The organism is Martelella radicis (assembly GCF_014196625.1).
In the GTDB taxonomy this organism is placed as follows: Bacteria; Pseudomonadota; Alphaproteobacteria; order Rhizobiales; family Rhizobiaceae; genus Martelella; species Martelella radicis.
The window spans coordinates 1-50,792 of sequence record NZ_JACIDZ010000023.1 but is presented as its reverse complement, the minus strand read 5'-3'; the positions used below and the strand labels follow the sequence as shown (position 1 = coordinate 50,792).

Genomic DNA, 50,792 nt, shown 5'->3' with positions numbered 1-50,792 from the left:
ACCGGCAAAACAAAAACACCCGGGCAAGGCACGACCTCACCGTCAAACGCCATAACCCGAAAACGCTCAAAACATAACGCGGGGTGGAGCAGCCCGGTAGCTCGTCAGGCTCATAACCTGAAGGCCGCAGGTTCAAATCCTGCCCCCGCAACCAACACTGTTTTATCAAGAATATCAAAGGCTTCACTCTCACCGGGTGAGGCCTTTTTGCTATTTGCCGACGAAACACCCGTTGCGAGATGCAGTAGCCCTGCAATCGCACCATAGAGGTCGATATCGAGACCCGCTCCGTCTTGCGATGGTGTCAGAACAATCTTCTCGATCAGATCACGCAGAGCTTCCTTCGACCCCAGCATCTGATCAGCTTCGCTCAAACCAGCGATGAGCATTGTAATCTGCTCCCGATAACGTGCCGCCATCGATGGGTGGAACAGGACCGGCTCGGGTGCCTCGATTGATGCAAGTTCGTGTTCAAGGGCTTTGCGGCGGCGATCGAGGTCGTTCATGCGGTCCTTGACCTGATCGGCCGGCACGCCAGCGACAATCGCGTCAATCAGTTTGGCATGGTCGTTCTTGACCCTCGCGAGCTCTGCTTCCTTGGTTTTGCGATCTGATGCCGCTGAATTGGCCAGCCGGTTCCGTTCCGCGGTATATTCCTCGCAGAAAATCCTGACAGCTTCCGGCTCCATCAGATTGTTGGTGAGCGCTTCAAGAACACGGTCCTCGAGATCTCGCTGCTTTATTGTGAGCATGTTGGTGCAGACGGCGTTGCCCTTGTTGCGCGCGGCGGAGCATCCGAAAGCATCCTTTTGCACTTTCGAAAAGCCACTGCCGCAGCAACCGCAACGCATCAGCCCGGAAAACAGCGTGCGAGGACGCCGTCGGTCCCAGACGGCAGTCCCTGTTCCCTTCGATTTGAGCGTGCCTTGCCGAGCTTTGGCGGCCTCCCAGACGCCCTGATTGACAATACGAAGATCCGGGACGTTGGTGATGGTCAGATCTTCTTGCCTGTTTGGGCGTGACACTCGCTTTCCCGTCTCGGGATCCTTGATATAGGTGAGCCGGTTCCAGACAAGCCTACCAATATAGAGTTCATTGTTGAGAATGCCGGTGCCTCGTTCCCGATTTCCATGGATTGTAGAGGCGCCCCAGTGCTTTCCGCGGGGCGCCGGGACTTGTTCGCGGTTCAGCGCTTCGGCAATCTTCTTCGGCGAGACGCCATTCGCATAGTCGCGGAAAATACGTCGGACAATGGCCGCTTCGCTCTGATTGATCGCCCGTTCTCCATGGACAGGCTCGCCAGTCTGAGCGCGCCTTGTGACAACATCATATCCATAGGTCTTGCCGCCGGCGGATTTGCCCGCCGATGCACGCCCGCGAAGCCCTTCGCGTGTCTTTTTGCCAAGATCCTTGAGATAGAGCGCATTCATCGTGCCCTTCAGTCCGATATGTATCTCATCAATGCTGCCTTCCGAGATCGTCTCGATCATCACCCCGGCAAATTGAAGTTTTTGATAGAGGCCTGCGATGTCGGCCTGATTGCGTGACAGACGATCGAGGGCGTGCGTGATCACGATATCGAACTGCCGCGACTGGGCATCGCGCATCAGCTTCTGGATTCCGCTGCGCATCAGGCTGGCGCCGGATGTTGCGCGGTCGGAATATGTCTCGACTACATCGAGCCCCTGACGCTTTGCGTAGGCATCGCAGGCGCGAATCTGGTCGTCAATCGAGGCGTCCCGCTGAAGGTCGGTCGAGTAACGGGCGTATATGACAGCGCGGATGGGACTGGACATCGCTGGTCTCCGGATAGCCTCTCACCCCGGATCGCGATCATGGTCCTTGCGTGCCTGATCACGAGCGAGAGCGCGGATGAAATTGTAGAAGTCTTCTTTATGTTCTTTATGGTCTGAAGGAGCAGTCGCATTGTCAACAGGCAAAGCGCGGGTGGCACCCGCTGCCTTGTTCCTGATTTTGACATGCCTCGTCCGTTCTCGCGCCATAGGCCCCGAGTGCTCCAGTCCGGTGGAGGCCTTGCCTCCGCTGTGGTTGATGGGAGCAGTTTACCCGGTGTGCGAAAATTTTATCGAGTCCAAAAAACACGCCAGACAGCGCAAAATGTTGATAACCAAGAGAAAACTATGAAAGATTCCTCTTATAACGAGAACGCATGCCGATTGCGCTGAAACGACTGTCATCAACTGCCACTCTTGTGAAGAGCTATGGCCCTCGCTTCATGGCGCATCACGCGTGTTGTTCGCCTTGTTTGTTTCTCTTTTTGACGGCCTGCTGTTCGTTTCCGTGTGTGTTTGCCCCGTTTTTCCGTTCGCATTGATCCACTTACGCCGGAAAAATCGTTGTTACCCAATTCATTACACCGGATCCGGTGGGTAACGCGAATGGCTAAACGGGCTAAAGCCGGCTGGAAATCAACACCTGACCTTCATAGTTCCGCTTTCCACTTCTGTTTGGTAAGAACGGTCAACATCATGAACGAGCAGTGGAAAGCGTTTGACACATCGAATGTTTGTGGCGTTTGCCGGGGGCGGTGCGAAGGCCCTGATTCATCTTGGCGCTCTCAGAGCGCTGGAAGCAAAGGGTGTTGATTTCAGGGGGCTCTCTGGCACATCCGCTGGAGCTCTGGTTGCAACACTAAAGGCCTCGGGGTTCTCTGCGGATGAACTTCTGAACCCGCTCGACAAATCTTCCGTCATCTCGCGGCTTGGTGAGATCAGACCCTCCATCAAACAGGCGAAGCATCTGTTCGGTAGATGGGGATGGTGGAAAGTCTGGCTTTTTCGCACAGCGATGCCGATGTTGCCGACGATTTTATGCGCCTCGCTGGTCGGCGTTGCGCTCACTCTAATCTTGGTCGGCGCTCTCCTGGCATGGGGTAGAATTTATCTCGCCACAGCTATTTTCGCTGCGTTGATAATTCTTCTCTGTTGCGTTGTTACTTCGCTCTTATCAGGACTTGCCAGATCGCGGGAGTTTTCTGAAGCCCTTGGCATCCTTCTCCAGCAGCGAATGTTCCCATCGGAGCCGGAACGCGTCGTTCGAATGGGAGACTACGGCTGCGACGGTCGGCCTATCCTCAAGATCGTAAGCGCCAATCTGACGACCGGGAAGATGGAGCTTTTTTCTCCTGAGCGAACACCGAATGTCCCGGTAGCAGATGCGGTCGCTGCCTCTATCTCCCTTCCAATCATATTCGAACCGCTGATCATTGACGAAAACTTGCATATGGACGGGGGGATTGTCTCAAACCTCCCTGCATGGTCGTTTGACGAAGAGCGCGAACTTGACCCTGATGCCATCACCCTTGCCGTTGAGATCCAGACAACCACGGAACGGCGAATCCTCAATCGGCTAAACTGGCTGGGTGCTTTCATTCAAACTGGATTGTTCGGTTCTTCCGAACTTAATCTTCGTGCTGCCGGCCAAGCTGAACGGCTTGAGCTTTCAACAAGCTTGCATCTTCTCGAGTTTGATCTGTCCATCGATAGGGCCGTTAAGGAGGTCCTCGATGCAGAAACGGCGGCAACGGCCAAGTTAGACAAATGGCTCTTTCAAACCCCTGAAACCTATGCCGAGGCTTGTCGTTTCACCAAAGGGCTCGTCGACGACGTCATCGAAGCCGCGCTCGACCAGCGCAACCCTAAGGTCAGGGTGGCGATTGCAATTCCGGATGTCGGACACACGCGTTCCTTGCGGCTCCGGTATTCAACCGGATATGAGGGACACCATGATGAACGAATGTTGATCCCGATCGATGGAACGGTGGCAGGGCAGGCCTGGAAAACCGGCGATAGCTGGTTCGAACTCGCTCCATTGTCTCCGGAGTTCAGTCTAGCGGCTCCGGAACATCGGTTGCGTCGCAAGGCCCTTCGAAGCGATTTGAAATGGGTCCTGTGCATACCCATTTCCATTGGTGACGGACCAGTAGGCTTTGTCGTGCAAATTGATGGTGGTCGGGATTTGCCGGAAGACGAAACTGTTGGTACGATGATAACCAGCATCGAAACTGATGTGAGAGAGTTTTTTGGTATGCTTGCAGACCGGTTCAAAGAAATGGAGGAATGAAATGGCTTGGAAAAGCGCAAGTTTTTCGCCTCGTAGCGGCCCACCGAGATCCGGCGAAAAAGTTTCGACTGCGATCGAGAAACATCGCCCGGCGATGGAAGTGATCCTGCAGAAGGCTCAGAAGGCCTCAGAAGAGCGCCGGGAAGCCATTGGTAGGATCAAGGACCCGGAATTGCGCAAGAGCGCGGCACGTTAGCGCGTGGTGGTCATCGGTGTCGGTCTTGACCTGGTGGAGCTTCCGCAGTTTCGCGCACTCTACGTCCTAGACGATCTTGTCGTGCTAGGCCGAGTATTCACCTCATTCGAGCTCTCCGAAGCCGAGCACAGCACCAGCCGGATCGACCGGCTTGCCGGTCGATTTGCTGCCAAAGAGGCTGTCTCGAAAGTGCTTGGTGGTCTTCAGCAGGGGACGGCTATGACGGAGATCGAAGTTCGCGCGTCAGCTGGTCAACCGACTATTCATCTTTCTGGCCAAGCCGCTCTTCGGGCTGAGAAAATGCAGATCAAGTCCTGGCTCCTGAGTATTACGCATACGCAAAACGCTGCGGCAGCAGTCGTTATCGCGTCAGGCTGACACTTGTCGGCACGACAAGATTCCATTTGGGCGGGAAGAACGGTCGAGGCACGTCGCCGTGATCGCGAAAACTCTGTTTGATCCGGGTGCGGCCCGCTCGTCCATTGATGTCAGGATGCGACACCCGGGAATATTTGCTGATTTCGCAAAACAGGTTCTGGCAGTCGATAAGCTGCAGGCGGCGGCCAAACAAAGATTTGAAGTTCAGACCTAAGCGCTCGAACTCCAGTTCCTGGCGGTCGGTCATGAACTCAATAATATCGGCAGGCTGCAGATTATCGGCGTTTACGAAGCATTTTGAAATGCCGTCGAGAGCTCCGGGGCCGGCGACGACAAAGTCACTTTCCTCATGATGGATAAGCGACGAGTAGTTGAGATCGATCGCTAGTTGATACCCGAGAAATGGACCTATCGAGGGAAGGGCTGTCAAAATTTCGTAGACCTGCTTCAGGCTTTTTGTCTCCTGAATGCGTTCATAAACCCGTTCCCGCATCATGAGTTCAAGAAGAGCCAGATGTCCGCGGTGCTTCACCCCGCCAGTCGGCCCCAATTTTACGGGAGGCATTATATAGGCCGCAGAGTATATTCGGCCCCCATTCTGTTGAGCTTTGGACAGGACCTTATCGATCGCGGCGGGTCTAAACGCCTTCCATGAGAGCGCGCCAACTTGCTCGGTAAGGATTTCCCAGGTCTCGATTTTATTGAAAACCTTGAACAGGATCGTGCGAAAGAAAACTTCTGCGGGATCTTGATCGAAGTTCGGCTCGTAGATCACTGAGCGGATCAGGTATTGGCTAACACGATCAGCGGCTCGATAGGCATTGGTAAATCGAAACTGCTTCAAGATTGGATCGTGAGTCCAAGGACCATGCCGCCTCTCAATTCTTCGAAAATAGATTTCCTGCCGCTCCGCAGCGAATTGCCAATAGGCGTCGAAAACCGGTGTAACCTCAAGGCTCGAAAATTGGTTCGAGCCTATCGTGAATGGTTGCGAAGCGAGTTTTCGTTCAGCAGTCACGCGGGAACCGGGGCATTTTGCAGTTCCGCCTTGATAACGGCCATCATCGCAAGAAAATCCGGGTCCGTTTTTTTCAGATCGTCCGCTTGTGCGACGCCAACGAATACGTTGAGCCGTTCCATCTTCAATCCCATCTCATGTGCCATGAAGCGACCAAGTCGGCTGAGGCCTAGGTAGTTTCCATATCCCTTTCGAATGATCTGCTGCGTCGCATAAAAGGCGTTGACGATCAAGCCGTTCGTTTCGGAGAACGTAAAACTCACCTGCTGAAGACATGGGAATTCTTGAAGCGATGTTCGGCTGACATCACGATAGGGATCGAAAGCTGTCGCCTGCCATCTGGATCGGCGGCCGCTTGGGCGACGTTCGTATTCGGCAAGGATCCACTCCAACTGATTGAAACCCTTGCCCCCGCCTTCAAAATCTATCAGGCGCTGGAAATAGGAGCCTTTCCTGTTGTTTTGCGGGTTTAATTCTTGGATGCGTTGAAAGGCTTCTCGATACATTTCAAAGAACTCTGCGCGGTTGCCTTGCGCCAGCAAATAATACCGCTCTGGAAAAATCGTGAATGCGACATTTTCACACCCTCGTTTGCCGGTGATTTCCAGCCAAGTATCGAGCGCCGCTCGAATATTCTGGTTCTCCACGGGGTATCCCTCGTTGTCAAAACCCGTGATCGAAAGTGTCAGCGGCGAAATTTCCGTGCAACCGGGTGCCGTCAGCACAGACAGGACATGGCCCCAGGCGATCGAAAGACCGCTTGCCTCAATCAACCGTGGTGATCCGGACTTAGTCATCATTTTCCTCCTCAACGTGTCGGTGTTTCATCAAGCCTTCGTATTCTGTAGGGCCGATACGCACAGTCATTTGACGCAAGCCGGCCCGAACCTTCAGTTTGGTGCGCTTTGTCGCTTTATAAATGGCGAAATCCCCGCCATCTTGCAGATAGTCCAAACCTTCGCCTTTGATCTCGCTGAGCTTGGGAAGCGCGATACCATTGCCAATGTCGAGGTCGACCGTGGAGGTCAGCGAGTGTCCGTCGAAGACCGGCAGAGCTGTCAGTGTATCGTCGGCGATAATAGAGCGCCGTATCTGCTGAGGTTTCGTCTTCAGTAATGCGGTCCGCTGCTCCTCACCTATGTGGTGAAGCACGTAGGTCAAATGAGAGATTAGGGTCCCATATCCAACGCCGAATTCGCTTGCTACCGTTGCTATTTGGAGCGGTGATGGAGCCGAAATGTCCCATTTGCGGGAAGCGAAAGCCCTCCGGATACCGATCGATGGCATCAGCAAGAACGACGAAAACGCATCAGCCAAAATTTCCTCTGGCTTATCAGACGACTTGCGTTCGTCCTCTTTAAGCTCATCAATCGTTGACCCATGCCCGAACCAATGATGTCCGAGCTCGTGTCCACACGTGAAGGCGCGTCTTGGAACCGGCCGCAGTGACGATAGAAACGTAATCGCAGGAGGGCCCTTCTTGTAAAGCCCTTCCATACTGACCTTGAGAAAACGCACTCGCAAACCGAGCCGATCCGCAACCGTGTAGACGTCGATCGGATCGATATCGTCGACGTCTGCTTGATCACGGGCTTCGGCTGCCGCTTGGGACGCCTGTATGATGAGATTACGCTTCGCCGTCATCGGAATCGTCATCCTTGTCGTCCTCTTGGATGACCGCAAGCGCGCGCATCAAACTGTTCAACGCGTCTGGGCTGAGTTTGCTCAGTTCTCTGGCCGCAAGCTGAAGCTTCGGGTCAGAAGGATTCATTTGATCCGGGCCTGCTCCCATCAGATAGTTGATTGAGACCTCGTAGATTTCCGCGAACTGCGCGAGCTCTGTCGCTGAAACTTTCCGATTGCCGTTCTCGATCTCACTGATCGTCGGCCGATGCTTCTCCAGCATCTTCGCAGCCTGGGCCTGGCTCAGGCCTGACAGTTGCCGGGCCTCCTTAATTCGGTCCGCAATTCTTTTTTGTCTATCTTTTTCGCTCATGTACTACTCCGCCGCGACCGTAATCGGGGGCTTGCTTTGCTTCTTCGCGAGGACCAGGTCAACGCTTTCGTCGATAGTTAGGAGGGTTTTTCCGTCCAACGTTCCGAAGATATGGACATCGTTGGGGATGATGATGTCGAGCTTCTTCGCAAGCCAACCAGTCGCGACCGGCCAAACCGTACTGTCGAAGCTTTCCAGCACCTTACCAGGAACATCTGAGCCCTTGAGAGCAGGACTTGGGCATCCACTCAGCGACTGTACGCGATCGAGCACTTGAAGCATGGCATTCATGACTTCGTCTTTTGTCATTGGTACGAACTCCTTACCGAAGCGTAAGATAATCCTACACGACTAGATTTGCAAGGGGTAGGTAAACTCCTTCTAGAAGCGAGTGCCGTTATCGAAAATATTGGCGCACAACCTGTTTCGCAGAGAGGCGAAGCCACGGCGCATAGTGCGCTAGGTCTTCAAAAACCATGCATTGATGGCGGTAGAAGCAATATTCAGCAATACTGGGGAAATCACACTCGCCACTTACCTAACGCAGGTGGGGCCGCCGCCCGACGCCAAACTTCGTTTGTGGGGCGATGGAGGTAGATGGAATGCTACCTCAACGTCCTGATCCCGCTGCAAGGCACCGCGACGATTGTCGTCAAGCTGCTGCGTAGGCGTAGGCTCAGAGCATTGGTTTACTTTCTTCGGTAAACAATGCACAAAAAACTTTTAACTCGTTCAGCTGCTAAGCGCACTTACGTATGCACAACTGGATGTTACACGTAGCCAACGAACTTGAATTTAACCGACCACAATGCATTGCATTGTTGCCTCCGAAGTGCGGGCCATTTCTAACGGTGCGCCGGCGCAAATTTGTCGAACGGGATCGCGTAATCGGGGATAAGGTCACTGTTCCCGAGCTGCTAATGCGGAGGAACTTTCGGTTCCTTGTTCCTCGGACTTGGACATCATAGGACGAGTAAGATCGGCGAGTTTCCCAAGATAGTATGACGCCATTGGAGCCCAAGTATCGTACGCCGCCCGATTTCTTGCCGACTTTTCATAACGTTCGTTTTGTGCCGCTAGAGAGCGAAGCGTAACGCGAAGCTCGTTAGCGTCTGCTTGATCGGTTGAGAATTCCTCAATCAGCCTTGCTAGCATCTGCAGCCCGTCGACTGCTACAGGTACGCCTTCTGGATTGTAATTGGAGGTCTCGGCTGCGGAAGCTTGGGAAGCGAGGAATTCGCTCCACGCTGTCTTGATCTCCGTGCCATTCGGTATGCTGGAAGCGCCAGCAAGCAGGGTAGCGAGGCCAGCGAGCTTTTCCGGCGCCTGGTCTAGCCATCGGTCGATCACCGGAACAGCCACCTGGCCTGGTGCGCGAGTGAGGACTGCCCTTGCATCCGCGGCGATGGTGGTAATGCGGCCTGGTTCACCGTCAACAGCCGCGGCAACTTGTTGTTGGAGTTCTCTCAATTCCGCAACGTTGATCGGCCACCAATGCTTAAATTCCTGCGCCCGATAATAGCCGATGCAGTCCAGAAGGTTGCGGCCCCCCACCTTGTCAACATGCCACTTAAATTGGATGAGGCAGAAGGACGCAAAGTCTTCCTTTGATCCATCAGCGGTAAAATCTCGCGTCGGATCGACCAGCGTTGCTATGCCCCGCGACGTCGTCTTGTTCTGACGCAGCAGGCTGGTCAAGCGCTTGATCTGATTGAAACGGCCAGCGAAACGCTCAAGGCGGGTACCGTGGATATAGGGAATACGTTCTTCCAATGTCGATCGCGGTAGCTGCCACCACGACACGAGGTCACGCACCCAGGCGTGTTCGGCAGAGCCAGACGGCTCGCTATCCGGATCTGGATAGCTTCTCGGAAAAGGAAGGTTCTCGCGGTCTTCGGTCGTCGTGTTTGGTAGATCGAGGTGGACGATCAACATTCCACCGCGGGCCTCTTCTTGGGCCGCACGCACTGCCCGGATGTAGACCTCGTTGATATCCGTTCCCTTGATTATGACCGGTCCGCCGGCGACCGCATGGTTTTCGCGCCAAACGCGTCCTTTAAGACTCGGGCCTCTTTTGAGGCTGAGCCCGCGCGTAGCTAATGGAATGGTCTCGACTTCCACTTCCGGCGCACCCGGTAATCCGGATAACTTTATGAGGCGCAATGGGGAGGCGCCCTTGGCGACTTCCAACGCGCCTCCGGAGATCACCATCATGCGATGCGGCGGACGGTCGAGCGATCCTCCGTCACTTGGGTAAACATAGTCGTAGGTGAGGTTTTCGACGTGCTTGTGGCCATGAATCACGACATCCACCTCGTTCTCGCGCAGGAACTCTCTGAGCAAGCTTAGGTCGGTAATGTCGTTGAAGGCTCTAAATTCCTCGCTGACATTTGGCGCAGTCAGATGATGGTGGAGCGCGACAATCCGTAGCCTTCGCTCATCGCGCCCACTGTGTTGCATGAGATTGCTGAGGTAAAACAGCTGGTCCGGTGAGATACGAGCGATATCTGCACTAAGGAGTTCCTCGACCTTTGGCAGGATTACCTCGTCGTAGGCTTTTTTGACGAGGTCTGGTTCAACACCGGTAAGGCTCTTCGTCAGCTCCGGCAGCATGGAAAAAATCGATGCCGGCGCCTTGAGCTTCGTCTGCGACCACTGGCTGGAATTTATGGGATATATTTCGAAGGTCTTGCCCTCGTTCTCAAACCTATGCGCCAAAGAGCTTTCTGCATTGTCGGTAACATCAAGCCAAGGGGTAACGCTCTCTCCGTTGCGCCAGACTTCGATGAACTCCTTAAATCTCGCAGGATTACCCGCCAAGAGATTTCGATCGACGTCGTGATTACCAGGCGTTGCGACGATATTCTTTTTGGTGATGCCGCGATCTTTGAAGACTTCGAGAAGCGTGTCACGAAGCCAAGTATGACCGCCTGAAGAAAACCTGTCTTGGGCGTCACCAGTAAATACGACCGCATCCAGTTTGATGCCCTCTTTCGCCAACCGCTTATCGAGCAGCTCGAGCGTCAGTTTGAATGTTTCTTCTTTCGTATCCTGTGTAACACCCTCGACGGAGGCCTTCAGGTCGTGGAAACCCCGGGCAGGTTCCTTTTCAAAAAGATGAGGGTCAGCGACATGCAGTATAAAGCCGTTCTTTGCCATTATGATCTCAGAGTGCCTTTCTTAGTTCGCGAGAGCGAACCCACCGTTCACACCATTTTTTCCAGACTGCTAGCAGTAGCGGGTCGGAACATCCTTGCGCCGCTTCTGTCATAACGTCGTCCCAGCCAAGGCGCCGTGCAATATCGGCCGCTGCGATGAGCAACAGGTTGTGATGGCCGGGCGGTAGCACGGCGTGTTTAATAATGTCGGTGCACTCTGCGCCGGTCAGCGCCGGGTCGCCGAGTCGTTCGAGTACCCTTTCGAAGATTGAGATTGCCTCGAAAGCCTCTTTCTTTGGCAAAAGAAGGCTAGAGTTTGACCGCAAGGCGCTTTTGGGTGCAAAGGAAAACGTATCAAGATCGTTCTGATATACGTGAAGGCTGTTGCAGACGTGGGTGTATGGACCAACGCTTACACCCAAGCACCCGGCAACCACTTCCTGCAAAACGGTGAACTGAACGAAATTATAGGGCGTTCCGCGATTGAGGTCATTACTGCGCAGGACTTGAAGCCAATGCAGTTCGTTCTGCCGCACCCTTAAGAAAGAGCCGGTGTTGCAGGGTATGTCGGCAGACCGCGGCGCTCCTGTCGTCGCAGGTAGGTCGTCCACGGCGCTCCATATCTGCAGAGCCACTTGGCGACTGGTGGGATTGGCGATCAACGCATCGATCGCCCGGTCGAGTTGGTCGACCGAAAAATGCCGGCGCAGCCTGTATCCGTAGGCTCCCGGATAGCTCGACGTATCGCCAGCAAAATGGGGAAGCGACGGATTCCAGCGATTCACAAGCCTTGCATCGTTTCTTCCGCTCAAGATCCAGAAGGCTTCAACGATCGCAAAGGCCGGGTTCATCGCGGGCCGTCGGCTCAAAACCCACCGCTGGCGGGGTTCCTTGATCACGAACGCCGCGTGAACGAGTTCTTTGACGGGTCCGTTTCGGCCCGGCTCAACGCCGATCTCCGCATCATCGAAGATGGTCTTGGCGGCAATGCGCCAAGCTTCGTCTGCTGTGGTCCCTGAAAAAACCTGCATGCAGCAACCCACGATTTGTCAAATCAGATGTCTAGCTTTGAGGAATCATATAAGACTTAAAAGGCTTGGAAGATAGTGAACACAATCAGTGCGGGACAGACTAATGGCTAAAACATGTTGATTACGGTCGAGGGCATCGATGGGTCTGGGAAGAATACGTTGGCTTGTGGACTTTCAACGGTCCTCGCGGCCTCCCATGACGTCAAAATGGTCGCGTCGCCCGGTTACGACCGTACGGAGACAGGCAAGCTGATTGGGCGCTACCTCTCCGGAAACTTCGACCTTGGAAACGACAGCCCCTACGCATTATCCCTTCTTTTTGCACTTGATCGCCAGGAAGGACAGCCGGACTTAAGAAAGTGGCTGGCAGAGGGCAAACTGGTTATCGCGGACCGATACGCGGCCTCAAATATTGCCTACCAGGCCGCCCGTGCTGATGATCCCGACGAGAGTGCCCGCGTGCGCCAGTTTGTCCTTGATCTTGAGTACCAGAGATTGAGCACGATCGTGCCTGCCTACAACATCTGGCTGGACATCCCGGTGGACTTTTCTCGTGAGCTGATCGCGCGCAAAGGGAAGCGAGACTATGTCAGTACCACATACGACAAGTTTGAAGCCGACGGCAATTTGATGAGAAAGGTTTCGGAGGAATATCGCGAGCTCGCCAAGGACGACCGCTATGGAAAATGGATCCGGATCGAGCCGGTTCAAGAGGGCGCCTTGCGTGCCGCCGAGGCTATTCTTGACGAAGCGTTGGGGAGATTGGATCTTTATTCCTGACAGCAACTATCGAAATCGCGTACATAGAATACGTCTCATATACAATTGTAAAAAAATGCCAACAATACCTAATTGAATAGGGTAATTATTGGAGGTCAGGCGATGGCAGGTCTTCGATACATCTCAATAGAAATAATCATGCTGATGTTGTCCAAGTAACGCAGCTGACGACAAGCCTCGCAAGGCGGGGCTATGAAATTCGCAACAGTTCCATTCGCGCTAAGCCGGAGAACCAACGTCGGCTCTATGACCACCGAGCGAGTGACAGGACGTTGAAGCGCCTCATGCGCATGAAATTGAACTGGGCATCAACAGTGATCGTCTTAATCGAAACTCATGTGAGGCCGTGGGTCGACTCGGGGACACGCAAGGCAAGCGCATTATTGGTGTCCATACCCGTTGCTCCACGGACGTGAAGTTCCGGAAGTGCTAGAAGACTACGGGGTTACAATTCGCAATTGCAATCCTGAAAGCATCATAGACGCAGTGGAAGGTCGGACCGACTTTTTGACAGCCGAGGGGTGGGGGCCAAGGAGAGCTCCCGCCTAGACTGATTAAAGTATTGAAGAACCATCCGCTTTCAGCGGATTGATTCAGTCGGCAACGTGCCGTCGGTTCGATTCCCTTCAAGACCTACGACGCTGTGCATCAAATCGGACCACGTCACTCAAATCCATTCTCCAGTTTCTTGGTCAGGGTCTTATCTCAATGTCCATGAACCTGGCATCAGGCCAGGTGCTCTCGTGATCGTGGACGCGATTATGTCCGGACATACCATAACAGCAGGTTCGCCACGCCGTCATTTTGCAAAATGGCCCGGCGCGGTGGTCTTTTGCCGGCTGCGTCGCGTGGCTCTGACCTTCCTGACCAAAGCCGTTCTTGCGAGCTGTGCGGTATTGGGGTTCTGTCCTTCGTCTTCACGGTGTTCTTCTATGGTTTCTTCCTCGATGGCATCTACAGCCCCCTCGGCAAGCGCTTCGACAACCTGCATCCCCGCGTCACGATGAGCGAGGGCGTGCTGACCGACGATACCGCTTCGGTGCGCGTCTACATGGACCGCGGCCCCGAAACGCATGGGGGGCACATTGTCCGTGCCACGCTCGGGGACAAGAACAATGCCGATCAGCCGGTTTTCGACTATGGCGTCTACGCGCGTCTGGACAAGGAAGTCCTCAAGATCGCGGATAACAGCTTTGCGCCTTATTCGACCTGCAAGGCGCTTGCCTACAGCGTTCGTTGCCAGCTCGGCAGTCAGGCGTCACCGGATTTCGCTGTCTCGGCAGGAGCCGATATCAACGCGATATGGTGCTGACGCTGACCGATGTCGAAGGAAAGACCTTCACGGCGCCGCTTTCGGTCCGATAAGAACCAGCAATATGACCTAATTTGAAGTGGCGCGGCCTGAAAAGGTAGCGCCATTTTTGCAATGGGGATTGGGCTGCAAAATCAGAGCGGTTCGACCGAGACGCGGAAGCCCTGTCCGTCCGCCATGTTTTCGAAAGTCAAAGACGCGCCGAGCCGTTTTGCCGCCATGGCGGCAATTGTCAAGCCGAGACCCGTGCCGGATGCCTTGTTGTCGTGGCCGCGATAAAACCGGCGGGTCAAGAGCTCAAGGTCTTCTTCCCGCACACCCGGACCGTTATCTTCAATGGCCAGTCCGTTTCCTTCAGGCGTCATGCGCCAGTGCACCGCGCCGTTCGAACCGGCGTGCTGGACCGCATTTTCCTGCAGGTTTCTGAGGATAAGATGCAGTGTTTCGGCATTTGTCTTGGCGCTGAGCTGGTCCAGCGCCGGGTCGATAGTCGTATTGCCTCCTTTGGTCAGGCCCGCGATCACATCGCGCAGCACCTCGCCGATAATCACCGGTTCCCGGCTGAGCTTTTCCGAGCCGGCCTCAAGGCGGGCCAGTGTCAGCAATTGGCGGACCAGACGGTCGGTGCGGTCGACTGAAACAAGAATTTGCCGGAGAGCCTGATCGCGCATCGCGTCGTCTTTGGCCGCACGCGCCACCTGTGCCTGCATGCGCAAGCCCGCAAGCGGCGTTTTCAGTTCATGGGCCGCAAAGGCCGTCAGCTCGCGCTCATGTCTGCGTGCGGCATCCACCTTGCCGAAAAGGCCGTTGAGCGCATCGACCAGAGGCCGGACCTCGGACGGGGCGTCTTCGGCGTCAATCGCGCGCATATCCTCAGCGTCGCGGGCGGTGATGTCGCCGGCCATCCGGTTCAGCGGACGAAGACCGCGACCGAGGCTGAACCAGATGAGAAACCCGAACACCGGAAGCACCAGCGCCGCCGGGATCAGCAGCCCCGCAATAAGGTCGCGGACCAGCCGGTCTCGAAGGCCGACGCGGTCACCGACGACCACCCGCACGCCTTTTTCGGGGTCGATGATGGTATAAACGCGCCATGCCTCGCCATTCACCTCGCGATCGCCGAACCCATCTTCGTTGAGCGCGATGCTTTCATCCGGCGCGCCGCTGGAGCGGGCCATGAGGTCGCCGTCGAGCGACCAGATCTGGCATGACAACTGTTTGTCGTAGTCGACCGAGGCGAATGTTCCGTTTTTCCGCGCAGCGTCGATATCGCTGCTGGAAACCAGCGAGTGAACCATGCGTGCGGCTTCCTGGAGCCGGGTATCGAGCACATGCTGAACCTCGAAACGGCTCCAGCTCGAAATCCAGATCACAGCCGCCACCCAGATGACGCCGGAAGCGACGACAAGCAGAATGAAAAGACGGCGACGCAGGGAGTTCATCGGTCTGGCCTCATGCGGTAGCCAAGCCCGCGCACGGTTTCGATGCTGGTTTTGCCGATCTTGGCGCGCAGATTGTGGATGTGGACTTCGATGGCATTGCTTTCGACTTCCTCCTGCCAGCCATACAGGCGGTCTTCAAGCGCCTGCCGTGAACGGATAACGCCAGGGCGCTCCATCAGCGCCATCAGGATCGCGAATTCGCGGCGTGACAGGACGATCTCCCGTCCTTCGACGGTCGCCAGCATTTTCGAAGGGTCGAGCGCCACGCCATTGGCGTTCAGAACCGGCTCGACCTGCCCATGGCCCCGGCGCATGACCGCGCGCAGGCGCGCCGCGAGTTCGTCCAGATCGAAGGGCTTGCCGATATAGTCATCGGCGCCGACATCGAGACCGCGAATCCGGTCTGCTGTTTCGTCGAGCGCGGTCAGCATCAGCACGGGCGTCCGGTTTCCGGCCTGTCTTACCTCTGCCAGCAGGTCGAGCCCGGAGCCGTCCGGCAGCATCAGGTCGAGGATGATCGCATCGAAAGTGCCGGTTTCAATGGCCGCAACGCCGTCGGCGCAGGTCGCTACGGCGTCGACTGTGTCGCCGTTGAGCCTGAGGCCGACAGCAAGGCCATCAGCCAGAACCGGATCATCCTCAACCACGAGTATGCGCATGGACTGTCTTTCCGTTTGAACGTGGCCGTTGTTTTCCCGCCAGCTTAAGGCTGACTTAAGCTGGCGGGACGATCTGACGCGCTGCTTTGATAATCAGGAATCGCAAATGGCTGCAATGATCCGGTTTCCGTTCTCCTGTTTCGTCGCCGTCCTGCTGCTTGTCGGCATGGCGTACACAGCCTTCGCGCAGATGCCGCCGCCCGCCGACGACGTATTCCGGCTTCAGGCCGCCCGCGACGGCAGCGGCGCGGTAACGCTCGACTGGATGATAGCGCCGGGCACCTATCTCTATCGCGACAGCCTCAAGGTGAGCGAGGGCGCGAAGCTGGTTCCACTCGCCTTGCCCGAGGGCGTCCAAAAGGACGATCCGAATTTCGGCCGTGTGGACGTCTACCACAACCATGTCCGGGCCGCTCTCCCGCAAGGACTTGACGCCGACAGGCTAACGGTGCGCTATCAGGGCTGCGCCGAACAGGGCATCTGCTATCCGCCGGTCGAAAAGACGCTCGACCTGGCGAGCCTTTCGATATCGGGAAGCGGCAACCGGCTGAGTGCCGACGCCAGCCGATCCGGCCCTTGGCAAACGGCTTCACCCGCTCGCCCCGCCGTTTCGGACACGAATGCTGCGGACACCGGGCCGGACGAGACCGGGCGGGCAGCATCCTATCTCAACGGCAATGTGTTTTTGATGGCGGCGGGTTTTCTCGGCTTCGGCCTGTTGTTGTCGCTGACCCCGTGCGTTTTCCCGATGATCCCTATCCTGTCGGCCACTCTGGCCGGCGCGGGTACAAAGCTTTCCGCCGCACGCGGGTTCATCCTGTCGTTTTCTTATGTGCTGGCTATGGCCGCCGCCTACGGTCTGGTCGGACTGGTCGCCGGTCTGTCGGGCGCCAATCTGCAGGCGGCACTCCAGACACCCTGGGCACTCGGCCTTTCGGCGGCCGTGTTCATCGTGCTGGCGCTTGGCATGTTCGGCCTCTTCGAGCTTCAGCTGCCGTCAGCGCTCACATCCCGTCTTGCCGGTCGCGGGCGTGGCGGCTCCGTGGCGGGGGCCGCGGTTTTGGGCTTCGGCTCCGCGCTCATCGTTGGGCCCTGCGTTACCCCGCCGCTGGCGGCGGCCATGCTTTATGCCATCAACACGGGCGAGGCCGCCAAGGGCGCCGTCGCGCTCTTTGCGCTCGGTCTCGGCATGGGGCTGCCGCTGGTCGCTTTTGGCACTTTCGGCGCGCGTATCCTCCCGAAATCCGGCCCCTGGCTTGTGGCGATCCGACAGGTCTTTGGCGTCGTGTTTCTCGGCGTGGCCGTAATGCTCGTCGCGCGGCTTCTGCCGCCGCCCGCCGCGCTTGCCCTTTGGGGCGCGACGGCCATCGGTCTTGCCGTCTTCGTCGGCGCCTTCGACCGCATTTCCGCCGGAAGCGGCTGGGGGCAACGCGCAGCCAAGGCCGGCGGCCTTGTGATGTTCATTGCCGGCGCCGTCATGCTTGTCGGCGCGGCCGCAGGCGAGGGCGACCCGCTCAAGCCGTTGGCGTTTCTGGCAGGCGCTCCGCAACCCAGCCATCAGGTCGCTGAAACGCGGGTCACCGCGTCAACCGCGTTTGACGAAGCGCTTGCCCGCTCCGGCCAAACGCCGGTGCTGGTCTCGTTCACTGCGGACTGGTGCACGATCTGCAAGTCCAACGAGAAGATCATGGCCGAACCGGCGATTGCCGCGCGGCTTCAGGACGTTTCCATGATCACGGTCGACGTCACCCGCCAGAATGGCGACGCGCGGGCGCTGATGGACCGGTTTTCCGTCGTTGGTCCGCCGACGCTTTTTCTGGTGGATCGCGACGGCCGGGAGATCGGCAATTCGCGGATCACCGGCGCCATAACCCCTGAAACCATTTCACAAAACCTGTCCCGGGCCGGCGCCTGAGGACCAATCAAGGAGACAGACATGAAGCGCAGGACCTTCCTGGCCACTGCCGCGCTGGCGGCGTTCACCCTTGCCAGCGGCATGCCCGCACTGGCCCAGAATATCGACGTCAACGCCATTCTGCACGATCCCGACGCGCCCGAGGCGGGCAATCCCGACGGCGACATCACCATCGTCGCCTTCCTCGATTACAACTGCCCCTTCTGCAAGAAATCGGCCCCGGACCTCGACCGCATCGTCGAGGAGGATGGCAATATCAGGCTCGTCTACAAGGACTGGCCGGTGCTTTCCGAAGCCTCCGTCTATGGCGCCCAACTGGCGCTCGCCGCCGGTTATCAGGGCAAGTATGAAGAGGTTCATCATGCCCTGATGAGCGTGCCGGGTCACAAGGTCACCGAGGCGCAGATGCTCGAAGCCGTGCGCGACACCAGCGTGGACATGCAGCGATTGCAGGACGATGTGACCGGCCACCACGCCGAGATCGCCGCACTTCTGGGGCGCACGATGGAGCAGGGCGATGCGCTCGGCCTGATTTCGACGCCGACCTATCTGATCGGCCCGATGATGACGACGACGCTCGACTATGACGGCTTCAAGGAAACGGTGGCGGAGGCCAGACGGCGTCACACCGCGGGAGAACGCGTCGAATGAGGTATCTATCAGTCAGGTTGCTTCCGATCGTCGTTGTCGCAGGGCTCTCGGCCTGTGCGTCGACCGGCGCTCCCCCGCAGCCGCCAGCGCCGAAGCCGGTGCTTGAGGACGCGCGCTACGCCGCCGTCACCGACGAGCCGTTCAATGTGCCGGCTGTCAATCTGAAACAGTTCGATCCCGAATTCCGGCGTCAGCTTGTCGACGATCCGACCGGCGAACAACCAGGCACGCTCGTCGTCGATCCCGAAAACCGGTTCCTCTATCTCGTCATGGCGGACAGCAAGGCTATGCGTTATGGCGTGGGTGTAGGACGTGCGGGCATGGCATGGTCCGGCACGGCGAATGTCGCCTACAAGCGCGAATGGCCAAAATGGACGCCGACGCAGGACATGATCAAGCGCGATCCCGACACCTATAAGAAGTGGGCGGGTGGCATGGAAGGCGGACCAACGAACCCGCTCGGCGCCCGCGCGCTCTATCTGTTCGAGGACGGCAAGGACACGCTTTATCGCATCCACGGAACCAACGAGCCGTGGTCGATCGGCCAGGCAATGTCGTCGGGTTGTATCCGCATGATGAACCAGGACGTTATGGACCTCTATCGCCGCGTCCCGGACGGCGCAAAGGTTGTTGTTCTACCCGCCGCCGGGCAGGAGAAGCCGGTTGCCGGCAAAGAAAGCAGCCAGAGCAATGATGATCGGGTGAAGCATGTAAATCCTGCCTGAACGGACAGCAACCGCGTATTCGTGCGACGTCGGCCGTGAAACCATGCTTGGGGAGCCGCACAACTCGCAGGACAGACGGAGATATTTACGAAGTTGGACGGCAATAATGGCTGGCCGCCATGAATGTACGGCTCGACGGTCACGACCTGAAGCAGCTCAACAGAATGTGCGATGTAGCTGGAAAGGCTGCTTTCCGCTTTCCTATGCGATTGGCATCTCGTACCTGTTTCGCAGTCGGAAAAGCTCGGCCGTGAAGCCGCGGACGAGGGTGGACTTCTGGATGTCGGCGGGAAAGAGAAGGTAGACGCGGAACATCACCTCGGGCGCGAAGGGGCGGAGCGCGAAGGTTCTGCTTTCCGCTTCGCCGATGACCAGCGGGTTCACCAGTCCCACGGCGTCGCCCTCCTGCGCCAGTGCGCAGATGGTGGCGGCGTTCGGGGTCTCGATCACATATTTTGGCTCGTGCCCGGCTTTCTTCATGGTCTCGTCAAAGCGCTGCCGCGCCCGGTCCTCGGGGCTGAGGCCGATCAGCGGCCATTCCGCGATCAAATCGGGGGTGATCGACTTGTGAAGGGTCAGCGGATGGGACTTCGGCATGGCGAGGAGGCCCGGAAAGCTGCCGAACAACTGGCTGTCGATGCCCGATCGGTCGATTTCATCCGCCGCGAGCCCGAGATCATACTGCCCGTCGGTGATGCCGTTGCGGATCGCCGACGACCAGGTGATGTGGAAGGTGATCCTCACGCCCGGATTCTGTTTCCGGAAGGCGCGGATGGCCGCAGGCGCCAGGATGGCCCCGGCCGCCGCCAGCGAGGCGATCTTCAGCGTGCCGGCCCCGTAGTCGCGAATACTGGCCGCCGTTGCCTGCAGCCGGTCCAGCCCCTTGAAGCTGACCTCGACCTCCCGGAAGAACAGCGTTCCCTCGGGCGTCGCGATCAACCGCCCGCGCACCCGGTCGAACAGTGGAAACCGCACCGCCGCTTCCAGCTCGGCGATCAGACGCGAGACGGCCGGCTGGGTGACGCCCATCAGTTCGGCGGCCCGGACGGTCGAGCCCGAGATCATGACGGCGTTGAAGGCTTCGAGCTGGCGAAAATTCATGCCTATAAGGTTTCCGCATAGAACTATGTGCCCTGATCAGTATTCCTGCTGCCAGCAAAAGGCAATGATGGCGTCATTATTTCAGGAGTTCACATGCGCGACGCAACAAGAAGCGTTCATCACCCGAAGATCAGCGAAGAGGGCTATGCCGCCCTCGGCGTTCCGACCCACCGGGCCTCCACGATCGTCTTTCCGGATGCGGAGGCCTATGCGACCCGCTCCCAGCGGGATCTCGACGGCTATTCCTACGGCCTGCACGGCACACCAACGCAGCGCGTGCTGGAGGCGCAGCTTTCTGCGCTCGAAAACGGGTTGAAGACGGTCATCGTGCCCTCCGGCCAGGCCGCGATTGCCGTTGTGCTGCTCTCGTGCCTGAAGCCCGGCGACCATGTTCTGGTGGCCGACAACGCCTATCCGCCCGTCATCGGTCTCTGCCGCAATTTCCTCGCGCCGCGCGGCATCGCATGGTCGGTGTTCGAACCGGGGATCGGTGCTGGCATCGAGGCGTTCATCCGAGAGAATACCCGGCTGATCTGGATGGAATCGCCCGGTTCCACAACCATGGAAATCGAGGACGTGCCGGCCATCACCGCGCTTGCGAAACGGCGCGGCATCCTGACCGGCATCGACAATACCTGGGCGACGCCGCTTCTGTTCAAGCCGCTCGACCATGGCGTCGACTTCTCGATGCAGGCGCTGACCAAATATCCGGGCGGTCACTCCGACCTACTGATGGGCTCCGTCAGCGTCAACGATCTGGATCTCCGCAAGGCCTTGCGCGACACCATGCGCATGCTGGGCTTCGGCGTTTCGCCGGATGCCGTGCAACTGGTTCTGCGCGGGTTGGAAACCATGGCCGTGCGTCTCGCCCATGTTGGTCGCGTGGCCGGCGAAATCGCGGCGGAACTCGAAAGCCGCAGCGTCGGGCCGGTGCTGTTTCCCGCGCTCGCCTCCAGTCCCGGACATGCCATCTGGAAACGCGACTTTGCCGGCGCGAGCGGCCTGTTCTCGGTCGTCCTGCCGGCGGGGCACGAAGCGCGTCTCGATGCCGCGCTGAATGGTCTCAGCTATTTCGCCATCGGCGCATCTTGGGGCGGCACCCGCAGCCTGATCGCCCCGATGAGCGTCAAGACATCGCGGCAGATGCCGCACCCCCACAAGGATCGCATCATTCTGCGCGTCAATATCGGCGTGGAAGATCCCTCCGATCTCAGGGAAGACCTCGACCGCTTCTTCACTGCGCTCGCAGGCTGACAAGTCACATGCAGCATATAAAATCCAACAAGGAGATGGGAACATGACCTGCAAGACCACATTGACCGCAATGGCGCTGCTAACGGCGCTTGCCGCCCCGGCGCTGGCGCAATCGACCTCGACGCTTGAGACCGTGAAGGAGCGGGGGCGGCTGATCTGCGGCTCCAGCCAGGGCACACCCGGCTTCGGCGCTCCGGATGACAATGGCTACTGGCGCGGCCTCGACGTGGAGACCTGCCGGGCCGTCGCCGTGGCCGTGCTTGACGACAAGGATGCGGTCGATTTCGTGCCGCTGTCCGGCCAGCAGCGCATTCCGGCGCTTCAGACGGGCGAGATCGACATGCTGCCGCGCACGCTCACCTGGACACTGCAGCGCGACGCCAACGGCATCAATTTCACGACACCGAATTACTATGAATATACCGGCTTCATGATGCCGAAATCGGTCGGCATCACCAGCGTCGAGGACATGGCGGGCGCTTCCGTCTGCGTGCAGACCGGTTCGACCACCGAAGTGGTGGTCAACGATGTCTCGACCAAGAACGATCTCGATCTTCAGCCGGTCGTCTTCGACAACACCACCGCCGCGCGCCAGGCCTTCTTCTCCGGCCGCTGCGATGCGCTGATCACCGATGCCGGGGCGCTTGCCTCCGTGCGCGCGACGATGGCGGACAATCCGGACGATTATGTCATCTTCCCGGCCACGCCCTATATGGATGCGCTGACGCCCGCCGTTCGTCATGGCGACGACCAATGGCTCGATATCGTGACCTGGTCGATCCAGGCGATGATCGCCGCCGAGGCATTCGGGCTTACCAGCGAGAATATCGACGACTATCTCGACAGTGACGATCCACGCATCCGCCGGTTTCTGGGCACGGATCCGGGCAATGGCGCGGCCCTCGGTCTCAGCGACGATTTCGCCTATCGCATCGTGAAATCCGTCGGGAATTACGCCGAGGTCTATGACCGCAATGTCGGCATGGACAGCCCGCTGAAGCTGCAGCGAGGCTATAACGCGCTGTTCAACGACGGCGGGCTGATGTTCCCGCTGGCCTTTCAGTAAAGCCGGTCATGCTGTCGCTCTGGTATTCACAACGGGCCCGTTCCTGGGCCATGCAGATCGCCCTTCTGGGCGGTCTGGTCCTGTTCGTCTGGTGGCTTGCGGGCAATACGCATGAGAACCTGACCGAACGCGGCATCCGCACCGGGTTCGACTATCTCTGGCGGCCGGCGCGCTTTCCGATCTCCGAAAGCATCGTCCGCTATGATGCATCGGACAGCTTCTTCTGGGCCTATGTCGTCGGTCTAGCCAATACGCTGTGGCTGTCGTTCCTGTCGATCCTGTTTGCAACCGTGCTCGGTCTGGCGGTCGGGCTGTCGCGTCGCTCCGCCCATCCGCTGCTGTCGCGTTTTGCAGGCGCCTATGTCACGGTGCTGCGCAACGTTCCGTTGATCGTCCAGCTTCTCTTCTGGTATGCGATCGCCACCTCGCTGTTTCCGGTTCCGCGCGAGGCGCTCAATCCGCTGCCCGGCGTGTTCCTGTCCATTCGAGGCGTCTATGCTCCGGCCCTGACGCTCGGCCCGGGCGCCAGCATGCTGCTGATCGTCGCGGCGATCCTGATGGTCATTGCGCTCGTCACCGGCTTCAAGCTTTCGGCAAGAAAGCGCCTGCCGCTAAAAGCCGCGAGCGTCGGCCTCTCTGTCTGCCTCTGGGTGGCAGTCGTTGTCGGGCTCTCCGGCATGCTCGGCCATCCGGTCGGCCTCGAGGCTCCGGCCCTGAAGGGGCTCAATTTCAGGGGTGGCATGGTGCTTTCGCCCGAATTCGCCGCGATCATCACCGGCCTGACGATCTACACCTCCGCCTTCATCGGCGAAATCATCCGCGGCGGCATCGACGCCGTCGAAAAGGGCCAGTGGGAAGGCGCGCGCGCCCTGGGGCTCGGCGAACGCCACATCATGTTCCGGATCATCCTGCCGCAGGCGCTCAGGATCATCGTGCCGCCCATGACCTCGCAATATCTCTCAACCGTCAAGAACACCACGCTTGCCGTGGCGGTCGGCTATCCCGAACTCGGCCTCGTGGTCAACACGGTGATCAACCAGACCGGCCAGGCGATCGAAAGCATCCTGATCATGCTGGCTGTCTTCCTCAGCATTTCGCTCTCCGTTTCCGCGTTCATGAACTGGTACAACGCGCGCGTTGCGCTGGTGGTGCGATGATGACCGATATTACCTTCACCACCGCTGCCGATGCACCGCAGAAACCGCCGAAGGCCAAGCGCAAGCCACTGCTGAAGCTGTTGTTCGGCGACCTGCTGTCGGCATTCCTCACGGTTCTGGCCGTCCTGATCATCGTCGGCCTCATCCCGGCCTTCAACTGGGCCGTTCTCGATGCCCACTGGGTAGGCGGCCCGGCCGCATGCCAGGGCGGCGGGGCGTGCTGGACCTTTATCGGGGCCAAGGCGCGGCTGATCCTGTTCGGCCTCTATCCGCCATCAGAACAATGGCGGGCCACCATCGTCATCATGCTGATCGTCGCCATGGTTCTGGTTTCGCTGTCGCCGAGATTATGGAATGCTCGGCTCTTGCTGGTCTGGGCCGTCGCGATTGCCGCCATGCTGGTGCTGATGGGCGGCGGCGTGCTGGGCCTCGACTACGTGCCGACGTCGAAATGGGGCGGCCTGCCGGTGACGCTGCTTCTGGCGACGCTTTCGCTCGGGCTTGCGTTTCCGCTCGCCGTGCTGCTTGCGCTGGGGCGGCGGGGGAAATTGCCCGTTGCCCGCGCGATCAGCATTTTCGTGATCGAACTGGTGCGCGGTCTTCCTCTGGTCGGCCTGCTGTTCGTGGCGGCGATCCTGCTGCCGCTGCTGCTGCCGCCGGAATGGACGGTGGACAAGCTGGGGCGGACGCTTGCCGCGCTGACGATCTTCGCGGCCGCCTATCTGGCGGAGGTCATTCGCGGCGGCCTTCAGGGGCTGGACGATGGCCAGATCGAGGCGGCCGAGGCGCTTGGCATTCCCTACTGGAAGATGATCTGGCACATCGTTTTGCCGCAGGCGATCCAGAACGTGATCCCGCCGCTGACCAACACCGCCATCGTGATGATCAAGAACACCTCGCTGGTGCTGATCGTCGGCGTGTTCGACATGCTGAGCGCGGCGCGCAGCGCCAGCACCGACCCGGCATGGCCGGCGCCTTCCACCGAGGCCTATCTGTTCGTCGCGGCGATCTACTTCATCATCTGCTTTTCCATCTCAATCTATTCGCGCCATCTCGAACGGGGCGTAGCCGCAAGGACACACGGATGAAACCTGCGATCGAAATCGATAATATCGACAAATTCTATGGCGATTTTCATGTCCTCAAGGGCGTTTCGCTGACGGTTGCGGCCGGCGAGAAAGTGGTGGTGTGCGGGCCGTCGGGCTCTGGAAAGTCGACGCTGATCCGCTGCATAAACCGCCTCGAGGACCATCAGGCGGGCCGGATTGTCGTCAACGGCGTCGAGCTTGGCGACGATCTGCGCAATCTCGATGCGGTCCGGCGCGATGCGGGCATGGTGTTTCAGCATTTCAACCTGTTTCCGCATCTGACGGTGCTCGAAAACTGCGTTCTGCCGCAGATCCTGTCGCGGCGCACGCCGCGCGCGGAAGCGGAGGCGGCGGCGGAAACCTTCCTGAAGCGGGTCCGCATTCTCGACCAGGCGCCCAAATTTCCCGGGCAGCTTTCCGGCGGGCAAAAGCAGAGGGTTGCCATTGCGCGCGCACTCTGCATGCGGCCGCGGATCATGCTGTTCGATGAACCGACATCGGCGCTCGATCCGGAGATGATTCGGGAAGTGCTCGACGTGATGGTGGAACTCGCCGATGACGGCATGACCATGGTGGTCGTGACCCACGAAATGGGCTTCGCCCGCAAGGTCGCCGATCGCGTCGTCTATATGGAAGCCGGCGGGATTGTCGAAACCGCCGCCCCGGATCAGTTCTTCGATGCGCCGGAAGACGAGAGAACCCGCCGTTTTCTGTCCAGCATCCGGACGATGATCCACTGAAGGCTCCCGTCGCGAGACAGTTCGATGCGGCGTGCTTGTGGCGCGCCGCATCGACGCTTTTCAGCTCAGCGCGCGCCGAATGCCTGGAAGGAACCGCAGCACTGTCGCATCCAACAATAGGATGAGCGCGATCGCAAACCCGGCCATCGGGAACACGATGCCGAGCGCGACGACGAGCAGGGCCGCCCCTTTCCAGAATGGCAGGTCCTTTGGTCTGGGCGGCGCAAACAGGCGCGTGCCGACGGTGCCCGGGCGACGCTTCCACCACATGATGGCCCCCGAGATCCACACCAGCACGACGGATAGGCAGAACACGGTATTCAGCACGAGGTTCCAGACGCCGAGGTCGCCTTCGTGGAAGGCGATGCCGACGGCCATGGCCTTGGCATAGGGCGAATAGTCGGCAAATCCGACATCGGCCAGAACCCTGCCGGTATACTGGTCGATATGGATCGTCCGGTCGGCGGTCGGGTTGGGCCCGTCATTTGACATGCTGTCGTGGCTGACGGTCCAAACGCCGGTGGCGTCTGCCGGAATATAGACCTGAAATCGGCCGTTGAAACCGAGCGAGCGGGCGAAGGCCGCTACACTGTCGATATCGACCTCGCCGGAAATCGCCTCGACGCCGGCGAGCGAACCGGATTCCGGTAGCGGCGTCTGTTCGAGGCCCCACGGAACCTCCTTGGTATTGCCGTGGTTCATGTCGGCATGGGTGCTGTCGGAAAGTGGCGCCCCCCATTTTTCGGCCGGAAACGTGTTCCACGCCTGCACCATTTTTTCGCCCCAGATGCCGGCCCAGCTCAGGCCTGACAGCAGGAAGACGAGCAGGACAAGCGAGATCCACATGCCGGTGACGCCGTGGATGGATTTCCAGAGCGCTCGCTTCCTGAGAGAAAGCTGCGGCACCAGCGCCGCGCGCCAGCCGGAACCGTTGCGCGGCCAATGCAGGTAAAGCCCGGTCGCGATCATGATGATGGCGAGGCTTGCGGCGATCTCGATCATCCGGTCGCCGAACCGGCCCAGAAGAAGCGTGCCATGGATATCCGTTGCAAAATCGTACCAGCCCGCGCGCCACGGGAAGGTCTTCATCACCGCCCCGCTATAGGGATCGATCGCCACGCCGGTGGTGCCGGCGCCTGTTTCGACGGCAAAGGCGGCAATGCGATTGTCGGCAAGCGGTTCGACATACTGCGTGGCATGGCCGCCGGAAACGGCCACCTCCGCTGCGGCCTCAAGTGCGCTGTTCGCCATCGTCCCGCCCTGCGGCGTGACGGCCATGCGCTCGGCGCCAAGGCCAGCGCCCCAGGATATCCAAAGCATTGTCAGGCCGGTGATGGCCAGCATGCAGAGGAAAGGGATGACGTAAAGCCCGGCGTAGAAGTGCCATCGCCAGGCGATGAAATAGTATTTCCTGGCATCGGCCGAAGCCGACGGGGCCGCGGCCCGGGAGATCGTGTCAGTCATGTCTGTCTTTCGCTTCGATGAGGTTTCAACGGATTTCGAAACTCAGGAAGCGAGCGGTGGCCCTGTTGAAGGCGGGAGGCCTGTGGCCTTGGCATGTGCGAGCACGGTCGTCGGTCGATCGTGAACGATCAGGAAGGCGCTGCTTCCCTTCGACAGGGCTTGCGGGGCATCGGCGAGATTGAACAGGCCATGCGCCATGGCCCAGCCGCAAGGGCTGCCCTGCGCCGGCTCCGGTTTTGCGGGCTTCGGCTCTGTCGTGATCTCCAGCGGGCCGTGGTTCGTGCAGATGACGACCTTGATGCCTTCCGGCGTTGCAACCGGCATGATGCCGGCCGGCGCCAGCGAGAACAGCAGGAAGAACACCAGAACGATACCGCCGATCAGATCGCGGTTTTCGCGCAACTCAGCCATCGTCGGTGTCGATCAGCCTCTTCAGCTTCTCAATCGCCGTATCGTGATCTTCCTGATAGGCGATGGTGCTCTGCAGCACGCCGCCATCGTTCAACAGGAAAACCGATGCGGAATGGTTCATCGTGTAGTCGCCGTCGGGGTCGTTCGGATCGAGCGGCACCTTTTCGTAATAGATGCCGAAGCCGTCCGCCATGGCGCGGACCTTGTCCGGATCGCCGGCAATGCCGGTGACGCGGTCGGTGACGTTGGAGAGATAGCGCCGCATCATCTCCGGCGTGTCCTGTTCCGGATCGATCGTGACCCAGTAGGCGTCGATCTTGTCGCCATCGGGATCGACCGCGTGCAGCCAGCCATTGAGCTCGTAAAGCGTCGTCGGGCAGACTTCGGGGCAATGGGTGAAGCCAAAGAACAGCGCGGTCGGCTTCTGGCGGAAGGCGGCCTGAGTGATCTCGGAACCGTCATCGGCGGTCAGCGTGAAGTCCGGTCCCATCGGGATATGCATCATCTCTTCGTTGGTCTCGCCGATCTGATAGACCAGCCAGATGATCACCACGCAGATGGCGGCAACGGCCCCCCAGAGGGTCCTTCTGAAGTTCTTCATGTCCTGAATTCCTCCTTACGCACACAGGCCTGCAGGGCCGTCGCCAGCCCGGCAGCAGACGCTCTTGTGCGATGTGGGAACGCCCCGCATCGCCAGTCAGGCTGCGCGGGGGCGGTGCGGTGTCCGAAACTCAGTTCGCCTTCATGTCGCCATGGTCGGCGTGGCCATGATCCATGCCGTGCATCGCATGACCATCCTCCTTCGCGGCGATGCTCTTGACGGCGAAGGGCACGGTCACCTTTCCGGCCTTCTCGAAGGTCAATTCGACATCGACGACCGTATCTTCGACAAGCGGACCTTTCAGTTTCATGAACATGATGTGCAGGCCGCCCGGCGAAAGCTCCACAGTCTCATGGGCGGGAACCGGAATGCCATCGGTCATCTGGTACATCTTCATCACATCGCCATCCATGCGCATGTTGTGAAGCTGCAGGTCGCCCGCGGCATCGGATGAGGCGGCGATGAGGCGGTCGTCGGTATCGCCATTATTGGTGACCGACAGGAACCCGCCGCCGACGGGCGCGCCGGGCAGGGTGGCACGGGCGAAGGCGCCGGTGATGTCGAGATCGCCAAGCTTGATGTCCTCGCTTATGGCGTGGTCCATATCGTGGCTCACGTCATGAGACATTGCGGCGTGGTCGTCGTGGCCACCATGTCCGTGACCGGCGGCCGTCACCGTCAGCTTGGGCGCGGGTTCGCCGTCGCCGGTCTCGCCCGTACCGGTCCAGTGGTTGGCGCTGCCATCGGCGCAAAGCTGAACGGCCGGGAAATAGAGCACCGTGCCGGGCGCGATATCGGCCGTCAGCGAGCCGCGCATCACGAACTCGTCGTAATAGGCGTCGGGCAGTTCGCCGCCCTTCCAGATCACCTCGGTCACGCCTTCGCTGACCGGCGTGCCATGGTTCATATAGGTTTCGGCGTAAGCGCCGGTGACGGTTTCGAGCTCCCAGCCGGCATGCGGCATCGGCTTCACGCTGTAAAAGCCTTCCGGCACCTGAACGCGGATTTCGGTGGTCGCCGCGCCATCGCAGCCGTGCGGCACGCGGATAACGGCCTTGTAGCTGCTGCCGGCCGGTGCTTCGCCGGTTTCGAGCGTCATATGGGCATTGGCGGCGGAAAGGCTGGCAAGGCTGATTGCGCCGGCCCATGCGAGACGGGTCATGAACTTGGTCATGGAAAATACTCCGTTTGGAATTGTCGTGATTTTACGGACCCTGACAGGTCCGCTTTGCGGAATCAGACAGCTAACGGGGGTGCGCGTGGATTGTAATGGCTTGTGTAGACGACGCGGGACGGGGTCTCGTCTTCAAATGCGAGATCATGCGCCAAGAGGCAGGTATAGGCCGGGACGGCCTCGTCCGGCGGCGGCGGCAGGATGGCGGCGTCCTGACGGCAGGCATGGCAGGGGCCGTGGCTCATGGCCCCGTCATCGCCGGGACCGCTGCCGCAGAGAACGCTCTGGGACGACGCCAGAAGCGAGCTCGCATCATGGTGGGTCAGTGCGGGCATGAAGGGCTGATAGATAAAGGCAAGCGCAAAAACGGCGATCACGGCCAGTGCCGCCGCCAGCTCCCGCATCGCAGCCTTCAATCCCCGCAAACCCAAAACCTCCCCATCATTCTGCTGTTCCGCCTTTGAGCGAACACGTTCGACGAAACAAGAATAGAAGCCGCAAGTTATTGCAACTTGTCAATTTGACGCAAGCGAAATGACGGCCGGTCGCGCGGCTTTCATGCGCGGCTCTGTCCATCCGCGACAACCGCGTCGACATCCTCGCATGTAACATCCGCCATCGCCTTGTGGATGGAAAACTGACGGGTGTCGGTCGGTCCCGCCATCACCAGAATCACCGTTTCGCGCGGCGGACAGCCGGGAACGTGACATGCAAGCTCGTTGATCGAGACGACGGTCGCGTCGTCGATCTTCAGAAGCGCGCGCGTCCAGCCTTTGATCCTGCGCGCTGCCTCGATAACGCTCGGCTTTTTCGGGGCGAGCGGATTCACAAACGCATTGCTCAAGCGGAAGTCCTTCCTTTTTTGTTCGACCGCGCGACAAGTGCGGCGAACAGCGCGCGGATTTGTTTTTGCGGAAGGTCCATGCCGATCAAAACGATCCGCGTGCCGCGTTCCTCACCCGGCCATTCCGGCAGGCGCACAGTCGGGTCTATCCGGTGCTGGACGGCGTGGATCACCATTGGTCGTTCCGGATCATCACTGAGGGCGACCAGCCCCTTCATGCGGATAAGGCCGCGGTTTTGCGGGCTGACAAGAAGGCCCAGCAGAATGCCGATCGCATCCGGGTCCAGCGGCGCCTCGCTCGTCAGGGAAAACGCCTCGATCTCGTCGCCATGGCGATTGGGGTCGTGGTCGTGCTCGGGATGCGCTGCGAGCCGCTCCATCGCCAGCCAGCCATTGACGTCTTCAGCCTTGTGCGACACCGAATAGGGCGGTTCGCCGAGAAGAGATACGAGATCGAAGTCCGGCGCATGCCGGTCGTGAAAGCGCGCGGCCGGATTGAGTACCGCCAGTTCTTGCGGCCAGTTCCGTTTTTCCTCGGCGATATCGGTTTTCGTCAGGATGACGTCGTCGGCGAAGGCCAGCTGCTTCCAGCCCTCGATGAAGCTTGCAAGCGTCGAGCGTCCATCGATAGTATCGAAGGCGGTGATGACGCCTTGCAGATAGAAGTGGCGCGCAACGGCGTGGTCGCGCTGCGCAGTCGCGGGCGCGCCGCCGGGGATCAGGCTGTTGATGATCGGAGCGGGATCGGCAAGTCCGGTGGTTTCGATGACCACCCGGCTGACCGGGCCGATTGCGCCTTTCATCCGGGCCTCGTGCAATTCGTAAAGCGAGGTTCGGATGTCGCTGGTGGCGGAGCAGCAGAGACAGCCGGTCGTGGTGCGCAGGTAGCGTTCCGAACCGGTGCGGACCAGATCGTGATCGATGGCGATGGAGCCGAATTCGTTGATGATCACGGCCGTGTCGGCCATGCGCGGATCGCTGACCAGTTTATTGATCAGCGTCGTCTTGCCGGAACCGAGAAAGCCGGTCAGCAGCGTTACCGCAACAGGGTCGTAGAACTGCTTCAATCGATTCCTCTCTGAGACGGAGTGTGGCGACGGGCTCCCTGAGAGACCGGTGCGTCCGGCCCTGAAGGGGCGGACGCTTGTTTTTTGGATCGCCGCGCAGGCCGCCTCAATGCGCCAGCATCTCCTGGACGATCTGGTCGCTGTCGAGCGATGACGGGTAGTAAGTCGGCCAGTTGGTAACTTCTTCCAGAAGCGCCGCGCGGTCGTCACCCCAGTAGAGATGGTAGTGGTCGGCGTCGGCCGGTGCGATCCGGTGGTCGGAGAACTGGATGAACTGCGGTGCACCCTCGTCGCCGCCGGTCTTTTCGAAGATGAAGCGAACGCCGCGGTTGCCCTTGGCATAGGTCAGGATTTCATAGCCGTCGCTTTCGTAGTGGCCTTCGACCGCCTCGCCATTCTCATAAAAGGTGACGTCGTGGCCATCGATGGTGATGCGCTCGACATCGGTCTTGTAGCCGGTGTCGTAATAGGCCTTGTATTCCGCAGCGGTCATCGCGCCGGATTCGGCTTTGTGATCCATCACCGGATCGAGCGTGCCATCCTGAAGATAGGGGTAGACCGACTGCCAGTCGCCTTCCCAGTCGGAAAGGGCGCGATCCGCGATCTGGCTGTCCTCGAAATAGCCCTTGGCGATCTGCGGGTCGCCATGATCGTGGGCATGCGCTTCGTCGCCATGAGCGTGATCGTGGTCATGGCCTTCGTGGTCATGTTCGCCTTCGTGGACCATGCCGCTGCCGCCGGCAACGGCGATATTGTAGGGCATGCCGCCAACGTTGATCGTGCCGACTTCCGAAAGGCCGTCCTTGGCGATGCGGCGGACGAGGCCGGCATTCGGGTCGCTCATCACGATTTCATCGCCGGCCATGGCGATGCGCGGACGCGGATCATTCCAGTGGCCGTCCATCGAATAGGGTTCGGTGACCTTGGCGCTTTCCGTGAGGCTGGCGTCCAGGATATCAATCTGGTGCAGGCTGCCATCTTCGGTCAGGACATAGCCGTAACGGGCATTGGCCGGATCGAGCGCGAAATCGACGCGACGGAAGGGCAGTTCGATATAGCGGAAATGCGGTTCGTCGGCGGGATCGACGACGACGAGGCCATTGGATCCGTAATTGCCGAGGAAGACCTGCATGCTTTTCGCGCCGAGCAGGGTGCCCGTCGTCTGGTCGCTTGGCAGGTCTTCCGGATAGGGCAGCATTTCGAATACCGGGCCGTCTTCTCCAGCGGTCACGGTCAGCACGCCTTCCTGGCAACCGGCGGCAAGAAAGGCGCCGGAGAAGGCTTCGCCGTGAATGCCGGTGCAGGTCGCGACATCGCCGGTCGGCTCGCCGTCTTCGGTCACGGCGCGCAGGCCGATGCGGGTGCCGTCGACCGGCGTATCGGTCGCAACACTCGTGACCCAGAACTTGCCGACGGGAGCGGCAAAGCCGTGATGGGCGCGTTCCTGCTTCAACTGGCTGGTTTCAAGCTCGCCATGGTGAAGCTCGCCCGCATCGACGATTTCGGCATAGCCGCCCTTGTCGAAATTGATGACAACCTTGCCGTCATGATCGATGATGTGGAACGGGCGCGGACCGGTGAGGCTTTCCTCGAGTGCGACCGGCTCCTCGATATCGATATCGGAATGGTCGCCATGAGAGTGCAGCGAAATCCCGCTGTCGATGAAGTGAACCGCATCATCGTCGGATTGCACGGCGACGATGGCCGCGCCACCGTTGACCGCGTAAAGCTTGTTCTGGCCGGTGGTGTCGAAGGACCAGCGATGGTCGGGCTCGCTGAGGTCGAAGGCCGTGATTTTCGCATCCGCATGGTCGCCGACGAAAACGCGGTAGAGGGTGACGCTGTCCTCATGGTCTTCAGCAAAGGCAGCAGGCGCGCCGAGCGCAATCGCGAGCGTGGAAGCGCCCAGGATCCATCGTTTCATATCTGTCTCTCCTTGATGGTATAACGTAACGTTGAGCGGCAAGGTTCGGCCTTGCCCGGTTTATTGTTGTCAGCCGTTGTTGATGGCGGTGGCGAGCGTTTCGACGTTGTAGTGCATCATGTCGATATAACTCGGTGCGGGGCCATCGGCTGAAGACAATGCGTCCGAATAGAGCGTTCCCCCAAGTTCCAGTCCGGCTTCGGACGCGATCTGTTCGACGAGGCGGGCGTCGGAAATGTTTTCGGCAAAGACGGCCGCCGCGCGCTTTTCCCGGATTTCACGGATCAGCGAGGCGACATCCGCGGCGGATGCTTCGGACTCGGTCGAAACGCCCTGCGGCGAAAGGAAGGTAATCCCGTAATCGCGCTCGAAATAGCGGAACGCATTATGGGCGACGACGGCGACGCGGCGGTCCTCGGGGATAGCATCGACCGTTGCCCGGACTTCCGCATCGAGCGCCGTCAGATCGTCGAGATAGGCCTCGGCATTGGCCTGATAAGTCGGGCAGCCTTCTGCATCTGCGGCGCAGAAGGCCTGTTCTATATTTTCGACATATACCTTTGCATTGGCGACCGACTGCCAGGCATGCGGGTCGTTCGGTGCGGCGTGGAAAATCGCCTTGCCGTCGATGTAGTGATAATGGCCGCCATTGGGATCGTTCAGGATATCGGCGTCATCGGTTACGGTGGTGATCGGCGCGTCCGTCTGGCTGGCCTCGATCAGGCGGTCCATGAAGCCTTCGAGCTGCAGGCCGTTGACGAGGATGATGTCGGCCCGTGCCAGCGCCATGGCATCGGCCGGGCGCGGCTCATAGACATGAGCGTCGCTGTCCGGTCCGACCAGCGTTCGAAGCGTGATGCGGTCGCCGCCGACCTGTTCGGCAAAGTCGCCGATGATCGAGAAGCTGGCGACCACGGCAAGCTTTTCGTCCTCGGCATGGGCGGGCGCGCAGAATGCAGCGGTGACGATCAGGCTTGTGAAAAGGGTTGTCAGTGTCTTCATGATGAATTCCGGTAAGTTGCTTGATCAGGCTGCGCGATGCAGCGATTTCGGCAGGCGCGACAGAAGAAGGCCGCGCGGGCTTGCGACGACCGAAACGAAATAGATCGCGCCGGCCGACAGGATGATCGCCGGGCCGGACGGCAGCGAGGCGTGATAGGACAGCAGCAGGCCGACGATGGAGGAGGCAAAGCCGATGGCGATGGCGAGCGCGCACATGGTCGAAACGCGTTGCGTCCAGAAGCGGGCTGCTGCCGCCGGCAGCACCATCAGCCCGACGGACAGAAGCGTTCCGAGCGCCTGAAAGCCCGCCACCAGATTGATCACCACGAGGCCGAGAAAGATAAAATGCACCGGCGAGCCAAGGCGGGAGACGGAGCGCAGGAACAGCGGGTCCATGCATTCGGCCACCAGCGCCCGCCAGAACAGTCCGACGAGAACGATGGAGGTGACGGAGACCAGCGCGATCAGTGTCAGCGCATCGTCGTTCAGCGCCAGAACCGTGCCGAACAGGACATGCATCAGGTCGACGCTGGAGCCGCGCAGCGACACCATCATCACGCCAAGCGCCAGCGAAATCAGATAGAAGGCGGCCATCGAGGCATCCTCCTTCTGCACCGTGAGCCGGGCGATGGCGCCCGCGCCGAGCGCCACGAAAATGCCGGCGACAAGCCCGCCGATCGTCATCTGGACGATCTCAAGGCCGTAAAGCAAGAAGCCGGCGGCCGCGCCCGGAAGAATCGCATGCGCCATCGCATCGCCGGTCAGGCTCATGCGCCTCAGCATCAGGAACACGCCGACCGGGCAGGCGCTCAGCGACAGCATCAGCGCGCCGGACAAGGCCCTCTGCATGAAGGCGAACTCGATGAAGGGCAGCACCAGAGCGTCGTAGATCATGATCGCGCTCCCGCCCCAACTCGTGGCAGGCCTGCATCGCCCTCGGGCCCGCACCACGGCGCGTGCTCATCCCATGGCTCGCTGTAGTGGCGGGCACGCAGCAGGTTCTCCGCCGAAAGCGTGCCGTGGACGTCGCCCCAGGCGATGGGCCGTCTGGCCAGCAGCAGCGCTTGAGGAAAGTGTTCGCGCACAAGATCGAGGTCATGAACGACAACCATGACCGTGCGCTGCTCTCCGTGCCAGTTCTTGATCAGCGCCACAAGATCGGTGATCGTGCGCGCATCGACCGCATTGAACGGTTCGTCCAGAAGAATGAGATCGGCGTCCTGCACCAGAACCCGCGCAAACAGCGCCCTTTGCAGCTGGCCGCCGGACAGGCTGTCGACGGGACGCTTCTCGAAGCCCTCCAGACCTACGGCCATCAGCGCGTCGCTGACCGCCCGCCGGTCCTCGGCGCGATGCCGCCCGAGAAGACCGCGGCGCGGCCACAGCCCCAGCGAGACGAGGTCCACGACCCGCGCGGGAAAACTGCGGTCGAGCTCCGAGAGCTGCGGCAGATAGGCCAGACGGGTGCCGGGCGCGACCGCGCAACTGCCGCCAAGCGGCCGCAGCAATCCGACAATGCCCTTCATCAGCGTCGACTTACCCGAGCCATTGCCACCGACCACCGCCGTCAGACTGCCCTTGCCGACAATGCCGTTCAGGTGGTGCACCGCCGGATGCCGGTTATATCCGAGCGTCAGATCGCGAAAGGTCAGGCAGGCCTCGGCCATTGAAGGGGTCTCGTTCATAGACAGGAGAATCGGTAATGTAATATCATAACGTTTATCGAACGAGCTATATGAAGGCAACGCATTTTTGCCGATTTATTGAAAGTCTGCCTCAGGTTTGAAAATTGAAAAAGTTGCGCAAGCCTGACGCTCAACATTTGTCGGTCATGCGCGTTCCTTCATGCCACCGTTAAGAACGCCCTGTAAGGACAATCCTTGTAACGATATTAAATTACGAGGGACCTTTCATGACCAGAATACCGCCCATCAAGATACCCGCCGACGCGTGGGACGAACTCAACTTTCCCCGGCCCGAAGAAAGCGAATTTGACCGGGTGGTCGAACGCGCGATCTCGCGCCGCGGCTTCCTCGGCGGCGTTGTCGCCTTCGGCTCGGGCGCCGTAGCCATGAGCGCCGGCCTGTTGCCGGGCGGAACGGCGGAAGCGGCAGCGCCGCAGTCGCGCTTTCCGTTCACGCCGATCGCCACCCAGACCGATTACGCCTTCCACGTGCCCGAGGGCTATAAAGCCAGGGTTCTGGTGAGCTGGGGCGATCCGCTTTATGACGGCGTGGCCGAATTCAACCACGAGACCGGCGGTTCGGTCGAGGAATCCGATAAGGTCTTCGGCGAGAATACCGATGGCATGGAAACCTTCGAGATCGGTGGCCATCAGATTCTCGCGGTCAACAATGAATATGTGAACAGCGACATCAACCTGCCGCATACCGAAGACGGCGTGCCGCAGAGCGCGGCCGATGTCTTGAAACTGCAGAACCTGCAGGGCGTGACCGTGGTCGAGATCGCGGAAGGCGCTGACGGCTGGTCCGTGGTGCGCTCCAGCCCGTTCAACCGCCGTCTGCACCACAATGCGCCGATGGCGATTTCGGGACCGGCCGCCGGTCATCCGCTCATGAAGACGGAAGCGGATCCGGATGGCCGCGCCGTGCTCGGCACGCTCGGCAATTGCGGCGCCGGCAAGACGCCGTGGGGCACCTATCTGACCTGCGAGGAGAACTTCAACGGCTATTTCGGCGCGACCGAAGAGACGAGCTACAGCGATGACGTCGCCGCCGGCTACGAGCGCTATGGCATGGCGGCGGAAAGCCAGTACGGTTACGAAAAGTTCGATCCGCGCTTCGATACGTCGAAGACCCCCAACGAACCGCACCGCTTCGGCTGGGTGGTCGAGATCGATCCGACCGACCCCGGCAGCACGCCGGTCAAGCGCACGGCACTTGGTCGCTTCAAGCATGAAAACGCCGAAGTGACGCTCGCCCCGGATGGCCGCGTCGTGGTCTATCTCGGCGATGACGAGCGCGGCGAGTTCCTCTATCGTTTCGTCTCGACCCATCCCTATGTCACCGGCGGCGATACCGATGGCCTGCTCGATGACGGCACGCTCTATGTCGCGAAGTTCAACGACGACCAGACCGGCGAATGGCTGGCGCTGACGCCGGAAACCACCGGCATGGAGCCCGCCGACATCCTGATCTTCGCCCGCATGGCCGGATCGAAGGTCGGCGCCACGACCATGGACCGCCCCGAATGGGTCGCCGTCAACCCCTATGCCGTGGAAGCCTATTGCTGTCTCACCAACAACAAGAACCGCGGCGTCAAGGCCAATGCCGGCGGCGATGCCACGCCGGTCGGCGGGCCGAACCCGCGCGAGGCCAACAAATACGGCCAGATCGTGCGCTGGTATCCCGATGGCGACGACCACGCCGCCGACACCTTCCGCTGGGATCTGTTCGTCATGGCCGGCAATCCGGAGGTTCATTCGGACGCCTATGCCGGTTCGTCCAACATCAACAGCGGCAATCTGTTCAACTCGCCCGACGGCATGGCCTTCGACACCAGCGGTCTCGTCTGGATCCAGACCGATGGCGAGGACAGCAACGAGGGCGATTTCGCCGGCATGGGCAACAACCAGCAGCTTGCCGGCGATCCGGCAACGGGCGAGATCGTCCGCTTCCTGACCGGCCCGCGTGGCGGCGAGATCACCGGCCTGTGCTGGTCGGCCGACCGGCGCACCATGTTCGTCGGCGTCCAGCATCCGGGCGGCTCGTGGCCGGCGGAAGAGGGCCTGCCGCGCTCCTCGATCATGGCGATCAAGCGCGACGACAACGGCCTCGTCGGCTGAAGATACTGCAATCAGCTCGTGATGCGGCATGGCGTTTAAGCGCCATGCCGCTGACTACTTATCGGTTCCAAAATGCTGGAAGGCTGCATTGGCGCCGGCCTCGCCCGCCTCGACCTGAAGTGTGGCGAACCGGTGCTCGAAATCCTGCGCCAGGTCTTCCACCGAGATTTCGGAGAACTGCTGCAGTAGCCGCTGTTCGGCATCCTGCATCGCCAGGTCAAGCCGGGCGTCGACGGCCTTTTCCACCAGACAGTCGGCGGGTTCGGCGCCGGGGCCGATGTTGAAGAGCGGCGGGCTGCCGATCGCCTCGTAGACATCGAGCAGAGATATCGCGCTCAGCGGGCGCGCCAGTTGCCAGCCGCCGCCATGGCCCTTTTCCGAGATCAGGATTTCCTTGTCCCTGAGCCCCGCCATCATCCGCCGCACGACGACAGGGTTGGTCGAAATCATCCCGGCGATCTGGTCGGATGTCGCGCGCTCGACATGCCGGTCGAGATGAATCAGCACGTGCAGCATGCGGGAGAGGCGGAGATCACGCGGCATAAAATAGGCTCCTGGCGATTGGGTATCTGTTGTTTAGCATCCATCATGCAACAATGAAAGTTTCATGTGTTGCCATGGTCTGGTGTTTCATGTAACTCATAAAAATACATTAAACCAAAAAGGGATCAGGCTATGGATCATGATGTTCTGATAATCGGCGGCAGTTTTGCCGGCATGTCCGCCGCCATGCAGCTGGCGCGGGCGCGAAAGGCGGTGCTGGTGCTGGATACCGGCATGCCCAGAAACCGCTTTGCCGAAGCATCGCACGGGTTTCCGGGACAGGACGGGCAAAGCCCGGGCGCGATCAAGGTGCGGTTGCGTGAAGAGTTGAGCGTCTATCCGACCGTTCGTTTTCGCGACGAGGCGACACTTTTAGCCCGGCGTGAGGGCAATGGTTTCCGCGTCTCTCTGGCCGACGGCGGTGACGTCACCGCGCGGCGGATCGTCCTCGCCTATGGCGTGCGCGATACCCTACCGGATATCCCCGGCCTTGCCGAACGCTGGGGTGCAAGCGTGCTGCATTGCCCCTATTGCCATGGTTATGAACTCAACCGCGAGCCGGTCGGCGTGCTCGCGCGCGATGAGATGGCCTTTCATCAGGCGATGCTGCTGCCCGACTGGGGGCAAACCACGCTGTTTACCGGAACGGCTTTCCGACCGACTGAAGAGCAGGTGCAATCGCTGAAAAGCCGCGGCGTTCAAATCGAGGAAACGCCGGTGGCGGAACTCATCGGAACCAGTCCGGCGCTTGAAGCGGTGCGGCTGGAAGACGGACGGACGGTTCCGCTTGCGGGGCTTTTCCTGGCGCCGCAGACGGCGCCCTCCAGTGACATCGCGGCTCAACTGGGCTGCGAAATGCAGGACGGACCGACCGGGCCCTATATTGCGGTTGACCAGATGCAGGCGACAACAGTTCCCGGCGTCTTTGCCGCCGGCGATCTTGCAAGCCCGATGCCGAACGCGACGCTGGCGGCAGCGGCCGGGGTGATGGCCGGCGGCGCTGCCCATCGCTCGCTGATCTTCGATCTCGATCTCGGCGAAGCGGCCTGAAGGGGACGAAAGATGCAGACCGAAACCATCTGGAACGATATATATGCCAAGGGCCCGCAGACCTCGTCGGGCAAGCCCGGCTTGACCCTGTCCCAGTTCGCGGGGCCGCTTCGCCCCGGCACGGCGCTGGAACTTGGTTGCGCCAGGGGCGACGATGCCGTCTGGCTGGCCCGTCAGGGCTGGCAAGTGACGGCTGTCGACGTCTCTTCCGTAGCACTCGACATCGCTGCCCGAAACGCAGAAGCCGCCGGCGTTGCGGACCGCATCCGGTTCGAGGCGCGCGATCTCGCCCTGTCCTTTCCGGAGGGGCGCTTCCATCTGGTTACCGCCAGCTTCCTGCATTCGCCGCAGGACTGGCCGCGCGGCGAAGTGCTGGCGCGGGCCGCCGCGGCAGTGGCCACGGGCGGTCATCTTCTGATCGTCGAGCATGCCTCGCGGGCGCCCTGGTCCTGGTCGCCTGAAAATACCCGCTTTCCCACCGCCGAAGATACGCTCGCCTCAATGCAGCTCGACCCGGAGGCATGGGCGCATCGCTGCCTCTGCCCGATAGCCCGCATCGCCTCCGGACCGGAGGGACAGAGCGCCACGGTGACTGACAATATCCTCTTCCTGAAACGGCGGGTGTGAGATTTTCCAAAATGACCATTTCATCGACCCCGTCACGGGCGGGCTACCCCTTCGTCGTGCTAGCCGTCATCGCCTCGGCCACACTGATGATCGTGCTCGATGCCTCGATCATCAACATTGCTCTGCCGCGCGCGCAGGCTGGCCTCGGCCTTTCCGATACGGCGCGCCCCTGGGTGATCACGGCCTATGCGCTGAGCTTCGGCGGCCTGCTGCTATTGGGCGGTCGGCTCGGCGACCGGTTCGGTCATCGGCGGATGTTCCTGCTCGGATTAACAGGCTTCGCGCTCGCTTCTGGCCTTGGCGGGGCTGCCGCCTCCGGCACAACGCTTATTCTCGCACCCGCGCCTTCGCGGTTTGCGGCGCCGTTCAGGGGCTGGACGGAGCGGTTGGACTTCTCCTTGGCGGGGTGCTCACGGCATATCTCGGCCGGCGTTGGTGCTTCTATATCAACCTGCCCATCGCGCTGGTTGTGGCGCTTGCAGCGCTGCGCACGCTTCCGCACAGCACGGCGCGGGACCGCAGCGCTCTTGACCTTTACGGGGTTTTGTTGTCGAGCGGCGGCCTCACAGCCGTTGTATACGGCCTGACTGTTGCCGGTGAAGGCGGGCGCAAACGTATCGTGCCTTTGCTCCCGCCACGATCCTGACGGGCGTGGCGCTTCTCATGGTTTTCATTCTTCGCCAGAGCCGCGCGCGCAATCCGCTCCTGCGGCTTTCCATTCCGGCGGACCGCAACCGCGCCACAGCCTTCCTTTCGATGGCGGTGATAGGGGCAGGAATGTTCGGGATGCTGATGTTCCTCGCTTTTTATCTGCAGTCAGTGCTGGAGTTCTCGCCGTTGGCGACCGGTCTCGCGTTTCTGCCCTTCTCAGCCGGGATTGTGCTGGGCTCTTCGATCGCATCGAAACTGATGCCGCGTTTTGGCGACAGCCGAACCATGTGGATCGGATTGTTCGGGGCCGCGTTGGGGATGGTCTGGCTCGTTCCGGTTGGTCCGGGACTCGGATTCTGGGCGCAAGTATTGCCGGCACTCTGTGTCATGAGTTTCGGCCTCGGCATCTACTTTGTACCTGCGTCCAGCTCGGCTCTGACCGGCGTGGGCGAGGAGCAATCCGGCGTGGCGTCGGCCCCCGTCAACGTCACCCAGCAGGTCGGCGGCTCCATTGGCCCGGCCCTGCTCAATACGATCTTCCTCGTCGCCACGATGGCAACCCCGGACAGTCGCCTGCAAACACTGGAGGGCTACCGAGCGGTATTCGCCGCCGCCGCCGGTCTCTTTCTCATCGCTCTGCTCGTCGCTTTGCTTCTGCCGCGGCGCGCTTCCCGACGCATCGCCGGCTAGAGTATCCGTTCAGGCCTTGAGAGAAGACGGTGATCGATCACACGCTAAAATGGCCACTTCTTTTCATGAGGAACTGGCATGGGGTACGATGCGTCGAAAAGACAAATGTCGCTGTTTGTCATGACGCCGAATTAATTGATAATATGAGTGCATGACAAGGACTCATATTGATGATCGATATCCAGCCCCTGGCCATCCTGCGCGAGATTGACCGGACCGGGAGCCTGACCCAGGCGGCCGAGCAGTTGAACCTAACGCAATCGGCGGTCAGCCATGCGATCCGCCGGTTCGAGGATCGCTACGGTGTCAAGCTGTGGGAGCGCGAGGGGCATAAGCTGCGCCTCACGCTGGCCGGAGACTATCTCCTGAGCCTTGCGCAGCGTGTCCTGCCTCAGCTGGAACATGGCGCGACGGTGATCGAGGATTATGCGCGCGGGCGGCGCGGGGCGATCCGGGTGGGGATGGAGTGCCATCCCTGCCAGGACTGGCTGATGCGCGTCGTGGATCCGTTTCTGGCGGAATGGCCCGATGTCGAGCTGGATGTGACCACGGCCTTCCAGTTCGGTGGGCTGGCAGCGCTTCTGAGCCACGAGATCGACATTCTCGTCACCCCCGATCCGATCGAGCGCGCGGGCCTCGAATACAGACCCGTGTTTGATTACGAACTGGTTCTGGCAGTGACCGAAAATCACCCACTCGCACAAAAACAATGGGTCGAGCCAGAGGATCTGGCGGGCGAAACCCTGATCACCTATCCGGTCTCGCGCGAAAGGCTCGATATCTTTACCCGCTTTCTCGTGCCAGCCCACGCCCTGCCGCGTCGCCACCGCACGGTGGAAACGACCGATCTGATGTTGCGGCTGGTGGCCTCGGGCCGCGCCGTCAGCGCCACGCCCGACTGGCTGTTGCGCGGAGCCAAGGGGGTGAGGGGTGTGCGGATCGGCGAAGGCATCGCAAAATCCATCCATCTCGGCGCGCGCACGGGCGATCACCCCGACTATCTGGATGGCTTCATGGAACTGGCCAGGACGGTCAGAATCTGAACCGGTCGCTGAATTCTGTCACGCCGTCCCGGCTGCCAAAACCCGCACTGGCTTGCCGTTCATCAAGGTCGGGCGGTCAATCCATGACTCGGTGACATGTTTTCCTGAAATAAAATCATTTTTGTTCATGATCGAGCTCGGGCATAGAGCTGGCACGGCCTGACCCGTCACCGCAGGAAATTCGCTGACCGGGCGAGCCCAAAACGAAGATCAAGAAACCAGGAACACGCAAGAAACGGCCTCGGGCCTTGCCCTCAAAGCCAGGACGGCAGATCACGATGACCAGAGATTTCACCTTCACGATCAAAAGCCTTCGTTTCGACGAAGATTACACGCCATCCGACGGCACGCGGATCACCACAAACTTCGCCAATCTTGCGAGAGGCGAGAGCCGTCGGGAGAACCTCAGCAATACCTTGCGGATGATCGACAATCGCTGCAACAGCCTGGCGCAGTGGGACAACCCGGAGAGCGATCGCTATTCGGTCGAACTCGACATCATTTCCGTCGAGCTTGATATCGAAGGCAACGGCAACAGCTTCCCGGCGATCGAGGTGCTCCAGACGACGATCGTCGACCACAGGACGGGCGCGCGGCTTGAGGGCCTCGTTGGCAACAATTTCTCCTCCTATGTGCGCGACTATGATTTCAGCGTCGTGCTTCCCGAGCACAACAAAGGCAGGGCCGGCTTCAGCGTTCCCGACGATTTCGGCGATCTGCATGGCAAGATCTTCAAGGCCTTCGTCAACTCGAAAACCTATAGCGAGCATTTCCGCAAGCCGCCGGTGATCTGCCTCAGCGTTTCGGACAGCAAGACCTACCGTCGCACGGCCAACCAGCATCCGGTTCTGGGCTTTGAGTACCAGCCGAATGAAACATCCCTGACCGAGCAGTATTTCCGCAAAATGGGCATGGAGGTCCGTTACTTCATGCCGCCGGGAAGCGCTGCACCCTTCGCCTTCTATTTCTTCGGCGACCTGCTTCAGGACTATACCGATCTTGAACTGATCGGCACCATCGCGACGATGGAGACGTTCCAGAAGATCTACCGGCCCGAGATCTACAATGCCAATTCCGCCGCCGGCGAATGCTACAAGCCGAACCTCAGGCATGGCGATCACTCGCTCACCCGGATCGTCTACGACCGGGTTGAACGCACGCGCCTGGCGACCGAGCAAGGCCGGTTTGCCGAGGAAACATTTATCAAGCCCTATCAGGCCATTCTCAACGACTGGTCCGCCCAATACGCTCTTTGAACCCAGTATGTTCTTCGAACAATGACAGGATTGCCGTTCATGACAAAACTGCTCCCCACATCGACTGCCGGCAGCCTGCCCAAGCCCGCATGGATTGCCGAACCCGAAAAGCTCTGGTCGCCATGGAAGCTCGAAGGCGCCGAACTTGCCGAGGGCAAACAGGATGCCCTGCGGGTGACGCTCGGCGAACAGCAGCGCGCCGGCATCGATATCGTCAGCGATGGCGAACAGACGCGCCAGCATTTCGTGACGACCTTCATCGAACACCTCGATGGCGTCGATTTCGAGAAACGCGAGACCGTCCGGATCAGGAAGCGGTATGACGCCAGCGTTCCGACCGTCGTCGGGGCGGTATCGCGTCAAAAGCCGGTCTTCGTCGAGGATGCGAAATTTTTCCGCACGCTGACGGATGGCCCGATCAAATGGGCGCTGCCCGGTCCGATGACGATGATCGATACGCTCTACGACGCGCATTACAAGAGCCGCGAAAAGCTTGCCTGGGAATTCGCCAAAACCCTCAATGAGGAAGCGAAGGAACTCGAAGAAGCGGGCATCGACATCATCCAGTTCGACGAGCCGGCCTTCAACGTGTTCTTCGAGGATGTGAATGACTGGGGGATCGCCACGCTGGAACGGGCGATCGAAGGGCTCAAATGCGAAACCGCCGTCCATATCTGCTATGGCTACGGCATCAAGGCCAATACCGACTGGAAGAAGACGCTGGGTTCTGAATGGCGCCAATATGAGGAGACCTTCCCGAGGCTTCAGAAATCCAACATCGATATGGTTTCGCTGGAGTGCCACAATTCCCATGTGCCGATGGAACTGATCGAGCTCATTCGCGGCAAGAAGGTGATGGTCGGGGCCATCGATGTGGCGACCGACACCATCGAGACGCCCGACGAAGTCGCCGCGACCCTCCGCAAGGCGCTTCAGTTTGTCGATGCCGACAAGCTTTACCCCTGCACCAATTGCGGCATGACGCCGCTTGCGCGCAACGTCGCCCGCGGAAAGCTCGAAGCGCTGAGCGCCGGCGCGGCAATCGTCCGACAGGAACATACCGCGGCATAATATGGTCCGGAAGCCGGCCCGCCTTGCAAGGCTGGTCCTGCAGGGCGGGCGCAGTGCCGAGAGAGCATGAGATGTTTGAACAGGAAAGCCGCCGATGAAAACGCTCTCAAAGTGAAATCACACTCGGTGGCTTCGGCGGAGTGAATAGAGCACGGAGACCTCGGCAACGGGTTATTTAGCTTCCAAGGTGCGTTTCGAGAACGCAAAATTCGTTTCCCGTCCCGAAGATTTTGCAGTGAAACTGAGGTGGTCGGATAAAGCCTAGGCTCCTTTGTGGCCTCCTTGGAGCAGTTTCTTATCGTCGTCCATGGAATGCCGGTCTTAGATCATGCCAATCCGGACAACGTCGCGGCAGAACACCGCTTACATTGACCGCCATATCAGATTCCTAGAACGTAAGCATCGTCTGCGCCGCACCGGTAATCAGCGCGATAGCTTGAAGTTCCATGGAAGGAGGCCATCGATGCGGCTTTGGGTATGATCGTTGGCAATGGCCTCGAGAGTGGCTTTGAGAAAGCGAAGGCCTCGATGCCGTTGATCTCTGCTGTCTCGATGAGAGATGCGATGCGGCCTCAGGCACGCCCACCTTCGTCATGTCAGGCGAACAACGCGTTTTTCCTGTTGAGAGCGATGGGCCGGATCAGGTTCTCGACGCTATTGGAATCGATCTTCACCCATCCATTATGCAGGATGGTTTGCATCCCCCAGTGCCGATGGATGTAGGCAAGCTTTTCGGCAATGGCTCTTTCTTCCGTAGGAAAGAGATCGTCGATGCGATCGAGCGCCCCGGCGATTGCGGCGTTCGCCTCGGGAAGCGAGAAAAGGTTTGCCGCCGCAGTCGGCCAAGGATACAGGTCTGTCCTCGATCGCATCGTCGGTAAGGTCACCGCAACGCGGCCAGCGCAGTCCCGCCGCGGCCGCTCGCTTCAGATTATCCTGAACCATGCTGCGCGCCACGCCGAGCGTTAGTGCAATCTCACGGGTGTTTCGGCAAGCCGGAGCATCTGTCGTAATTGTCTCATAGTCAGCCTTCTCTTTGCCGGCATCACGCTTCCTTTGGTCACAAGGACAGTCATGCCAAAGTTGCTGACGACCCAGGGGGTGTCTCATGCCTTCAAGGTGGCCGGTTATTAATCGGAATCGTGGCCGGCTTCAAATCGGAATACCCGGCCGGTTAACTTCGGAATCCGCAGCCTAGCACCTGCGTCCGGCTCACCAAAGGCTGTTCAAGTAGCTCAAGGACGCCGACAGCAAGAGACGCCTGAAGGCGCCGAACCGGACTAAAGACCGGGTCTGTCCAGGTCTTCAGCAGGTATTTCGTCTGTCGAGACAGGGGGATGCCCGGTTGAGCCGACAACCGTCCTCTTGATCAGCTTAAGAAACTTTTCGAAAATCTTTCTTGCTGGAGTTTGGCGGAGGTCAGGATTCAGGAAGTTCTTGAGCTTTTCGGTGATATTTGGATTGGAGAGTTGGAAGCCTCTGGCGGAGAAATGGATTTCGCCCCGTTCCGCTGCAGAGAGCGTTTCCTCCATCGCAACCTCAAGCTCATCAAATGCGGAGACCCTTGCGGTCAAGTCTTTCTCTCGCCGTTGGATTTCCTCTTCGCGAAGCAAAAGCCGCGCTTCCCGTGCTTCAAGGTTCTTTACGAACGTCTTGGTCTGGTCCGCGATGTTTTGAGCCTCTGCCGCCGTTTCTCGCCGCATGTGTTTGACGTTCTTGATATCCTTTGCAAGTTTTTCGGCTTGTCGCTTGCGAGTGGCATGTTCGACGGTCGAAAGTCTCTCTTTGCGCGGCCCGTCGCGCAATAGCCCGCAGGGCTTTCCAACAGCATCGTGATAGTGGTCCTGAAGAGCACGCATGGCATCGTCGTAAGCCTTCATTTCGGGCACGTGTGTGCGGAGCTTTCTCGCTTCGCGAAGATGGGCACTGCTCTCCGCGCGCCATAGTCGGAGCCGTTTTTGGTTTTCCTGATGGACTTGAGTGCAGGCTTGCTCCCATTCAAAGATAGCGGCCTCGTACTTCCGTTGATTTCGGACTCGCGTTTGCTGTTTTCTGGCCAGCTTTGGTTTTCGTGGTTTGCGCGGGCGCAGCAGAAGCTCTGGCTTTGGAAGCGGTGGGATCGCCGAGGAAGTGTCGTGTGCTGCGCGATATCTGGATGCCGCAGTCTTGCCGCAATGCAGGCTGGCCGCATTAAGCTTCGGCTGGTCTGCATTGATGGCCAAGATATGTGCGTGGACATACTCTTCGTCACGGTGCAGGACCGCGCTCCACTCGATGCCAGACGGCATACGGTTTTCGAAGTCCCTGAGCAAAAGTGCAAGCCATTGGTTGATTACATGCCGATTTTGCGCGTAGTTTTCCAGGAGCACCGAGCACTTCATGGGGTGAGAGTGAATTTCCGTGTAGAGAGTTTGAGCATCCTTTCTCAGGCGGCGCTCATATGTTTTCCCTGTCTTGGACACAACCTTTTCGCGGATTGACAGGAGTCGTTCTCTCCTTCTCCGAGCGAGCTCCTCCACTGTGTGTGTGCCACCCACGCAATGTGCTGGAAGCGGGTTGTCGACGTGCCGCGAGTATTCCGGCAAACGCATCGCCTCGCCGAACACCTGCCGTGCACTGTTTACGTGGTTTTCGTTCTGCCCCACGCTTCGAACGCTGTCACCATATGTCTGTATATGTATAAACTGGTAGCTCATGCTGCATCTGACCTGTATTCCTATCCTCTGAACAGAATACGGGGCGGTTGTGAAAATCGAAAACGGAATGAGTGAATTTTCTGTCGACGTAAAACTATCTACATTGACAGACTGTCGATAGTTTTTCGGGAGATATTTTCCGGGAGAATTTGAGAGGTATGTTCGGTGACTGGAGCCAGCTCTATATGCCGTTCAAGGTGGAGCAGGGACCCGGAACTGCCGTTTTGTCGCCCCGAAAGTGTGATGCGGGCGCGCGACAGAAATGTCTTCTCTCCAGTTACCGAAATGATCGATTGGCAGTCAGACCTGCTGCCAGTCGATCGTAATGCCTCGATGCGCTCGACGCCTAGCGCACACGCCGTTCATTTTGGCGTCCTCTGTCAGTGAAGAGCACTGTTATTTTGTAATGCTGCGGAATCCGTCGCAATCGCCAAGGCCATCTGATTTAGAGATGGACCTTCCGTTGTGCAGCTCGTGCTGACCGAGCAGCGTGGTCCCTTCCCCGCGCTCTGGCTCGACACGACCCAGTAGGTCTTCGAGCTGAGGACCACTGAGTTCACGCTTGCTTACCAAGACTTTGGCCATATCCTCCAATAGACTTCGATTTCGTTCGAGGATCTTTTCGGCGATCCTCTGCGCATCTTCCAACCGGCGCTTTACGCGCTGCATCTGATAGTCGTCGTGGAGCATGAGGGTGGCAGTGTCACCGTGCCAGACCGGACCCGACGCACCCAGCCCGGTGCTGGTATCGATCTTCAAAGCCAGATTTGTTGCGATCGCGAGGTCTGAACCCGAGGGGCCGCCTGAGCCGGCGGACACATCTGCGAGCATGAGTTGCTCGGCGGCGCGCCCCGCCAGGAGAAATGTCATCTCCGCCTGAATATCTGACAGCAGACCCTCGTTCTTCTGAACCACCTTGTAGGTCTCGCCGCCTTGGGGTGTAATTGCGATGCGAGAAACCTCTCCAAGCTGCAGAGCCACCGCGACGATGGCATGTCCTACCTCATGGAGAGCGACACGTTGATCCAGTGCTGGAAATGTCTTCGTGCTGATATTCAGCGTGGCTCTGACATCATTCAGAGTGAATGTACGTCCGGCACCTCGTGCTGTGGATCGCGCCTGCCTGATAGCCGCATCGACCTCAGCGGCCGTTAGGCCGACAGCCTGACGTGCGAGCGGTTCAAGGCGGTCTTCGCAGGCGGCATCAGGTAGCGCGCGCTTGAGCATGCCGATAAGTTCGGGAATGCCGGGACGCGGGACTTCCAGTTTGAGGTCGAACCGGCCAGCTCTAAGGATCGCCGGATCAAGCGCGGATGGGTCGTTGCAGGCGCCTACCAACAACACGCCCTCATGCCGCATGATCAGGTCGATTTGCTCGAGAATGCCGTTGATCACCTGCCTTCTGTAGTTCCTTCCATGATCGTCAGGGTCGAAACGGGACCCCGCGGAGTCGACTTCGTCGATGAAGAGAACTGCCGGTGATCTGCTTCTCGCTTCAGCAAAAGTTTGCTGCATGGCGGCCAAGAATTGCCCAAGATGCCCGGCCGATTGCCATTCTGCGAGGCTGCTTTGAATGAACGAAACGCCGGCGCTATTGCCCATGGCTCTCGCGAGATGGCTCTTCCCGGTGCCTGGAGGGCCGTAAAGCAGAACGGATCGAGTCATATCCTCCCAACTGCACTTGCCGTCTCGCCAAAGCATCAGGTCAGCGACCATGGATCTGGCGGCCATCAGGGCAGGGGACGCAACACTGAATTCCTCCAGCGTTGGGCTTTTTGATTTTCGAGGTTCCGCTCTCGATTTCAACGCTGCGGCCACGCCGCTTGCTGTCGGGTTTCGCAGAGCAACCGCGATCGACCTGAATGGCAAGGTTGCCATCTCCTTGTCGTCGGGAAGCTGCGCTTCGACTTCGCTCATGTCGTCTTTCTGAACGCCGTGACTTTCCCTGAGATGGATCACCATTCCCTCACGAGAAAGCGGCGAAACAGCGATGGGGGCGGGTAGAAGCTCAAGCAGGTCGCCGGGCAGTGTCAATGTAGTCGGCAAGATGATCAGGCAAGGTGTCTGTTGCTCCAGAGCCGCGTAGATGTTGCTGGTGAACTGACGGAAATTGAAGTCTGAGATCTTACCGTCTTCATTCTTTGGGAAAAGGAGGATGAGTTCGGAGCTAAACCCGGTGAAATGAGACGGTTCGATTGTCACTGGGCAGTTGGACGGGACCAGCGTCACCGCAATCAACCGGTAAAGACTGTCGATATCAATAGGATCGGTGCACGTTAGGACCGCCAACTTGCCCTGGCCAAGGCACTTCCGGTCAAACGAAGCGTCATCCCCGAATGTTTGGGCAAGCCGGATTGCAAGGGACAGAGCGCGGGATGGAAGTGCATGATTGTTCGGTGCTTCTTCGTCGACAAATAGATCATCGGCGTCGCTATGATCGTCGCCATCGACGTGTAGTGGGGCGAATGCCTTTTCCTCGATGGCGTTCAACGCGGCGATGAACGAAGGGGATTTCGCCTCTTCCTTTTGCCGTCCACCTCGGAGTGGTCCGGGATATTTGCCTTCAAAGAGCTTCAGGTCCGGATTTTTTTTGAGGCGCTCGATGAGCGTTTCGGCATAGAGCTGCCAGTCAGTGTTCTTTGTTGATGGAAACATGGAAATCTCCTTTTTAAAGGGGGAGTGCTAAACGGTGTGCGCCCGACGACGATGCGCGGTTATGGTGCTCATGACGGGCGGCTTCGGACACGGCCCGTTCCGGGACGATGGTTTTTCCGTTTCGTTGTCTCGGACCCGGAACAAGGCCTTGAGCTTTTCATTCCGGGTTCTGCGCTGACCCGAAATTTCAGCTATTCTGGAACGGATGCCTCACAGCTTCTTCTTGGTTCCGGTTCCTGTGATCTTCCGGGTGCGCGTGGATGCTGATCCGGAACGCAAGCTATTCCGGATTGGCCTTGGCGAAACCGGAACGCATTCGTGTCCTATTCGGACTTTCCCGAAGGTCCGGATGGACGCTTTCTTCCAATTTCCGTTGTTGATTGCCACTGAGAACTGACCCGGTGTGGCCTGATATTTCCATTGAGAATTGACCCATGTTCCAACCTTCCCTCGCATGTTTTGAGCGGG

General features: G+C 59.4%; 47 protein-coding genes, 1 tRNA gene and 1 pseudogene. 23 read left to right on the top strand and 26 right to left on the bottom strand.

Translation table 11 applies throughout. From position 1 onward, the window contains the following. The first annotated feature begins 77 nt into the window (after window positions 1–77). Window positions 78–154, top strand: a tRNA-Met gene (locus GGR30_RS21930). Here GGR30_RS21930 and GGR30_RS21925 read toward each other — a convergent pair. Next, complete coding sequence (locus GGR30_RS21925; RefSeq protein ID WP_183491192.1) at window positions 111–1,796, bottom strand: recombinase family protein; 1,686 nt, start codon at window positions 1,794–1,796, stop codon at window positions 111–113. The two genes, GGR30_RS21930 and GGR30_RS21925, sit on opposite strands and share 44 nt — an antisense overlap. A 715-nt stretch (window positions 1,797–2,511) precedes the next feature. Here GGR30_RS21925 and GGR30_RS21920 point away from each other — a divergent pair. From GGR30_RS21920 to acpS, 3 genes are read left to right on the top strand one after another with little or no spacing between them, the layout of a single operon-like run. Further along, window positions 2,512–4,083, top strand: coding sequence for a patatin-like phospholipase family protein (locus GGR30_RS21920; RefSeq protein WP_183491185.1), 1,572 nt, complete (start codon window positions 2,512–2,514; stop codon window positions 4,081–4,083). Window position 4,084: 1 nt separating this feature from the next. Continuing rightward, window positions 4,085–4,279 (top strand): hypothetical protein, encoded by a 195-nt coding sequence (locus tag GGR30_RS21915; protein WP_183491183.1) that lies wholly within the window; start codon window positions 4,085–4,087, stop codon window positions 4,277–4,279. Between the two features lie 3 nt (window positions 4,280–4,282). Further along, window positions 4,283–4,657 carry a holo-ACP synthase gene (gene acpS, locus GGR30_RS21910; protein ID WP_183491181.1) on the top strand — a complete coding sequence of 125 codons (375 nt, stop codon included), beginning with the start codon at window positions 4,283–4,285 and terminating at the stop codon, window positions 4,655–4,657. Here the strand turns inward: acpS and GGR30_RS21905 are convergent. From GGR30_RS21905 to GGR30_RS21875, 7 genes are all read right to left on the bottom strand, one after another. Further along, window positions 4,641–5,675 carry a nucleotide kinase domain-containing protein gene (locus GGR30_RS21905; protein ID WP_183491179.1) on the bottom strand — a complete coding sequence of 345 codons (1,035 nt, stop codon included), beginning with the start codon at window positions 5,673–5,675 and terminating at the stop codon, window positions 4,641–4,643. The genes acpS and GGR30_RS21905 overlap by 17 nt on opposite strands. After that, window positions 5,672–6,475 carry a thymidylate synthase gene (locus GGR30_RS21900; RefSeq protein ID WP_183491176.1) on the bottom strand — a complete coding sequence of 268 codons (804 nt, stop codon included), beginning with the start codon at window positions 6,473–6,475 and terminating at the stop codon, window positions 5,672–5,674. The genes GGR30_RS21905 and GGR30_RS21900 overlap by 4 nt, the downstream gene beginning before the upstream one ends. Beyond that, on the bottom strand, window positions 6,465–7,331 hold the full coding sequence (locus GGR30_RS21895; protein ID WP_183491174.1) for an ImmA/IrrE family metallo-endopeptidase: 867 nt from the start codon (window positions 7,329–7,331) through the stop codon (window positions 6,465–6,467). The genes GGR30_RS21900 and GGR30_RS21895 overlap by 11 nt, the downstream gene beginning before the upstream one ends. Further along, window positions 7,303–7,671 carry a helix-turn-helix domain-containing protein gene (locus tag GGR30_RS21890; protein ID WP_183491172.1) on the bottom strand — a complete coding sequence of 123 codons (369 nt, stop codon included), beginning with the start codon at window positions 7,669–7,671 and terminating at the stop codon, window positions 7,303–7,305. The genes GGR30_RS21895 and GGR30_RS21890 overlap by 29 nt, the downstream gene beginning before the upstream one ends. A gap of 3 nt (window positions 7,672–7,674) precedes the next feature. Further along, window positions 7,675–7,980 carry a hypothetical protein gene (locus GGR30_RS21885; protein WP_183491170.1) on the bottom strand — a complete coding sequence of 102 codons (306 nt, stop codon included), beginning with the start codon at window positions 7,978–7,980 and terminating at the stop codon, window positions 7,675–7,677. 591 nt (window positions 7,981–8,571) lie between these two features. After that, a complete protein-coding gene (locus GGR30_RS21880; RefSeq protein ID WP_183491168.1) occupies window positions 8,572–10,830 on the bottom strand; it encodes a metallophosphoesterase in 2,259 nt (752 codons plus the stop codon). Between the two features lie 7 nt (window positions 10,831–10,837). Beyond that, a complete protein-coding gene (locus GGR30_RS21875) occupies window positions 10,838–11,860 on the bottom strand; it encodes a thymidylate synthase (RefSeq protein ID WP_183491166.1) in 1,023 nt (340 codons plus the stop codon). Between the two features lie 114 nt (window positions 11,861–11,974). On the opposite strand from GGR30_RS21875, the gene GGR30_RS21870 reads away from it, so the two are divergent. From GGR30_RS21870 to GGR30_RS21865, 3 genes are all read left to right on the top strand, one after another. After that, window positions 11,975–12,640 carry a nucleoside/nucleotide kinase family protein gene (locus tag GGR30_RS21870; RefSeq protein WP_183491164.1) on the top strand — a complete coding sequence of 222 codons (666 nt, stop codon included), beginning with the start codon at window positions 11,975–11,977 and terminating at the stop codon, window positions 12,638–12,640. Between the two features lie 116 nt (window positions 12,641–12,756). Continuing rightward, window positions 12,757–13,056 carry a TIR domain-containing protein gene (locus tag GGR30_RS23770; RefSeq protein ID WP_425488374.1) on the top strand — a complete coding sequence of 100 codons (300 nt, stop codon included), beginning with the start codon at window positions 12,757–12,759 and terminating at the stop codon, window positions 13,054–13,056. A 395-nt stretch (window positions 13,057–13,451) separates the two neighbouring features. Then, window positions 13,452–13,952, top strand: a complete 501-nt coding sequence (locus tag GGR30_RS21865; protein WP_183491162.1) for a hypothetical protein — start codon at window positions 13,452–13,454, stop codon at window positions 13,950–13,952. Window positions 13,953–14,086: 134 nt separating this feature from the next. Here the strand turns inward: GGR30_RS21865 and GGR30_RS21860 are convergent, their stop codons facing one another. Both GGR30_RS21860 and GGR30_RS21855 read right to left on the bottom strand, forming a co-directional pair. After that, the gene (locus GGR30_RS21860; protein ID WP_183491160.1) at window positions 14,087–15,394 is read right to left on the bottom strand and encodes an ATP-binding protein; all 1,308 of its coding nucleotides are present in this window, start codon (window positions 15,392–15,394) and stop codon (window positions 14,087–14,089) included. Continuing rightward, the gene (locus GGR30_RS21855) at window positions 15,391–16,053 is read right to left on the bottom strand and encodes a response regulator (protein WP_183491159.1); all 663 of its coding nucleotides are present in this window, start codon (window positions 16,051–16,053) and stop codon (window positions 15,391–15,393) included. The genes GGR30_RS21860 and GGR30_RS21855 overlap by 4 nt, the downstream gene beginning before the upstream one ends. 106 nt (window positions 16,054–16,159) lie before the next feature. On the opposite strand from GGR30_RS21855, the gene dsbD reads away from it, so the two are divergent. Genes dsbD through GGR30_RS21840 form a run of 3 tightly spaced genes read left to right on the top strand, consistent with a single transcriptional unit; the run spans window position 16,160 to window position 19,344 of the window. Beyond that, window positions 16,160–17,968 (top strand): protein-disulfide reductase DsbD, encoded by a 1,809-nt coding sequence (gene dsbD / locus GGR30_RS21850; RefSeq protein WP_246414108.1) that lies wholly within the window; start codon window positions 16,160–16,162, stop codon window positions 17,966–17,968. A gap of 21 nt (window positions 17,969–17,989) precedes the next feature. Next, window positions 17,990–18,619, top strand: a complete 630-nt coding sequence (locus tag GGR30_RS21845) for a DsbA family protein (RefSeq protein WP_183491158.1) — start codon at window positions 17,990–17,992, stop codon at window positions 18,617–18,619. Further along, window positions 18,616–19,344, top strand: coding sequence for a L,D-transpeptidase (locus GGR30_RS21840; protein ID WP_183491156.1), 729 nt, complete (start codon window positions 18,616–18,618; stop codon window positions 19,342–19,344). Before GGR30_RS21845 ends, GGR30_RS21840 begins: the two co-directional genes overlap by 4 nt. A 201-nt stretch (window positions 19,345–19,545) precedes the next feature. Here GGR30_RS21840 and GGR30_RS21835 read toward each other — a convergent pair whose 3' ends face one another. Then, on the bottom strand, window positions 19,546–20,445 hold the full coding sequence (locus GGR30_RS21835; RefSeq protein WP_183491154.1) for a LysR substrate-binding domain-containing protein: 900 nt from the start codon (window positions 20,443–20,445) through the stop codon (window positions 19,546–19,548). A 93-nt stretch (window positions 20,446–20,538) separates the two neighbouring features. Between GGR30_RS21835 and GGR30_RS21830 the strand changes: the two genes are divergently transcribed. From GGR30_RS21830 to GGR30_RS21810, 5 genes are read left to right on the top strand one after another with little or no spacing between them, the layout of a single operon-like run. Next, window positions 20,539–21,699 carry a trans-sulfuration enzyme family protein gene (locus tag GGR30_RS21830; RefSeq protein ID WP_183491152.1) on the top strand — a complete coding sequence of 387 codons (1,161 nt, stop codon included), beginning with the start codon at window positions 20,539–20,541 and terminating at the stop codon, window positions 21,697–21,699. Between the two features lie 43 nt (window positions 21,700–21,742). Next, the gene (locus GGR30_RS21825) at window positions 21,743–22,765 is read left to right on the top strand and encodes an amino acid ABC transporter substrate-binding protein (RefSeq protein ID WP_183491150.1); all 1,023 of its coding nucleotides are present in this window, start codon (window positions 21,743–21,745) and stop codon (window positions 22,763–22,765) included. An 8-nt stretch (window positions 22,766–22,773) separates the two neighbouring features. After that, entirely contained in the window at window positions 22,774–23,922 is a 1,149-nt protein-coding gene (locus GGR30_RS21820) for an amino acid ABC transporter permease (RefSeq protein ID WP_246414106.1), read from the top strand. Next, complete coding sequence (locus tag GGR30_RS21815) at window positions 23,922–25,010, top strand: amino acid ABC transporter permease (protein ID WP_183491186.1); 1,089 nt, start codon at window positions 23,922–23,924, stop codon at window positions 25,008–25,010. Before GGR30_RS21820 ends, GGR30_RS21815 begins: the two co-directional genes overlap by 1 nt. Continuing rightward, a complete protein-coding gene (locus GGR30_RS21810) occupies window positions 25,007–25,750 on the top strand; it encodes an amino acid ABC transporter ATP-binding protein (protein WP_183491148.1) in 744 nt (247 codons plus the stop codon). Before GGR30_RS21815 ends, GGR30_RS21810 begins: the two co-directional genes overlap by 4 nt. A 60-nt stretch (window positions 25,751–25,810) precedes the next feature. Here the strand turns inward: GGR30_RS21810 and GGR30_RS21805 are convergent, their stop codons facing one another. The 11 genes from GGR30_RS21805 to aztA all read right to left on the bottom strand — a co-directional run bounded on the left by GGR30_RS21805 (window position 25,811) and on the right by aztA (window position 35,904). Beyond that, window positions 25,811–27,214 (bottom strand): PepSY-associated TM helix domain-containing protein, encoded by a 1,404-nt coding sequence (locus GGR30_RS21805; protein ID WP_183491145.1) that lies wholly within the window; start codon window positions 27,212–27,214, stop codon window positions 25,811–25,813. Between the two features lie 42 nt (window positions 27,215–27,256). Continuing rightward, window positions 27,257–27,625 carry a hypothetical protein gene (locus GGR30_RS21800; RefSeq protein ID WP_183491143.1) on the bottom strand — a complete coding sequence of 123 codons (369 nt, stop codon included), beginning with the start codon at window positions 27,623–27,625 and terminating at the stop codon, window positions 27,257–27,259. Beyond that, entirely contained in the window at window positions 27,618–28,226 is a 609-nt protein-coding gene (locus tag GGR30_RS21795) for an SCO family protein (RefSeq protein ID WP_183491141.1), read from the bottom strand. Before GGR30_RS21795 ends, GGR30_RS21800 begins: the two co-directional genes overlap by 8 nt. A gap of 130 nt (window positions 28,227–28,356) precedes the next feature. Further along, the gene (locus tag GGR30_RS21790) at window positions 28,357–29,400 is read right to left on the bottom strand and encodes a DUF1775 domain-containing protein (protein WP_183491139.1); all 1,044 of its coding nucleotides are present in this window, start codon (window positions 29,398–29,400) and stop codon (window positions 28,357–28,359) included. A gap of 62 nt (window positions 29,401–29,462) precedes the next feature. After that, the gene (locus GGR30_RS21785) at window positions 29,463–29,804 is read right to left on the bottom strand and encodes a hypothetical protein (RefSeq protein WP_183491137.1); all 342 of its coding nucleotides are present in this window, start codon (window positions 29,802–29,804) and stop codon (window positions 29,463–29,465) included. A 152-nt stretch (window positions 29,805–29,956) separates the two neighbouring features. Continuing rightward, window positions 29,957–30,244 (bottom strand): hypothetical protein, encoded by a 288-nt coding sequence (locus GGR30_RS21780; protein WP_183491135.1) that lies wholly within the window; start codon window positions 30,242–30,244, stop codon window positions 29,957–29,959. Further along, the gene (locus GGR30_RS21775; protein WP_183491133.1) at window positions 30,241–31,311 is read right to left on the bottom strand and encodes a CobW family GTP-binding protein; all 1,071 of its coding nucleotides are present in this window, start codon (window positions 31,309–31,311) and stop codon (window positions 30,241–30,243) included. Before GGR30_RS21775 ends, GGR30_RS21780 begins: the two co-directional genes overlap by 4 nt. Before the next feature lie 106 nt (window positions 31,312–31,417). Next, a complete protein-coding gene (locus GGR30_RS23715; protein ID WP_425488373.1) occupies window positions 31,418–32,038 on the bottom strand; it encodes a ZinT family metal-binding protein in 621 nt (206 codons plus the stop codon). Window positions 32,039–33,304: 1,266 nt separating this feature from the next. Further along, window positions 33,305–34,240: a zinc ABC transporter substrate-binding protein AztC gene (gene aztC / locus GGR30_RS21765; RefSeq protein ID WP_425488372.1), complete on the bottom strand. Its 936-nt coding sequence runs from the start codon at window positions 34,238–34,240 to the stop codon at window positions 33,305–33,307. 21 nt (window positions 34,241–34,261) lie between these two features. Next, complete coding sequence (gene aztB, locus GGR30_RS21760) at window positions 34,262–35,131, bottom strand: zinc ABC transporter permease AztB (RefSeq protein ID WP_183491127.1); 870 nt, start codon at window positions 35,129–35,131, stop codon at window positions 34,262–34,264. Next, complete coding sequence (gene aztA / locus GGR30_RS21755) at window positions 35,128–35,904, bottom strand: zinc ABC transporter ATP-binding protein AztA (RefSeq protein ID WP_183491125.1); 777 nt, start codon at window positions 35,902–35,904, stop codon at window positions 35,128–35,130. Before aztA ends, aztB begins: the two co-directional genes overlap by 4 nt. A 245-nt stretch (window positions 35,905–36,149) precedes the next feature. On the opposite strand from aztA, the gene GGR30_RS21750 reads away from it, so the two are divergent. Beyond that, a complete protein-coding gene (locus tag GGR30_RS21750) occupies window positions 36,150–38,042 on the top strand; it encodes a PhoX family protein (protein WP_183491123.1) in 1,893 nt (630 codons plus the stop codon). A gap of 54 nt (window positions 38,043–38,096) precedes the next feature. Here the strand turns inward: GGR30_RS21750 and GGR30_RS21745 are convergent, their stop codons facing one another. Next, window positions 38,097–38,585, bottom strand: a complete 489-nt coding sequence (locus GGR30_RS21745; protein WP_183491121.1) for an RrF2 family transcriptional regulator — start codon at window positions 38,583–38,585, stop codon at window positions 38,097–38,099. Between the two features lie 132 nt (window positions 38,586–38,717). Between GGR30_RS21745 and GGR30_RS21740 the strand changes: the two genes are divergently transcribed. The 7 genes and pseudogenes from GGR30_RS21740 (at window position 38,718) to GGR30_RS21710 (ending at window position 44,973) form a co-directional block, all read left to right on the top strand. Next, window positions 38,718–39,635: an NAD(P)/FAD-dependent oxidoreductase gene (locus GGR30_RS21740; protein ID WP_183491119.1), complete on the top strand. Its 918-nt coding sequence runs from the start codon at window positions 38,718–38,720 to the stop codon at window positions 39,633–39,635. A gap of 12 nt (window positions 39,636–39,647) precedes the next feature. Beyond that, complete coding sequence (locus GGR30_RS21735; RefSeq protein WP_183491117.1) at window positions 39,648–40,262, top strand: SAM-dependent methyltransferase; 615 nt, start codon at window positions 39,648–39,650, stop codon at window positions 40,260–40,262. Between the two features lie 11 nt (window positions 40,263–40,273). Further along, window positions 40,274–40,908, top strand: a pseudogene (locus tag GGR30_RS21730) (MFS transporter). A 17-nt stretch (window positions 40,909–40,925) separates the two neighbouring features. Further along, window positions 40,926–41,603, top strand: coding sequence for an MFS transporter (locus GGR30_RS21725; RefSeq protein ID WP_183491113.1), 678 nt, complete (start codon window positions 40,926–40,928; stop codon window positions 41,601–41,603). Between the two features lie 170 nt (window positions 41,604–41,773). Further along, window positions 41,774–42,646 carry a LysR family transcriptional regulator gene (locus GGR30_RS21720; RefSeq protein ID WP_183491111.1) on the top strand — a complete coding sequence of 291 codons (873 nt, stop codon included), beginning with the start codon at window positions 41,774–41,776 and terminating at the stop codon, window positions 42,644–42,646. Between the two features lie 278 nt (window positions 42,647–42,924). After that, the gene (locus GGR30_RS21715; protein WP_183491109.1) at window positions 42,925–43,902 is read left to right on the top strand and encodes a DUF1852 domain-containing protein; all 978 of its coding nucleotides are present in this window, start codon (window positions 42,925–42,927) and stop codon (window positions 43,900–43,902) included. 39 nt (window positions 43,903–43,941) lie between these two features. Further along, entirely contained in the window at window positions 43,942–44,973 is a 1,032-nt protein-coding gene (locus tag GGR30_RS21710; protein ID WP_183491107.1) for a methionine synthase, read from the top strand. A 596-nt stretch (window positions 44,974–45,569) separates the two neighbouring features. Here the strand turns inward: GGR30_RS21710 and GGR30_RS23710 are convergent. From GGR30_RS23710 to GGR30_RS21695, 3 genes are all read right to left on the bottom strand, one after another. Next, window positions 45,570–45,860, bottom strand: coding sequence for an IS66 family transposase (locus tag GGR30_RS23710; protein WP_210288140.1), 291 nt, complete (start codon window positions 45,858–45,860; stop codon window positions 45,570–45,572). A gap of 393 nt (window positions 45,861–46,253) precedes the next feature. Next, window positions 46,254–47,669 carry a Mob protein gene (locus tag GGR30_RS21700; protein WP_183491106.1) on the bottom strand — a complete coding sequence of 472 codons (1,416 nt, stop codon included), beginning with the start codon at window positions 47,667–47,669 and terminating at the stop codon, window positions 46,254–46,256. A gap of 396 nt (window positions 47,670–48,065) precedes the next feature. Beyond that, on the bottom strand, window positions 48,066–50,324 hold the full coding sequence (locus GGR30_RS21695; protein ID WP_183491103.1) for an AAA family ATPase: 2,259 nt from the start codon (window positions 50,322–50,324) through the stop codon (window positions 48,066–48,068). Between the last annotated feature and the right edge of the window lie 468 nt (window positions 50,325–50,792).

What these genes read in the sequence shown, in the direction of transcription:
- GGR30_RS21925 (WP_183491192.1), bottom strand. Translation starts at nt 1,796, where the DNA reads ATGTCCAGTCCCATCCGCGCTGTCATATACGCCCGTTACTCGACCGAC.
- GGR30_RS21785 (WP_183491137.1), bottom strand. Translation starts at nt 29,804, where the DNA reads ATGCGGGAGCTGGCGGCGGCACTGGCCGTGATCGCCGTTTTTGCGCTT.
- GGR30_RS21825 (WP_183491150.1), top strand. Translation starts at nt 21,743, where the DNA reads ATGACCTGCAAGACCACATTGACCGCAATGGCGCTGCTAACGGCGCTT.
- GGR30_RS21845 (WP_183491158.1), top strand. Translation starts at nt 17,990, where the DNA reads ATGAAGCGCAGGACCTTCCTGGCCACTGCCGCGCTGGCGGCGTTCACC.
- GGR30_RS21915 (WP_183491183.1), top strand. Translation starts at nt 4,085, where the DNA reads ATGGCTTGGAAAAGCGCAAGTTTTTCGCCTCGTAGCGGCCCACCGAGA.
- GGR30_RS21725 (WP_183491113.1), top strand. Translation starts at nt 40,926, where the DNA reads ATGGTTTTCATTCTTCGCCAGAGCCGCGCGCGCAATCCGCTCCTGCGG.
- GGR30_RS21815 (WP_183491186.1), top strand. Translation starts at nt 23,922, where the DNA reads ATGACCGATATTACCTTCACCACCGCTGCCGATGCACCGCAGAAACCG.
- GGR30_RS21795 (WP_183491141.1), bottom strand. Translation starts at nt 28,226, where the DNA reads ATGAAGAACTTCAGAAGGACCCTCTGGGGGGCCGTTGCCGCCATCTGC.
- aztA (WP_183491125.1), bottom strand. Translation starts at nt 35,904, where the DNA reads ATGGCCGAGGCCTGCCTGACCTTTCGCGATCTGACGCTCGGATATAAC.
- GGR30_RS23715 (WP_425488373.1), bottom strand. Translation starts at nt 32,038, where the DNA reads ATGGTCCACGAAGGCGAACATGACCACGAAGGCCATGACCACGATCAC.
- GGR30_RS21695 (WP_183491103.1), bottom strand. Translation starts at nt 50,324, where the DNA reads ATGTTTCCATCAACAAAGAACACTGACTGGCAGCTCTATGCCGAAACG.
- GGR30_RS21805 (WP_183491145.1), bottom strand. Translation starts at nt 27,214, where the DNA reads ATGACTGACACGATCTCCCGGGCCGCGGCCCCGTCGGCTTCGGCCGAT.
- GGR30_RS21710 (WP_183491107.1), top strand. Translation starts at nt 43,942, where the DNA reads ATGACAAAACTGCTCCCCACATCGACTGCCGGCAGCCTGCCCAAGCCC.
- GGR30_RS21890 (WP_183491172.1), bottom strand. Translation starts at nt 7,671, where the DNA reads ATGAGCGAAAAAGATAGACAAAAAAGAATTGCGGACCGAATTAAGGAG.
- GGR30_RS21860 (WP_183491160.1), bottom strand. Translation starts at nt 15,394, where the DNA reads ATGAACTCCCTGCGTCGCCGTCTTTTCATTCTGCTTGTCGTCGCTTCC.
- GGR30_RS21895 (WP_183491174.1), bottom strand. Translation starts at nt 7,331, where the DNA reads ATGACGATTCCGATGACGGCGAAGCGTAATCTCATCATACAGGCGTCC.
- GGR30_RS21790 (WP_183491139.1), bottom strand. Translation starts at nt 29,400, where the DNA reads ATGACCAAGTTCATGACCCGTCTCGCATGGGCCGGCGCAATCAGCCTT.
- GGR30_RS21870 (WP_183491164.1), top strand. Translation starts at nt 11,975, where the DNA reads ATGTTGATTACGGTCGAGGGCATCGATGGGTCTGGGAAGAATACGTTG.
- GGR30_RS21715 (WP_183491109.1), top strand. Translation starts at nt 42,925, where the DNA reads ATGACCAGAGATTTCACCTTCACGATCAAAAGCCTTCGTTTCGACGAA.
- dsbD (WP_246414108.1), top strand. Translation starts at nt 16,160, where the DNA reads ATGGCTGCAATGATCCGGTTTCCGTTCTCCTGTTTCGTCGCCGTCCTG.
- aztB (WP_183491127.1), bottom strand. Translation starts at nt 35,131, where the DNA reads ATGATCTACGACGCTCTGGTGCTGCCCTTCATCGAGTTCGCCTTCATG.
- GGR30_RS21880 (WP_183491168.1), bottom strand. Translation starts at nt 10,830, where the DNA reads ATGGCAAAGAACGGCTTTATACTGCATGTCGCTGACCCTCATCTTTTT.
- GGR30_RS21820 (WP_246414106.1), top strand. Translation starts at nt 22,774, where the DNA reads ATGCTGTCGCTCTGGTATTCACAACGGGCCCGTTCCTGGGCCATGCAG.
- GGR30_RS21720 (WP_183491111.1), top strand. Translation starts at nt 41,774, where the DNA reads ATGATCGATATCCAGCCCCTGGCCATCCTGCGCGAGATTGACCGGACC.
- GGR30_RS21740 (WP_183491119.1), top strand. Translation starts at nt 38,718, where the DNA reads ATGGATCATGATGTTCTGATAATCGGCGGCAGTTTTGCCGGCATGTCC.
- GGR30_RS21855 (WP_183491159.1), bottom strand. Translation starts at nt 16,053, where the DNA reads ATGCGCATACTCGTGGTTGAGGATGATCCGGTTCTGGCTGATGGCCTT.
- GGR30_RS21865 (WP_183491162.1), top strand. Translation starts at nt 13,452, where the DNA reads ATGGCCCGGCGCGGTGGTCTTTTGCCGGCTGCGTCGCGTGGCTCTGAC.
- GGR30_RS21830 (WP_183491152.1), top strand. Translation starts at nt 20,539, where the DNA reads ATGCGCGACGCAACAAGAAGCGTTCATCACCCGAAGATCAGCGAAGAG.
- GGR30_RS21900 (WP_183491176.1), bottom strand. Translation starts at nt 6,475, where the DNA reads ATGATGACTAAGTCCGGATCACCACGGTTGATTGAGGCAAGCGGTCTT.
- GGR30_RS21745 (WP_183491121.1), bottom strand. Translation starts at nt 38,585, where the DNA reads ATGCCGCGTGATCTCCGCCTCTCCCGCATGCTGCACGTGCTGATTCAT.
- GGR30_RS21735 (WP_183491117.1), top strand. Translation starts at nt 39,648, where the DNA reads ATGCAGACCGAAACCATCTGGAACGATATATATGCCAAGGGCCCGCAG.
- GGR30_RS21700 (WP_183491106.1), bottom strand. Translation starts at nt 47,669, where the DNA reads ATGAGCTACCAGTTTATACATATACAGACATATGGTGACAGCGTTCGA.
- GGR30_RS21750 (WP_183491123.1), top strand. Translation starts at nt 36,150, where the DNA reads ATGACCAGAATACCGCCCATCAAGATACCCGCCGACGCGTGGGACGAA.
- GGR30_RS21800 (WP_183491143.1), bottom strand. Translation starts at nt 27,625, where the DNA reads ATGGCTGAGTTGCGCGAAAACCGCGATCTGATCGGCGGTATCGTTCTG.
- GGR30_RS21885 (WP_183491170.1), bottom strand. Translation starts at nt 7,980, where the DNA reads ATGACAAAAGACGAAGTCATGAATGCCATGCTTCAAGTGCTCGATCGC.
- GGR30_RS21875 (WP_183491166.1), bottom strand. Translation starts at nt 11,860, where the DNA reads ATGCAGGTTTTTTCAGGGACCACAGCAGACGAAGCTTGGCGCATTGCC.
- GGR30_RS21835 (WP_183491154.1), bottom strand. Translation starts at nt 20,445, where the DNA reads ATGAATTTTCGCCAGCTCGAAGCCTTCAACGCCGTCATGATCTCGGGC.
- GGR30_RS21840 (WP_183491156.1), top strand. Translation starts at nt 18,616, where the DNA reads ATGAGGTATCTATCAGTCAGGTTGCTTCCGATCGTCGTTGTCGCAGGG.
- GGR30_RS21810 (WP_183491148.1), top strand. Translation starts at nt 25,007, where the DNA reads ATGAAACCTGCGATCGAAATCGATAATATCGACAAATTCTATGGCGAT.